Origin of the sequence: Curtobacterium sp. LFS084 (genome assembly GCF_047977705.1) — a bacterium.
Classification (GTDB): domain Bacteria; phylum Actinomycetota; class Actinomycetes; order Actinomycetales; family Microbacteriaceae; genus Curtobacterium.
In genome coordinates this window covers 1-56,932 of sequence record NZ_JBFPFM010000015.1, presented here as the reverse complement: position 1 = coordinate 56,932, position 56,932 = coordinate 1, and the positions used below count along the sequence as shown (strand labels likewise).

Genomic DNA, 56,932 nt, shown 5'->3' with positions numbered 1-56,932 from the left:
ACGCCGGCTCCGCGATGGGGCTGCTGCGGGGCGCAGTGGGAGAGACACGTGCAGCATCCGCTGCCGCTGCGGCGCGAAACGCGAACGCCGGAGTGGGCGGCGAGCTGAGTGCGTTCCTCCGGGGTGGCGATGCCGGCATCCGGGAGGCAGAAGCGGTCGGACGGAAGCCCCTCACGGCGTTGCTCGACACGTACGTGACCGGCGGTCTGATGGAGACCGCTCAGGTCCTCAAGCTCGCGCCGGATTCCGCCCTCGCACGCGAGGCAGCGACGCGCGCAGCGCTGGCCAACGGTGTCGTCGCCGGCTCCGGACTTCCCGGTCTCCCGGATCTGCCGGAACCCGTGGTGAACGTCGTCTCCGCCGCCACGGACTGGAACGGGTACTGGAAGTCGAAGAGCGAGATCCACGTCGGTTCCCTGTGACACAGTACCGAGTCCTCTTGCCCGACGGGTGGTACCGGTACCCGGTCGACGGCGATCCGAAGCGCGCTTCGCGAGCGTTCGCCGATCGTCACCTGGTCCTCCGCGGTGGGGACGACCTGACGGCTGTGGAGGCACGGCGCCGCGCGCGCGACGACATCCGCTCCGCCTTCAGCACGATGGCGAACGCGGGGACGACGGACCTGTACTTCTTCGACGGCCAGTTCGGCGGAGTGCCGATGAACATGTTGTTCACGGTCGGTGTGGTCTACCTCGGACCGACGATCGCCGATCTCGAACTCCCTGCGGTCGCTCCGGTGCTCGGTGCATCGACGACGCTCACGGAGTTGCCCGTGGGGGAAGCACTCCGGGCGCGGTCCGAAGGAGAGATCGACGGAGGAGGATCGCTGCCGGCGTCGCTCCCCGGTGACATCGCCGCGGCGTTCCTCGCTGCATCGGGATCAGGCGGGCCAACGAGGACGACTCGCGTGGACTACGTCCTGCCAGTGCCGCAGGAGCACGGCTCCTTCGCGCTGATCTCGTTCCAGTGCGCGGGCGATCCGTTCGTGGACGAGCGCGTTGCACACTTCGACATCCTGATGACCGGCTTCGCCTGGGACGGCGGGCGATGAAGTTCACATGGCCACCGACCGACACGCTCCGTCCACTCGACCTCGAAGCGCATCGTCGTGATCCCTCGAGTGCGCCGACGATCATCAGACTCCTCAACGATACGGATGCAGCAGCAGCCTGGACGGTCCTCGAGGACTCGCGCGAGGTCGGCTGGGTCGCCGTCCGCACGGCCCCGCTCAAAGGCCGTCCCGCCGGGGTCGCCCGGGCTGGCCTCCGTGCGCCTGATCCGATCGGGCCGATCGAGGAATCGATGCTCCCCACGAGCAGCGGCGACGCGCTGCGACTGGTCCAACGCCTCGCGCTGGAACGGCCGGACGGCGCAGCCTTCGTCGTGGTCCAAGCATCGTGGTCCTGGGTCGTGGGTGACGAGCTCGTCGTCCTCTCATCGAGCAGCGCCGAACCCGCACTCGCCGAGCTGTTGATCGCACGCATCGACGCCCTCGCTGCGAAGATCGTCATCGATGCTTGAAACCCTTGCCCGCCCTGCCGCGTCGAGCGACCGGGCGGCCGCTGCGACCAGTGCCATCCGGCTCGTCATCGACGAGCGAGATCGGCTCGTGGTCCTCGACCAGGGCGGTGAACGAACGACGACGGACACCGTCGCCCGCGCCTGGTTCCTGAGCGGCGACGTCCTCCCGAGGCACCTCGCGCCCACAGCCAGCAACGGCGCCGTGCTGATCGAGGACGTGAGCGGCAGCCTCTACCTCGTTCCGATCGACGATTGGTGGATGGCTCCCGTCTCCATCGTGCCGAAGGAACTCGCACTCCGCTCGAGTGGTCTCGCCGCGTTGCTCGATCGTTTCGGCACCGATGATCCTCCGCCCGGCCACTTCGCCTCGGCCCACGTCCTGACACCCACGGATGAGCGGCGACGCCGCAGGATTCAGAAGATCCTGGTCGTCGTCATCCTGCTCGGACTCGGCGCATTCCTGACGGATGCATTCGGCCCGATCGTGCTGGCGATGACCCGCACCCCCGACGCCCCGGCCTTCGGATGGATCTCGGCCGGTGCAGCCGCCGCCAACGCATTGGTGGTGCTGGTCGTCGCCGCAGGGCGCAGGCGTCGGCCCAGGAGCGCCGACGCGCCGACACTCCAGCCTGTGGCCGGCCCCTCCTGGTTCCGCAACGCGGCGTCGATCAGCGCGGACGACCAGGGTCTCGTCCTCGTCGACGGGCAGGGCATCGCGCAACGGTTGGCAACACCGGATCGGCATCTGGGGCCGGATGCCGTGGTGCGCGCGGCGTTCGTCCACGACGAGGACCCTCGAGTGCTGCTCATCGACGGAACGGACACCGTCCGCGCGCAGTTGCCGCTGCGTCTGTGGGCGCCGTCGCCGGACGAGGCACTCGTCCTCCGAGAGTTCCTGCAGCGTCTCGGTGTCCTTACCGTCGCATCCGACGATCTGCGCAACCAGCCCGCGCTCGCGCTTGACGAGATGCGCAGCAGCCGCGTCGGCCCGTCGTCGCTGATGCTGCCGAACGTCCTGGGCACCGTACCCTCGTACCCGTTCCTCGCATCGTCGGCCTTCACGACGGTCGTGCTCGCCGGGGCTCGTTCGGCGGGCCCCGGGGACACCGCGACGATCGTCACGGCGCTGTTCGCCGCCATCGCGGTCGCAACGGTCGCCGCGGTCTTCGTCGTCGAATCGAGTTCGCGCCTCCCCGTCGCTCGCATCCGTCCGGAACAGCACGGACGTCCGGACCAGCCAGCGCTCACCCGACGCCACCTCGTCGCTGTGGGCATCCCGCTCATCGGAGCAGCCGTCGCCGTCTGGTACTTCGAGCAGGGCAACATCTTCTCTGCGACCAGCATCCTGCTCCTGGTGCTCGCCGTCCCACTGGTCTCGTGGCTGACGTTCCGTCGCCGTCGCGCAGAGCGGGGAAAGGCACCGGTCGGGCTCGGACGGTGGATCGTGATCGGAGCCCCGAGAGGAGACGAATGACTCGCCTGCTGTGGAACTACAACCGCGCGTGGACGCTGCTCGACGACGAGGGTGAGGTCGACGAGGTCACCGACGCAGCGGTGGAGCATGCGCTCGCGCAGGCGAAGCAGCGGCCGAAGCGTCGAGAACGCACGGTGCTCCGAACGGTCGTGCGTGACATCGCCGCCTTCCAGACCGCGGCGAAGGCGGAGACCTGCTTCGTGCTCTCGACCACGGCGCCGACGGTCCGAGCGATCGCGTATACGGTCGTGCACACCGTCGCCGGTGTCGACCGCGCGGACACCTTCATCGACGACGCTCGTGCACCGCGGGCGTCCGGCATCGGCGACGCCACTGTCGGGACACTCGACCTGCCCGTCGGCCGTGCAACGCTCGTGGAGATGCGGGAACGCAGCACCGGCGGCCGGGGGCGGCCGGTGATGCAGGTCGTTCGTGCGATCATCCCCATCGTCGACGGCTTGAACGAGCTCACGGTGGTCGTGTCCTTCTTCGTCCCGGACGAGAACGACAGCGCCCTCGCTCGGCCCATGCTCGATGAGCTCCTTTGCGACCTGCGCATCGACTGGGGGTGAGCGTCATCGACGGGGCGGAGACGGTCGCCCACGCGGCCGTGCTGAGCGACCGACGCGCCGCGCGGGGTCAGCTGGAGTCACTCGCTGTCGTGGACGACCGCTTGTACGGCGTGCGGTCGACGGGCCACCTCGCGCTCACCGGGCGGATCGTGGCCGCTTGGGCCCTCGACTGGTCGGACGTCCCGCGCTCGATCGTCGCGAGTCCCGGCAACGGAGCCGTCGCGATCCGCGACGAGCACGGACGCGAGTTCATCGTGCCGATCGACGACTGGTGGATCACGCCGTCGAGCCCGACGCTCTTGTCCACCGCACTCGATTCGAGCGGTCTCGCGTTGCTGATCCAGCGGTACGGAGCATCGGCAACGCTCAACGGAACCCCACGTCCGACGGTCATCCTTCCTCGGCCACCGGCGTTCTTCACCCGTGCCGAGCTCCTCGTGCGCGTGGCGGTCCTCGGGGGTGGTGCGCTCATCCCGCTCTCCGTCGCCTCCGCGCTCGTCGTGGCAGCGACGGCGCATCGCCTGCTCTGGGAGTTGTGGAGCCTCCCACAGATCGCGGCATCGATCGCTGTCGTCGTCGCTGCCTCCTCGGTGATCATCGGCAGGCGACGGATCACGAGGGAACCGACTGACGCGATCCGACCACACGGACCAGCTTGGTTCACGAGTACGGCGTCGCTGTCGGTCAACGGTGGTCAGCAGCTGGAGCTCACGGACGGCCAGGGCATGTGGCGCCGTCTGGAGACTCCCAGTTCGACGCTGTCCCCGATGGCGGTCAGCCGTGTGGTGTTCACCGAAGACGCTCGTCGCACTGCTCTGCTGGTCGACGGCTCCGGTACCGTTCGCGCAGAACTGGATGCAGCGACCTGGTACCCGGACGGACCCGACCAGCTGACGGCGTTCTTCAACGCATCCGGCATCCTGACGGCGCATCAACCGGACGTGCGGTCTTCTCCGGCGCAGCGCCTCGACACCCGATCCAGCCTGGACATCGCGAAGGGATCGCTGTCGTCCTGCAACGAGCTCGGGGTCGCACGGGTGACGCCGGTCCTCGTCGCAACCATGTTGCCGGTCCTGGGTTCTGCGACGTCGTTCGCCGCGGGACTGCCCTGGGCCGGTGCACTGTGCCTCGCGCTCGCTGCGACGAACGTCGGCCTCACCTGCTGGCTGGGCTGGACGGAGACGTCTGTGCGCGTCGGCGACCCGACGAGAGTCGCGGTCGACAAGCCCAACCGGATGAGCGGACGGTCCGCAGCGCTGACGATCGTCGTGCTGGCTTCGCTGCTGACCCTGCTCTGGACCGTTCCGGCCCAGCGCTGGGACCTCGTCGTCGCAGCCGTCTTGCTCGCGATGGCCCTCCCCGTTCTCGCTTGGGTGGCGTACCGGCGTCGAGCACTGATCAACGGGAGCGGCCCACTGGCGCTCCACCGGTGGTGGCTCAGCGGCGCATCACGAGGAGAGGAATCATGAAGAACCTGCACTTCCGGCCGATCGACGCCTGGACGTTCATCGAGCCCGGGGCGCCAGATGAAGTCGGGACGGCCGCTGCCACTCGCGCGGTGAGCTTCGCGGAGACAGCCGTGTCGTCGAGGGACCGTGCCCGCCTCGTGCGCGAGTTCAGCGACCTTGCTCGGTACCGCGACACGTTCGAGGCGCCGGACTTCGCCGTCCTCACCACGAACAGACCGTCAGTGCACGTCATCGCGCACACCGCGGTGCACTACCTCGTCGGAGACGGAGCGGCCGACTTCGTGATCGACGACTCCTGGGCGGAGCGCCGCGATGGATCGCTCACTGCTGACCCCGAGATCACGACGACACGCACCGCGCTGGGTACCGCCACACGGATCCTGCTCAGACACACTTCGGAACCGAGCAGGTTCCTTCGGAGACGATCCGTCAAGACCTCGGTCCGATGGGTGCAGCCGTTCTCCGACGAATCGCTCTCCCGCACGGCCGTGCTCACATCGGTGATCGCGCACGAGAGCAACGTCGATCTCGCGCTGCCGCACGTGGACCGGCTCGCGCTCAGCCTCGAACTCCGGGAGACGTCATGAGCGGCGCCGCGGACCCGACGCCCGTCGGCCTCCCCAACCTCGAGGACATCGCCGGAGCGGACTGGTTGGTCGTCCCGCTGCCGGAGGACGTCCGGGGCAAGCCGAAGCGCTGGGCGAACTCGACTACCTACCGGCTCTTCCCCTGGTACGTGCGACCGTTCAAGACCGTGGAGGTCATCATGACCGCTGGGTCGCTCGAGCAGCACTGCAGGCTGAGCGCGCCCGACCTCCGGTTCGCGTTCTTCCGCCCACAAATCACATCCCCGACGGACACGACGACCGTCTCCGTCACCGCGACCGAGGACAGACTGGTCGGTACCGGCATCCCACCGTTCGACGGCCTCCGCGCCGGCGCCCAGACGGTGTGGGAGCAGACAGCGGAGACGTGGCCGTTCGTCGATGCGACGGGAGCCGTGGTCGTGCGCTGCTGGCGTTTCCGATCCGGCACCCTGACCATAACGGTCACCGGTCTCGGCGATCATGCCGCAGCCTTCGCTGCCGCTGAGGCGTCCCTGGAGGCGTTCGTCCGACGCATCCACAACGCGAGGTGAGCGCCAGGGCGGGAGGCGTCATGGGCGAGCTGCCCCGCTCCCCCGCACCGCGCCTCCAGTCCGACCGCTCATCCACAAGCCGGACGCAACCCGGCCTGCACGCCGCAGGAACCTGCGAGAATCGACCCATGAGCGGCAGCACGACGCTGCGGGGGGCCTCGACGGGGTGCTCCGCGACGACCAGGACCCACGACGTGGCGGGTGTCACGTGCGCCTGACGTTCACCGCGACCCACCTGCCGACCGACGCCACCGCGGACTTCGTGGTCGAGTGCGACGAGGACACCGTCCTCGGCGAGGTCGTCGAGATCGTCGCCCGCCGCTTCGGCCTGAGCGCCGAGTCCCTCGTCGAGGTCGCGGTCGACGCCGTCCCGACGACCCCGCACGCCCGGCTCGGTGACGGTGTCCTGCTCGAGGGGTCGCGCCTGACCTTCGGTGCCCCCGCACCGGTCCTGCCGCTGCCGGCCGACCTGCCGAGCGTCCGCATCGTCGGTGGACCCGGTGCCGGCACGGTCGTGGTGCTGGACGCTGGCATCGCACACGTCGGTTCCGCTCCCGACGCCACGGTGCACCTGCCGGACCGGACCGCGCCCGAGTACGCGGCGATCCTGCGCCTCGACCTCAACCGGCGGTTCTCGATCATCCCGACGCGCGATTCTCGCGTCCTCCTCGACGGCACGGAGCTCGACGAGGAGACGCCGGTCGAGCCGGGCAGCGTCGTCACCATCGGCGACACGCTGCTGTCGGTCGCGGTCCCCGACGCCGACCGCGCGGCGATCACCCTGACACCGGGTGGCGGGTCGCTCGACTACACCCGGCCACCGCGCCTGCTGCCGGAGGAGACCCCGACGGTCTTCAAGCTGCCGGCGACACCGGGGCAGCAGTCGCGCCGCTCCATCCCGATCATCGCGGCGCTCGCACCACTCGGCATGGCGGCCGTGATGATCTCGATCTTCCACAACGTCGCCTATCTGGCCTTCGGCCTGATGTCGCCGATCATCATGTTCGGCAACGCCTGGTGGGACCGCCGCAACGGCAAGAAGACGCACCGGCAGCGGGTCGCCGAGTACGAGGAGACGAAGAAGGCGGTCGAGGCGGACGCCCTGGAGGCGGTGGTCCGGTACCAGCGCGAGTCACGCACCAGCGCGCCCGATCCGGCGACGGTGCTCGACATCGCCCTGCGCCGTCGCGCCCGGCTGTGGGAGCGTCGGCGGACCGACCCGGACTACCTGACGCTGCGCGTCGGCACGGCGGACGTGCCGTCGGGCGTCGTGCTCGAGGACCCGGCAGCGCTGGAGCACCGGCGTGCGGTCGACAAGCTGGCCGAGGACGTGCCGGTCGTGGTCGACCTCGGCGAGCACGGCGTGGTCGGTGTCGCCGGCCGCGACGAGCACACGAGGCACCTCACGTCGTGGCTCGTGGCGCAGCTCGCGGTGCTGCAGAGCCCGCGGGACACCCAGTTCGTGGTGCTCACCGACGCGCAGTCCGCCGACGAGTGGGCCTGGCTGCGCTGGGTGCCGCAGGCCCGACCGGGGTTCGGGCAGGACGCCGTCATCGCGATCGGCAACGACGCCGAGACGCTCGGCGCTCGGGTGGCCGAGATCGGGCAGCTCATCGACGCACGGCAGCGGGCGATGCGCGAGTCGAACGTGCGGGGGATCCCCGGTCCCGACGTGGTCGTGGTGCTCGACGGCGCTCGACGGCTGCGCGCACTGCCGGGCCTGATCCGCATCCTCAAGGAGGGCCCCGCGGTCGGTGTCCGGGCGATCTGCATCGAGGAAGAGGCCCGTCTGCTGCCCGAGGAGTGCTCGGTCGTCGTCACGGTGGGGCCGGAGCGCATCCGCGTCGCCGCCCAGCGTCAGGCGACGGTGACCGACGTCCGACCGGACCGCATCCCGGACGGCTGGTTCGAGACCGTCGCCCGGGCGGTGGCGCCCATGGTCGACGCCGACGACGAGAGCGATGCCGGTGGGCTCCCGTCCTCGTCGCGACTGCTCGACGTGATGCTGCTCGAGCCGCCGACTGCGCGGGCGATCACGGGTGGGTGGAACGTGCGTGCGCGCACCACCGAGGTGGTCGTGGGCGAGAGCCTCGACGGCCCGTTCGCGTTCGACCTCCGCAAGGACGGCCCGCACGGCCTGGTCGCCGGCACGACCGGGTCGGGCAAGTCCGAGCTCCTGCAGACGATCGTCGCGTCCCTGGCGGCGACGAACACCCCGGAGGGCATGAACTTCGTCCTCATCGACTACAAGGGCGGTGCGGCGTTCCGCGACTTCGCGCCGCTGCCGCACACGGTCGGCATGGTCACGGACCTCGACACGCACCTGGTCGAGCGCGCCCTCGAGTCGCTCGGCGCCGAACTCCGTCGCCGCGAGCACCTGCTGGCCGACGCCGCCGCGAAGGACATCGAGGACTACGTCGACCGGCTCGTCCGCGGTGAGCCGCTGCCACCGATGCCGCGCCTGCTCATCGTGATCGACGAGTTCGCGAGCCTCGTACGCGAGCTCCCGGACTTCGTCACCGGCCTGGTGAACATCGCGCAGCGGGGCCGGTCGCTCGGCATCCACCTGATCCTCGCCACGCAGCGTCCGACGGGTGTGGTGTCGAACGACATCCGCGCGAACACCAACCTCCGCATCGCGCTCCGGGTGACGGACTCGAGCGAGAGCACCGACGTCATCAACGCCGGCGACGCGGCGCAGATCCAGAAGAGCACACCCGGCCGCGGGTACATCCGGCTCGGCGCCGGTGCGCTGCTGCCGTTCCAGGCCGGTCGGGTCGGCGGTCGGCGTCCGGGGCTGTCGACCGGACGCAAGCAGGTCTGGGCCGGAACCGTGACGTGGTCGTCGCTCGGCACCACTCCGCCGGCACCACCGAAGTCGAAGGAACTGCAGGCCGAGGAACGCACCGACCTGCAGGAGCTGGTCGGTGCGGTGGCCGAGGCGGCGACCGAGCTCGGTGGACCGGCTCCCTACCGTCCGTGGCTCGACGCCCTGCCGGAGACGCTGCTCTTCACCGACCTGAACGACCGGGCGTGGGAGCTCGACGACAGCAGCACGACCGACGCCCGGGTCGGCCCGCTGCCCTTCGCGCTGCAGGACTTCCCGGCCGAGCAGGCGCAGCGGGTCCGGAGCCTCGACCTCGACTCGGACGGGCACCTCTACGTGGTCGGTGCTCCGCGGAGCGGTCGGTCACAGGTACTCCGCACGATCGCCGCCGCGGTCGCCCGGAACACCTCGACTGCCGACGTCCACGTGTACGCGCTCGACTGCGGCAACGGTGCGCTGCTGCCGATCCAGGCCCTCCCGCACGCCGGCGCCGTGGTGCAGCGCGTGCAGACCGAGCGCGCGCAGCGGCTCCTCACGAAGCTCACCCAGGAGCTCGCCCGCCGGCAGCAGGTCCTCGCCGACGGCGGGTTCGCGAGCATCGTCGAGCAGCGTGCCGCCGCGGTCGTCCCTTCCGACCGGCTGCCCCACATCGTGTTCATGCTCGACCGGTGGGAAGGGTTCGTCGGCTCGCTGGGCGAACTCGACCACGGTGCACCGACCGACCAGGTGATGACCCTCCTGCGCGAAGGGGCGAGCGTCGGCATCCACCTGGTGGTCACCGGGGACCGTCAGCTCCTGTCGAGCCGGATGGCGACCCTGGTCGAGGACAAGCTCGTCCTCCGGCTCTCCGACCGCGGCGACTACGGCCTCGCGTCGCTCAACCCGCGCAAGCTGCCGGAGCAGGTCCCGGACGGACGGGCGTTCGCGTCGGAGTCCGCCACCGAGACGCAGATCGCCCTGCTCGCCGCCGCCGGCACGGGCCAGTCGCAGGCTGCGGCGATCACCGCCCTCGCGACCTTCGCGACCGAGCGCGACCGCGCGGTCGAGCGTGCGCGTCGGCCGTTCCGCGTCGACCAGCTGTCCGGACCGGTGCCGTTCGACCGGGCGTGGGAGATGCGCGACGACGACGCGGAGCTGTTCGGCCTCGTCGGCATCGGCGGCGACGACCTCACCGCCATCGGGCCGGACCTCGCGGCCGCGGGCGCGTTCGTCGTGGGCGGTCCCGCGAAGTCCGGCCGGAGCTCCGTCCTGCTGTCGATCGCACGGTCGGTGCTGCGCGAGGGGGGCGAGATCGTGCTCGTCACCCCGCGGCAGTCGCCCCTGCGCGCCCTCGCGTCCGAGCCCGGCGTCCTCGGCGCACACGAGGGCGCCGACGTCACCGAGGACGACCTCGCGCCGCTGTTCGACGGACAACCCGGCCGCCGGGTCCTCGTCATCGACGACGCCGAGCTCGTCAAGGACGCACCCGCGAAGAGCTGGCTGCAGGGCTTCGTGAAGAGCGCGGCGGACAACGGGCAGGCCATCGTCGCGGCGGGGCTGACCGCCGAGTTCGGCGTGGGCTTCACGGGCTGGCAGGTCGACATGAAGCGGCGTCGGTCCGGGGCGCTCCTCAGCCCGCAGACGATCACCGAGGGCGACCTGCTCGGCATGCGCCTGCCGCGCAGCAGCATCGTCGAACGGGTGCAGGTCGGCTCCGCCCTCGTGCACCTGGGCGACGGCGAGCTGGTGTCGGTCCAGGTGCCGGTCCCCTGATCTCGCGGCAGTTCTTGTCACACTGACAAATACCGTGGTACGGTCGGGTCATGGCGGTCGAACTCAGCACCCGGACCACCCGGGGCACCCAGGCGACACCGACGTTCTCCACCATGCGGTTCCCCGCCGGTGAAGCACACGTCAAGGTCGCACACGACGCCGACGCGGGGGACCTCATCGAGATCGCGACCCTGCGCGGCACGAACGGTGACGACCTCCTCATGCTCGGCATGTGGGCGGACGCCGTCCGGCAGCGCGGATCCCGGTCCGTCGCACTCATCCCCTACCTGCCCGGCGCCCGGCAGGACCGTGGGCTCCCGTTCGGGGCGAAGGTCTACGCCGACGTGGTCAACGGCTTCGGGATCGACCAGGTCATCGCGTTCGACCCGCACTCGCCGGTGATCGTGGACCTGGTGGAGCGGCTCACCGTGGTCACGAGCGAGACGGTCGTCCGCGACCACGTCGTCGCCGGGTCCGACTACAGCGGGATCATCGCCCCCGACAAGGGCGCCGTCGCACGCGCGACCGCCGTCGCCGAGACCTGCGGGTTGCCGGTGTTCCGTGCCGAGAAGCACCGCAACCCGGACACCGGCAAGCTCGACGGGTTCACCTGCGAGCCGCTGCCCGAGACCGGACGACTGCTCGTGGTCGACGACATCTGCGACGGCGGCGGGACGTTCATGGGCCTCGCCAGCGCCACCGGCCTGCCGAAGGAGCGCCTCGGCCTCTGGGTCTCGCACGGCGTCTTCTCCGGTCGGGCCCCGCAGCTCGCCGAGCACTTCGGGGAGATCGTCACGACGGACTCCTACCCCGCGCAGAACGCCATCGAGGGCCTGCGCACGATCGAACTCACCCCCACCCTGACGGAGCAGATCCGATGACCGCGACCGAACCGACCACCACCGACACGACGACGACCGGCCTCGAACCGCGCATCACGACGGCGAGTCCGATCGCACCACTGCTGGCGGTCGACGGCTACAAGCACTCGCACCGGCAGGTCTACCCCGCCGGCACCACGCGGATCCTCATCAACTGGACGAACCGCTCGAACGCGCACATGCCCGAGTCGACCCACGCGGTCGTGTTCGGCCTGCAGGCGTTCATCCAGCGCTCGCTCGTCGAGGCGTGGGCACCGTTCTTCGCGGCCGACGAGGACGAGGTCGCCGACCTGTTCGAGCAGGCGCTCCAGGGGTACTTCGGGCCGAACCACATCGGCACCGACCACGTCCGGGCGCTGCACCGCCTCGGGTACCTGCCGCTCGAGATCCGGGCGCTGCCCGAGGGCACGCTCGCGCCGATCGGCGTCGCGACCCTGACCGTCGAGAACACCGTCGACGAGTTCTTCTGGCTGCCGAACTACATCGAGACCGCGCTCTCGGCCTCGATCTGGCACCCGTCGACCGTCGCCACGAAGGCGCTCGAGTACCGCGACCTCATGGAGGACTGGGCCGCCCGCACCGGTGCCGACCCGGCCAGCATCGACTTCGCCGCGCACGACTTCTCCTTCCGGGGCCAGTCGAGCATCGAGTCGGCCGCGGCCGGCGGGGCCGGACACCTGCTCTCGTTCCTCGGCACCGACTCGATGCCGTCGCTCGACTTCATCGACCGCTACTACCCGGGCGACAACGGCTGGGTGGCCGCGAGCGTCCCCGCCACCGAGCACAGCGTCATGTGCGTCCGCGGTGCCGACGGCGAGCTGGCGACGTTCGAGCAGATCCTCGACGTCTACCCGACGGGCATCGTGTCAGCGGTCAGCGACGGCTTCGACCTCTTCAAGGTGGTCACCGAGACGCTCCCGGCACTCAAGGACCGCATCACCGGCCGCGACGGCAAGCTCGTCGTCCGGCCGGACTCCGGCGACCCGGTCGACATCGTCACCGGCACCGTGCACGGGGTCGACACCGCGGCACTGAGCGACCCGGCCCGCAGCCACGAGGAGAAGGGCGTCGTCGAGCTCCTCGACGAGATCTTCGGCCACACCGTGAACGACCAGGGCTTCAAGGTCCTCGACCAGCACATCGGCGTGATCTACGGCGACAGCATCACCCTCGACCGCGCCCGCCGCATCTACGAGCGCCTCGCAGCCAAGGGGTACGCGAGCGACAACATCGTGCTCGGCATCGGGTCGTACACCTACCAGTACATGACCCGCGACAACCTCGGCAGCGCCGTGAAGGCGACATGGGCACTGGTGGACGGCGAGCCCGTCGACATCCAGAAGGACCCGAAGACCGGCAGCGGCAAGAAGAGCGCGAAGGGGCGGATCGCCCTGCACCGCGACGAGACGGGCGAGATCCGGCAGACCGACCAGGCCACCGCCGACGACGAGGCGACCAGCCTGCTCCAGCCGGTGTGGGTCGACGGACGCTTCACGCGCCTCCAGTCCTTCGCCGACGTGCGAGCGACCCTCAGCCGCGCACGCGCCGAGCGCGCGACCCGTCGGGCGTCGGCGTGACCGACGCCCCGTCGGCGGCCCGCGACCAGCCGCTCATCGCGATCGACGTCGTCCCGGTGTCGTTCACGACGGGCGACGGATTGCGGGTCGCCACCGCACGTCGGCAGTACGCGCCGTACGCGGGCCAGGAGGCGCTGCCCGGCGTGCTCCTGGACGGTCCCGAGATCCTCTCCGACGGCGCACTGCGCGCCCTGCGCACCAAGGCCGGGACCGGCCCGACGGCGGTGCGCCACATCGCGCAGGTCGGTGCGTTCGACGGACCCGACCGCGACCCGCGGAGCGCCGCGATCAGCATCGCGTTCCTCGCCGTCGTCGACGCGCTCGCGGGTCCGGATGCGACCTGGCACGGCGTGGACGCGCTCCCGCTCGGCCTGCCCTTCGACCACGACCGGATCGTCGGTTCCGCGCTCGAGCACCTCCGGCTCCGGCTCTGGTCGGACCTGCCGCTCACCCGCGCGCTGCTCGGGGAGCGCTTCACCACCGCGGACGCGAGTCGGCTCCGGGCAGCGGTCACCGGCACGGCCCCGGACCCCGGCAACCTCAACCGGATGCTCCGGTCGAACCCCGCGCTCACACGGGTCGACGCCCCCGCGAGCGCCGGGCCCCGCGGCGGACGTCCCCCGGCAGCCTGGGCGTGGCTGGCCTGAGCGCGGTTGGGTGGAGGCATGTCCTCCTCCCTGTCCGGTGACGACTCCCTGCACCTGCCCGAGTTCGACGCGCCCCCGGCCTCGCCGCTCGACCTCGCCCGGCAGTGGCTGGACGCCGCCGACGACCGCGACGTCTCCGAGCCGAAGTCGATGACCCTCGCCACCGCCGGGGCGGACGGCCGCGTGTCCGCCCGCACGGTCGACGTGAAGCGGCTCGACGACCGCGGGCTCGTCTTCGGGACCTCGACGCTCAGCCCCAAGGGTCGCCAGCTCGCCGAGAACCCGCACGCGGCGCTCCAGGTGTACTGGCGCGAGACCATGCAGCAGCTCCGCTTCGAGGGGCGTGCCGTGCAGCTGTCCGACGCCGAGTCGGACGCGCTGTTCGCCGACCGATCGCCGAAGTCCTGTGCCGCCACCGCGATCGCCGACCAGTCCGCCGTCCTCGAGCCGCGGACGCTCGCGGACCTGATCGACGACGCGAACGTCCTGCTCGAGGAGACCGACGACGACGTCCCGCGGCCCGAGGGCTGGGTGGCGTGGCGGCTCGAGCCGGACATCGTGGAGTTCTGGCACGGCAGTCGCGACCGGATGCACCGACGGCTGCAGTACGTGCTCGCCGACGGCGCCTGGTCGGCGACGCGGCTGCAGCCGTAGCGCGCGTAGCGGCCCGCTACGCCCGACGTCGAACCACGAAACCGACATCGAACCAGCCGCTCGCGCTGGTTCGATGTCGGATTCCTGGTTCGCCGCGCCGCGCCGCGCCGCGCCGAGCCGCGCCGCGTCCGCGCCGAGCCCGAGCCCGAGCCCGAGCCCGCGTCCGCGCCTACCGGGCGATCGGGTTCGGCATCGCCCCCGCCCGGATGAGCGACGACGACTGGTCCGCCAGGTCGACCATGGACAGCGTGTTCCGCAGCTGCAACCGGTTCAGGCACGAGTGCTCGAACGCCGGCACCCGCAGGTCCAGCGGCCGACGGCGCTCCGGGTGTGCGGCGGCGTGCGCATCGACGCACTCCGCCACCACCTGCCAGAACCGAGACTCCGGCAGCACCCCGTCGTCGTCGAGGATCGCCGCGACGAAGCGCAGCACCCCGTCGAACACGTCGGTGAACACGGCGAGCGCCGCCTCGTCGTCGTCGACCGGGTGCACGATGCGCTCGATGTCGGCGGGCACCGGGCGGTCGTCGTGCCGCCCGAGCACCGCGACCTCCTCCCCGATGTCCTTCATGAGCGCGCGCACCACGCCCCCGTCGCGGACGACGAGCACGAGGTTCTCGCCGTGCGGCATGAACACCAGGTCGTGCACGGTCAGGCAGTGCACGACGGGCAACAGGTACGCGTCGAGCCAGCGCCGCACCCACTCTTCGGCCGGCAGGCCCGACGCCTCGATCAGCGCCGACACGACGGCGTCACCCGAGGCGTCCCGGTGCAGCAGCGCGGCCATGGTCATCAGCCGCTCGCCCTCGGCCACCCGCGGCAGCGGGCTCTCCCGCCACAGCGCCGCGAGCATCTTCCGCTGCGGTGCGGGCACGTCGACCCGGTGGTGGGCGTCCCCGGTGTAGCCGATCGCCGCGTGTTCCCGGAGGACCGAGAACCCGGCGCCCGCGAGCGTCTCGTCTGCGGACACGAGCGCCGCGACCCAGTCGTTCACCGCCGGGGTGTTCCGCATGTACGCGGGCGACATCCCCCGCAGGAACCCCATGTTCTGCACCGCGAGCGCCGTCTTGACGTACGAGCGCTCCGGGTGGGAGCGGTCGAACGCCGTCCGGATCGACTGCTGCGGCTGGTACTCGTCCGGCCCCTCGCCGAGGTCGACCAGGTCCTGCCGCCCGAGGTCCGGCGCGAACGTCACCGCGATCCGGTGCTGCCACTGCCAGGGGTGCACGGGGATCCAGACGTAGTCGTCCGGATCGAGTCCCCGGGACACCAGGACGGCCCGGAACCCGGCGGTGGTCGCCGGGTCGAGCTCGGCCGCCCAGTGGTCGCGCTCGGTGCGGCCCGCGGCGAGCGCGAGGTGCGTGCAGGCCCGGCGTGCCGCGAGCCAGCGGTACCGGAACCGACCGCCGGCCTCGGGCGCGTAGGCGCGGTACTCGTCGAGCCCGAACCCGATCCGCCCGTTCGCCGCCACGAACGCGGGGTGTCCCTCGGTCATCGCCGACTCGACGTCCTGGAACGACGCGACGACGGCGTCCGGACCGGTCGTGCGGCCGCGGGCGAGCTGGGCGGCGGACGGACCGCCACGCCGGTGCTTCGCGGCAGCGCTGGCGAGGGTCGAGGCGATCTCGTCCTGGTAGGTGCCGAGCAGCGCATCGGGGATCCCGAGGACGTCCCGGAGTTCGAGCACGAGGTCCTGCGCGCTGAGCGGTGCCGCGGCACCGGAGCGGGTGCGGGTCAGCGACGCCTCGTCGATCGACCAGTGCTCGAGCAGGTGCCGCCGTGCCCGGAACCGGTAGGTCGACTCCCCCGCGTCGAGCCGCCACCCGGCGCCGTCGGCCTGCGGGGCGACCAGGCGCTCGTGTGTGAACTCGGCGATCGCCTTCGCCACGAGGTGCCGTTCGGCGGGCGCGAGGTGCTCCGGTCGGAGGTGCGCCGCAGGACCGTCGTCGTCCGGCACCCCGATCCGGTCGGTGTCGAGCACGGACAGCAGGGCGCGCTTGCCGTCGACGTCGACCTCGCGGAGCACCCGGAACCCGACCTCGGCGTTCTTCGCGTGCACCGCGGTGTTCCGGACGTCGGGCTCGACGACGACGCGGCGCGCTCCGAGGACGTCGCGGCAGTGTTCGACGACCGTCCGCATGACGGCGCTCGTCAGGCCGTGCACGCGGCCCTCGGTCGGCGGTGGGGCGACGAGCAGGTGCATGCCCACGTCGCCCGGTCGGGCGGCGAACACGTCGGTCAGCAGGACCCGCGCCGGGTCGTACGTCTCGGCGAGGAAGACCGGGACGCCGTCTCGGCGGCCGAGCCACGCCGCCTGCGCGGGGTCGGCCTGGACCCCCGCGAGGTACGTGCGCACCGCGTCGACGTCGAGGTCCCCCATGCCCCACCACGTGGACGCGGGGTGGGCGAGCCACGACCGGACGAGCGCGGCGTCACGGTCCGGGTCCACGGGTTCGACGGCCAGGAGGCGCGGCTCGGCCCCGGCATCGGGCGTCACGTCGGGCAGCGTGGTCGCGTCGACGGTCATGCGGACGCCTCCGCGTGCTCGCGCACGCGCCGGGGCGGCGCGCTGTCCGGGGCACCGCCCGGTGCCGTGGAGCGGGCCGAGGCGGGCAGGCCGAACTCCTGGAAGGCGATCCGCGCCTCCAGGCCGTAGACGGTGCGTCCGGTGACGGACCGGAGGATCGACGCGTTCCGCCACGCGCCCATGCCGAGGTCGGGCGCGGTGAGCCCGTGCGTGTGCTCCTCGGCGTTCTGCACCCAGATGCGGCCGCCCAGGGTGTCGACGTGGTGGTCGCGTGCGACCGCCAGGCGACCCCGCGCGTCCCGCGCGACGAGGTGCTCCACCGGGTCGAGGAAGTCCGTGGCCCGGGGGCGGTACCCGGTCGCGAGGACCAGGCGGTCGACCTCGTGCGCGTACGTCTCGCCGAGCTGCTCGTGGCGGAGCGTCAGCCGGTACGTGCCCCGGTCGGCGAGCCACTCGGCGTCGACGACGCTCGTCTCGGTGCGGAGCGACGTCGGGACCGGGCCCCGCGCGCTGAGTCGGTACAGCTGGTCGTACAGCGCGTCGACGAGGTCCGCGCTGATGCCCTTGTAGAGCCCGCGCTGCTCGCGGCCCAGGCGGTCCCGAACGGCCTCGGGCAGGGCGTGGAAGTGGTCCGTGTACTCGGGGCTCGTCATCTCGAGCGTGAGCTTCGTGTCCTCCATCGGGAAGAACCGCGGCGACCGGGTGATCCAGTCGAGCCGGTACCCGTCGTGCCGGGCGTCCTCGAGCAGCTCGCGGTAGACCTCGGCGGCGGACTGGCCGCTGCCGACGACGGCGATGCTCCCCGCTGTCCGCAGGCCCTCGCGGTTCGGCAGGAACTCGGCGGAGTGGACGACCGGGCCGGGGAGGTCCGTCAGCGGTGCGGGTACGGCGGGCTCGGTGCCGATGCCGACGACGACGTGTCGTGCGCGGTACGTCTCGGGACCCTGATCGGTCTCGGCGTGCACCGTGAAGCAGTCGGTCGCCGGGTCGTGCTCGACGGCCGTCACCCGGCGTCCCCAGCGGAGCGTGTCCAGGCGGTCGGCGGCCCACCGGCAGTAGGCGTCGTACTCGCTGCGCAGGGGGTGGAAGTCCTCGCGGATGTAGAACGGGTAGAGCCGCCCCGTCTCCTTGAGCCATGCGAGGAACGAGAACGGTGAGGTCGGGTCCGCCATCGTCACGAGGTCGGCCAGGAACGGCACCTGGATCGTGGCGTCGTCGAGCATCATGCCGTGGTGCCAGGCGAACCCGTCGGCAGCGTCGAGGAACACCGCGTCGAGGTCGTCGAGCGGCTCGGCGAGGCAGGCGAGGCCGAGGTTGAAGGGTCCGATGCCGATGCCGACGACGTCGTGGACGGGGCGGTCGGCGGTCCGGCGGGTGTCGGCGGCGGTCATCGCGCGGCTCCTTCCGGTGCGGCGGTCGTCGCTCGGACACGGGCCGCCGTGGCCGCCACGTGCTCGAGTGCCGCGCGCAGCTGGTCCGTCGTCGTCCCGGGGTCGAGCAGCGTCAGCTTGTTGCACGGCCGACCGGCGATCACCGTCTTCGCGATGAGCACCCGTCCCTCGGCGAGGAGCGCGGCACGGATCGGGGCGACCAGGGCGTCGGCCTCGGTGTCGGTCACGCCGGCGGGCTGCCACCGGAAGAGCACGGTGCTGAGGTCGGTCGGCGCGACGAGCACGAGGTCCGGGTGCTCGTCGACGATCGCGTGCGTCGCGGCGGCGAGGTCGATCACCTGGTCGAACGCCCGGCCGATCGCCCCGGCCCCGGTCGCCCGCAGCGTCGCCCAGAGCTTCAGCGCGTCGAACCGCCGGGTCGTCTGCAGGGACTTGTCGACCTGGTTCGGCTCGGCGGCGTCCTCGGGGTTGAGGTAGTCCGCGTACCAGGCGGTCCGCCGGAGGTCTTCGGGGTCACGGACGACCAGCGCGCTCGACGACACCGGCTGGAAGAACGACTTGTGCATGTCGGCCGTGACGCTCCGTGCGCGCTCGATGCCGGCGAGCAGGTGCCGCCGGGTCGGGGACACCAGCAGCCCGCAGCCGTACGCGGCGTCCACGTGCAGCCAGACGTCCTCGAGGTCGCACACGTCGGCGATCGCCTCGAGCGGGTCGATCACGCCGCGGTCGGTCGTGCCGGCCGTGGCGACGACGGCCATCGGCGTGCGGCCGTCGTGTCGCGCGGCGACGATCGCCTCGGCGAGGGCCGCCGCACGCATCCGGCCGGCGTCGTCGGTGGGGACGTCGACGACGGCGTCGTCGGCCAGGCCCAGCAGCCGGCAGGACTTGCGGACGCTGAAGTGGGACTCGGCGGTGGCGAAGACGGTGAGTCGCGACGCAGCCGTCCCGACCGCTGCTCTCGCTGCTTCTCGTGCCAGCAGCAGCGCCTGCAGGTTCGACTGGGACCCGCCCGAGGTGAACACCCCGTCACCGTCCGCGAACCCGATGCGCCCGGCCAGCCACGACACCACGTGCCGCTCGATGTCCGTCCCGATCCGCGACTGGTCCCAGGTGTCGACCGAGGTGTTCACGGCGGCGAGCACCGACTCCGCCGCGACCGCCGGCAGCGCGACCGGGCAGTTCAGGTGGGCGAGGGAGGCGGGGTCGTGGAACCACACGGCCTCGAGGACGAACAGGTCGTCGAGCTCGGCGAGCGCCCGGTCGGTCCCGAGGGGCTCCGCGTCGAGGTCGACGGCGGCCACACGTGCCCGCAGGACGTCCGCCGGGGTGTCGGTCGTCGGCCGATCGACGGCGGCGATGCGGTCCGCGAGCCGGTCGACCGTCTCGGTCACAGCGGTGCGGTAGCGCTCGGCGTTGGCAGAGGTCAGCAATTCGATGAGGGCTGTCACGTTAGGTAAGGCTAACCTCACCTGGCGGCGATTGTCACGTGCAGCAGCACACCCCCGGGCCGGCCGGGCGCGTCGGTGTCAGGAGGTCAGCGCCTCAGAGCTTCTCGATCGGCGCGATCTTGATGAGGAGCTTCTTGCGGCCCGCCGAGTCGAACGCGATCTCGGCGATTCGCTTCGCACCGATGCCGGTCACCGCCGACACCGTGCCCTCGCCGAAGTCGACGTGCTTGATGCGGTCGCCGGCGACGAGCTCCATGTCCCCGTTGTCGCGGACCTGCCCGGACACCCGGTTCGCCCACTCGGTCTTCGGGCGGGTCTTCTGCGCCGCCGCGGCCCGGTCGTACGAGCCACCGCCCCAGCCGCCACCGCCGCGGTACCCGCCACCGCCGCCGGCTCCGCCGATGCCACCGCCACGTCGGGCGTTGAGCGCGCGGGGCTCGGTGCCGCCGCGGCTGTTCGCCATGCCGGGGGACTGCTTCCACTCGATGAGTCCCTCGGGGATCTCCTGCAGGAAGCGGGACGGCATCGCCACGTTGACGTCGCCGAACTGTGCCCGGGTCATCGCGAGCGACAGGAAGAGCGACTTCTTCGCGCGGGTGATCCCGACGTAGAAGAGCCGGCGTTCCTCGGACGGGCCACCCGGCTCGTTCGCGGACATCCGGTGCGGCAGCAGGTCTTCCTCGACGCCGGTCAGGAACACCGCGTCGTACTCGAGGCCCTTCGCCGTGTGGAGCGTCATGAGCGACACCGTGCCGGACGAGTCGTCGAGCTCGTCCGCCGCGGCGACGAGGGAGACCTCGGTCAGGAAGTCGGACAGGGTGCCCTCGGGGTTGTTCTTCTGGAACTCTCGGGTCACCGCGACGAGTTCGTCGATGTTGTCCGCACGGGCGGCGTCCTGCGCGTCCGGCGACTTCCGCAGGTTCTCGAGCAGCCCGGAGCCGTCGAGCAGCTGGGTGAGCGTGTCCACGACGGGCTGGGTCTCGGCCCGTGAGGAGACGTCGTCGAGCAGGGCCGCGAACGCCGTGATCGCGTTCCGGACCTTCGGCCCGAACCCGAGCTCGTCGGCGTGCCGGAGGGCGTCCCGCATCGTCGTCTCGTGCTCGTCGGCGTAGCGCTGCAGGGTGGTCTCGGTGACCGCTCCGATGCCGCGCTTCGGGACGTTGAGCACCCGGCGGAGCGCCATCGGGTCGGCCGGGTTGGCGACCGTGATCAGGTACGCCATCGCGTCCTTGATCTCGGCACGCTCGTAGAACTTCGTGCCGCCGAGGACCCGGTACGGGATCGCCGCTCGGATGAAGATCTCCTCGAGTGCACGGGTCTGCGAGTTCGTCCGGTAGAAGACCGCCATGTCGCGGTAGGACATGCCGTCCTCGTGCAGGCGCTGGATCTCGTCGGCGACGAACTGCGCCTCGTCGTGGCCGGTGTAGCCCGTGAACCCGACGATCTTGTCGCCCGCTCCGACGTCCGTGAACAGGTTCTTCGCCTGCCGGTCGAAGTTGTTCGCGATGACGGCGTTCGCCGCGTCGAGGATGTTCTGCGTCGACCGGTAGTTCTGCTCGAGCAGCACCACCTTCGAGTTGGGGAAGTCCCGCTCGAACTCGACGATGTTGCGGATGTCGGCCCCGCGGAACGCGTAGATGGACTGGTCGGAGTCGCCGACGACCGTCAGTGACGCCGGGGCGATCGACCCGTCGGCCTCGCGCATGCGGGCGACGTGCTGCCCGGCGTCCTCGAGCTTGTCCACCTGCTCGACCGGGACCGGCCGCGTGAGCTCGCGGATGAGGGCGTACTGCGCGTGGTTGGTGTCCTGGTACTCGTCGACGAGGATGAACCGGAACCGGCGCTGGTAGAGCGCGGCGACCTCGGGGAAGGCACGGAACAGGAACACCGTCTGGCCGATGAGGTCGTCGAAGTCGAAGGCGTTCGCCCGGCGCAGCTCGTTCGTGTAGCGACGGAAGACCTCGGTGAACATGACCTCTTGCGGGTCGTTCGCGTTGATGTTCCGGGCGTAGGAGTCGATGTCCTGCAGCTCGTTCTTGAGCTTCGAGATCTTCGAGGCAGCGGCGCCGACGGTCAGCCCGAGCGAGTCCGCCTCGAGCTCCTTGATGATCCGCTTGAGCAGGGCCTTCGAGTCGGCGGAGTCGTAGATCGTGAACGACTGCGCGAACCCGAACCGCTCGGCCTCGCGCCGGAGGATCCGCACGCACGCCGAGTGGAACGTGGAGATCCACATGCCCTCGGCTGCCTGTCCGACCAGCGCCTGCACCCGCTCGCGCATCTCGGCGGCGGCCTTGTTCGTGAACGTGATCGCGAGGATCTGCGACGGCCAGGCTTCACGGTTGGCGAGCAGCAGGGCGATCCGCCGGGTCAGCACGCTGGTCTTGCCGGAACCGGCACCCGCCACGATGAGCAGGGACTCGCCGCGGTACTCGACGGCTTCCTTCTGCTGGAGGTTCAGACCCGCGGTGAACGGGTCCTCGTAGGCAGCGGCGCCACCCCCGTGCTCCGGGGACGACTCGAATGGGTCCAGCACGATCGTCATGTCCGGGACAGTCTAGGCCGGGCCCCCGACAGCCGAGCGGGCGAGCACGGCCAGGTCGGCGTGGTCGGCGAACACCCCGTCGACCCCGGTCCGGATGACCGAGGTGAACCACCGCTCCCAGTCGCCGAACGCCGCGACCTCGCCCCCGCGACGGAGCGGCGCCGGCAGGAAGCGGTTCTCCGGCCGGAGCGTCCAGGTGTACACGGCCAGCCCGGCCCCGTGCGCGCGGTCGACGATGTCGCTCCGCACCGGCGTCGGGTCCGTCAGGGCCACGCTGTCCACGCCGGCCATCAGGGTCCCGAGCGCGACGCTGATGCCGTGGAACTCCGTCGCGAACGACGCGAGCGCCTCGTCGGAACACTCGGCCGCGTACGTGGGGGCCAGCGACCCGTGGGACGCGACCTCGTCCGCGGCGCTGCCCCGCGCCTCCTGGAGGTAGACGAGGCGACCACCGGTCCCCCGCGCCCGCAGGTCGCGCAGCACGCCCTTCTCGAAGCTTTCGATCGTCAGCCGCTCGTCCCGTCGCCACCCGGCGTCCGCGAGCGCCCCGTCGAGCAGCGGTGCCATCGCGAGGCCGGCCCGGTCGAAGAACGCGGCGTGCTTGACCTCGGCGACGAGCCCGACCGGCCGCGGAGCCGCGTCGAGAATCCCGAGCAGGTCCTCGAGCCGGAGGACCGGTTCCTCGCCGTCGTGCTCCGCCGACCCCGGACGCAGGGCCGGCAGCCGTTCCCGGGTCCGGAGCGTGCGGAGCTCGTCCCACGTGAAGTCCTCGGTGAACCAGCCGGTCACGGTCTGGCCGTCGACGGTCTTCGTGGTGCGGAGGTGCCGGAACTCGGGGTGGTCCGCGACGTCGGTCGTGCCGGAGACCTCGTTCTCGTGCCGGAGCACCAGCACGCCGTCCTTCGTCGGCACGAGGTCCGGTTCGATCGCGTCCGCGCCGAGCTCGATCGCGAGCTCGTACGCGCTCCGCGAGTGCTCGGGACGGTAGCCGGACGCGCCACGGTGGGCGATCACCAGGGTCATGGCCGCACCCTAGCGACCGGAGGTGCACGCCGGGAGCCGCGGACAGGGGGTGGCCTGTACGGACTCCGGGCCACTACCGTTCGGGCATGGGGACGAACAGGTGGTGGCGGGGCGGACTGGCCGTCGCGGTGGCGGTCGCCGGCGGGTGGGCCTGGCTCGCCGACGTGCGCGCACCCGGCCCCCTCGGCCTCGAGCAGCAGGGCGCGTCGATCTGCATGCAGGGCACGGACGGTGCGATCGCCACCGGCGTCCTCCGCGGCCCCTCCGGACCGGCCACCACGCTGACGCGCGTGACCCTCGGCTCCGGCTCGGGCCTCGCCGTCGACGACGCCGTCCTCGCCCACCCCGGACCGGACGGCGTCAGGGTGGGGACCGCCAGCTGGCCGCTCCCGGACGACCCGTGGCGCGCGGAGCCGGCGATCGGCACCCCGATCCGACCGGGCGAGTCGGTGGACCTCGTGCTGCACGTCGTCCGCACCGGGTCCGACGGCGGATCGGCTGGGCCGGTCCGGGTCGAGTACGTCCAGGGAGCCGAACGGCACGTCGAGACGACGGGCTTCCACGTGGCGCTCCGCGATCACTGCTGACCGCGGTCGCCGCTGGTCGCTGGTCGCTGGTCGCCGTCGGTCGCGGCCGTCGCTGGTCGCGGTCGCGGCGGGTCGTGGTCGCGGTCGCCGTCGGTCGCGGTCGCTGCTCGTCGCGGTCGCCGGCCTGGAGGCGCGGCCGGCATCCGCCCCGTCCCTCACCGCCGCAGGACGGCGCGTCCGGCGCGGTCGGCTGGCTCGGGGCTGTTTCGGGGCGCGCACGCAGCGCCCGCCCATAGGCTGCGGTCGAGTGGTCCTCCGGGACCCTTCCGCTCGCCGCGAATCCTCAGCCTTCCGCGGCACTGCGCCCCTAGGCTGAGAGGACTCGAATCTCCAAGGAAGAGGACACCATGGCCTTCAAGCCCGGTTTCGACCAGTCCCCCGCCTTCAACAACCAGGGACCCAACACCTGGGGCGGGCGCGGCGCTGGTCAGCAGCAGGCTGGCTGGGGACAGACCCCGCAGCAGGCACAGGGCGGGATGACCCCTGAGCAGCTGCAGTACATGTACGACCGTCCGGCAGCGAGCACGGTCGACACCGACCGCATGTCGTACGAGGACACGATCGTCAAGACGCTCCTCGCGTTCGGCGTGCTCCTCGTCGGTGCCGTCGCCGGCTGGAACCTGCCCCCGATCGTCTGGATCGTCGGTGCGATCGTCGGCTTCGTGCTCGCGATGGTCAACACCTTCAAGAAGAAGCCGTCGCCGGCCCTCGTGCTGCTCTACGCGTTCTTCGAGGGACTCTTCGTCGGCGGCATCTCGAACTTCTTCGAGTACAACTTCACGCAGACCGGTGGCATCGTCGCGCAGGCGGTGTTCGGCACCCTCGGTGTCTTCGCCGTGACGCTGCTGCTGTTCCTGTCGGGCAAGGTCCGGGCGACGCCGAAGCTGACGCGCTTCTTCCTCATCGCGATCGTCGGCTACATGGCCTTCCAGCTCGTGAACCTCGTCCTCATGTGGACCGGTGTCACGCAGGGCACGTTCGGCCTGATGAGCGCGACGATCTTCGGTATCCCGATCGGTGTCGCGATCGGCATCTTCGTGGTCCTCATGGCCGCGTACTCGCTGATCCTCGACTTCGACCAGATCAAGACGGGCGTCCAGCGCGGCGCTCCGAAGATCTACGCGTGGACCGCGGCCTTCGGGCTCATCGTCACCCTCGTGTGGCTGTACCTCGAGATCCTGCGCATCCTCGCGATCCTCGCGAGCAGCTCGCGCAACTAGCACCCAGCACGACACGACGGGCCCCGGCGAACGCGCCGGGGCCCGTCGTCGTTCCCGGAGTGGGGGCGGACGACGAGCCTCCCCCGCCGAGATCGCACGACATGCCGGACGTGCATCGCCGAGGTCGCACATCGTGCCGCACGATCTCGCCGCGAGCGGCAGATCGTGCGACCTCGCCGACCGGACCCCGGACGCACGACGGCCCGGCACGCAGGACGCGTGCCGGGCCGTCAGCGCGGGAGGGTTACTCCCACTCGATGGTCCCCGGCGGCTTCGACGTGACGTCGAGCACGACCCGGTTCACATCCGGCACCTCGTTCGTGATGCGGTTCGAGATCTTCGCGAGCGTGTCGTACGGCAGGCGGGTCCAGTCGGCGGTCATGGCGTCCTCGGACGAGACCGGACGGAGCACGATCGGATGGCCGTAGGTGCGGCCGTCGCCCTGGACGCCCACCGAACGGACGTCGGCGAGCAGGACGACCGGGCACTGCCAGATCTCGTCGTCGAGACCGGCCGCGGTCAGCTCTTCGCGGGCGATCTTGTCCGCCGCGCGGAGCAGCTCGAGCCGGTCCTTCGTGACCTCGCCGACGATGCGGATGCCGAGGCCCGGGCCGGGGAACGGCTGGCGGCCGACGATGACCTCGGGCAGCCCGAGCTCGCGACCGACCGCACGGACCTCGTCCTTGAACAGGGTGCGCAGCGGCTCGACGAGCTCGAACGTCATGTCCTCGGGCAGGCCGCCGACGTTGTGGTGCGACTTGATGTTCGCGGTGCCGGAACCACCGCCGGACTCGACGACGTCGGGGTAGAGGGTGCCCTGGACGAGGAACTTCACCTCGCCGGCGTCGTCACCCGCCGCGGACTCCGCACGCGCCTCGAGCACGAGGGCCTCGGCCGCCGCCTCGAAGGTGCGGATGAACTCGCGCCCGATGATCTTGCGCTTCTGCTCGGGGTCGCTGACGCCGGCGAGGGCGTCGAGGAACTGCTGCTCGGCGTCGACGGTGACGAGGCGGACACCGGTAGAGGCGACGTAGTCCTCCTCCACCTGCTTGCGCTCGTCGGCGCGGAGGAGCCCGTGGTCGACGAACACGCACGTCAGCTGGTCGCCGACGGCCTCGTGCACGAGGGCGGCGGCCACGGCGGAGTCGACCCCACCGGAGAGACCGGCGATGACCCGGGCGTTGCCCACCTGCGACCGGATGCGGGCGACCTGCTCGTCGATGACGTTCGCCGAGTTCCAGTCACCGGGCAGGCCGGCGGCACGGTGCAGGAAGTTCTCGAGCACGGCCTGACCGTGCACCGAGTGCTTGACCTCGGGGTGCCACTGCACACCGTAGAGCTTGCGCTCGTCGGACGCGAACGCGGCGACCGGGGTCGAGGCGCTCGACGCGAGGACCTCGAAGCCCTCCGGCGCCTTCGCCACGGAGTCGCCGTGCGACATCCAGGTCACCTGCGACGCCGGCTGCGCGCCGAGCAGCACGCTGTCGGTGCCGGTCACGGTGACGTCGGTCGCGCCGTACTCGCGCTGACCGGTCTGGGCGACCTCGCCGCCCAGCGCGGTCGCCATGGCCTGGAAGCCGTAGCAGATGCCGAGCACGGGGACGCCGAGGTCGAGGATGTCGGCGTCGAGCGCGGGCGCACCCTGCTCGTACACCGACGAGGGACCGCCGGACAGCACGATCGCCGCCGGGTCCTTCGCCTTCACCTCGTCCGCGGTGATGGAGTGCGGGACGATCTCGCTGTAGACGTTCGCCTCGCGCACGCGACGCGCGATGAGCTGCGCGTACTGGGCACCGAAGTCGACGACGAGGACGGGACGCTGTTCGGTCTCGCTCACCGAGCGGCCTCCTTCTCACGCTGCTGGGCAGCGGTCAGCTCGTGGTAGGTGTCCATGGCCTTCTGCTGCATGCGGTGCTCGACCACGAAGGACATGAACGGGATGATGCCCCCGAGGGCGATGAGCAGGAAGCGGGACGGCTTCCAGCGCATGATGCTCCACAGACGGAAGTCCGTGAAGAGGTAGAGGACGTACAGCCAGCCGTGGGCGATGAGGATCGCGATCGACAGGTTGAACGTGCCGGGCGCTTCGCCGGCCGTGCCGTTCGGTACGAAGAACGGGCCGTTGCCGAGCTGCATCTCGAGCTGGAGCGGCGTGTACTTGATGATGACCTCGATCACGAGGGCCAGCAGCAGCACACCGGTGATGTACGCCGAGACGCGGTACCACTTCACCGCGCCCGGGATCTTCGGGATGTCGCGGGTTCGGACGGTCAGAGCCATATCCGCCATCCTACCGTCGGTCGACGAGGGCACCGTCGACGCTGAGCGCCGCCTCACGACGGTCCTCTTCCTCGCGCTCCCATGCGTCCTTGACGAACCGGTACCAGAGGAAGACCGCGAAGCCGGCGAAGACCACCCACTCGATCGCGTAGAACAGGTTGAGCCAGTCGAACTGGACCTCGCGCGACGGCGCCCGGTCGGCGATGGTGCCGAGGTCGGCGGCCTTCGCGGTGGTGCCGTCGGCGACGACGTACCCGAGGTACATCCGGTCGTCGAACGCCTTCCACGTGTTCACGAACCGGGCCGGCGCGACGGCCGAGTACTCGCCCTTGTCGTAGGTGTCCTGGTCGGGCGACTCCGCCGGGTAGTAGCGCCCCTCGACCGTGAGCCGCGTGCCGTCGGCCAGACGGTCCCCGCCGGCGACGGCGGCGGCGCGCTGGTCCGACCACCCGATGACGACCGGCAGGCTCGCGCCGCTGTCCGCGTCGACCAGGTGACCGACGGTCTGGTAGGTCCCGCCGCCGGTCCGGCCGGTCAGCACCGTGGTGTCACCGGCGACGAACGTCCCCGTGACCGTCACCTTCTGCCCGGCCATCTTCTCGGTCGCGGGCTGCATCGGCCCCGTCACGGCGTCGAGGCTCCTCCGGGTCTCGGTCGTCTCGGGCAGCGGTGTGCCGTTCGCGATGCTCCGCTCCAGCTGCCACTTGCCCAGCCCGGCGAACACCGCCGCGAGCACGAGCGCCAGCAGGAGCAGCGCGATCCACTTCGGTCGTCGGGCTACGGCCCACATTCGTATCAGTACTCCGGATCGCGCTGGCGGACCGGGCGCTCGGGGCGCTCGGTGGGGGTGTCGATCGACGACGTCCGGGGCTCGGACGGCGTCTCCGGGGACTCATTCTCCCGCTCCTGGCTGCCAGCAGCCTCCACCAGGGCGAACTCCTCGGCGAACTGGCGGTCGCGCTCGGCACGACGGGCGGCCGCCGCGGCGTCGGCCTCGGCTTCCGCTGCCTCGGCCGCGGCGGCTGCGGCGACCGCGCGCCGACCCCCCAGGCGGTTCCGGAGCCGCGCCAGACGAGCCGGACGCACGACGAGCCGTCCGATCCGGTCCGAGTTCACCGCGAGCAGCGGCCCGAGGATCGCCATGACGAGGACGTACAGGCCAGCGAAGGCGGTGATCCGGGCCTCGAGCCCGGCGGCTGCCGAGAGCGTCGCGAGGATCAGCGCGAACTCGCCACGGTTCACCAGGATGACCGCGGTGTTGATGCCCTGCTGGACGTTGAAGCCGTTCATGCGCGCGACGAGCTGCCCCGCGATCGCGTTCAGCGCGACGGTCATGCCGATCGCGCCGAGCACCGGCCAGAGCACCTCGCCGAAGGTCGACAGGTCGAGCCCGAGCCCGAAGTTCACGAAGAAGAACGCCGCGAACACGTCGCGCATCGGCAGGGCGAGCTGCTCGATGCGGTCGCGGTAGCGCGTGGCACCGCAGAGCAGGCCGATCACGAACGCGCCGATCGCGTCCGTCACGCCGAGCAGGTCGCCGATGCCGCCGAACATGACCGCGAGGCCGAAGAACAGCACGGTGAAGAGCTCGTCGTCACGGGTCGCGAAGATCCGCGACACCCACTTGCCCGCGAACCGCGCGAGGGTGAACATCACGATGAGGAACCCGAACGCGAGCGCGAGCTTCCCGACGACACCCCAGACGTTCGTGTCGCCGGACAGCACCACGGAGACGATCGCGAGGTAGATCGCGATGAAGACGTCCTCGATCACGGTGACGCCGAGGATCATCGGCGTCTCGTCGTTCGCCAGGCGTCGCAGCTCGATGAGGAGCTTCGTCACGATCGCGCTCGACGACGTCGCCGTCATGCCGGCGATGATGAGCGCCTCGCGGGTGCCCCAGCCGAGCGAGAACCCGAAGGCGAACCCCACGCCCATGTTGATGGCGACGTACGTCCCGCCGGAGACCAGGAGCTTGCCGGCGTTGCCGTAGAACTCTTCCTGGTCGAACTCCAACCCGAGGTTGAACAGCAGCAGGATGAGCCCGAAGGTCGCGATCAGCTCGATCGTGTGCGACTCGACGTTCAGCCCGATCCACGGGGTGTGCGGACTCGCGATGAGCCCCACGACCATGTAGATCGGGATCGCGGGCAACCCGATCGTCTTGCCGAGGCGTCCGAGGACGTAGGCGATGATGAACAGGACGCCGATGGTGAGCAGCTCACCACCCAGGTGCACGGGCTAGCTCCTCGGCGGGGCCTCGGCCGCAGCGGCCGCAAGCTCTCCGCTGCGGTAGAACGAGAACGCCTTGGCGACCTTCTCCGGCGCACCCGCGACGACGATGGTGTCGCCGGGGAACACGACGAAGTCCGACGACGGGGCCGGGTTCGCGCTGTCACCGCGGACGACCGCCACGACCGTCAGGCCGATGAAGCCCGAGTCGTGCAGGTCACCGAGGGGCTTGCCGGCGATCGCGTCGTCGTAGTCGACCGAGAACCAGTCGATGCTGAGGCCGGGGATCTCGTCGAGCTTGTCGAGACCCTCGGTGATGCGCGTGCCGCCGAGGAGTTCGGCGAGCGTGTGCGCCTCGTCCTCGCTGAGGCGCAGCGACACCTTCTCGGACTTGTCGGCGCCGTCCGAGACGTCGGCGAAGGAGATGAGGTCGGAGTGACCCGACCGGTGCGTGATGACACCACACTTGCCACCGTCGTCGGTGTAGAAGCTGTGCAGCACGCCGACTCCGGGGAGTTTGACGCGATGGACGTCGACCATGATGGCTCCCTCTTCGAGTACCCCGATGATAACCACCGAGGGGGTCCGGCCATTCCGTTCCGCTACAGTCCGGTGGACGACGAGATCCGGGGGGACTGCTGTGGACGACGAACGGACCAGGCGCACGGTGGCGGGCACGGGTGTCGCGGTGGTGGCACTCTACGCCGCACTGCTCGCCGTCGAGGCGCTCGTGCTCGACCCGCTGGCCGCGGTGCCGGGCACCTCGCTCGGCACGATCCACGCGGAACTCGGCCGGCAGGGGTTCTCGGTCGGCACCGACGTCGCGGCCGTCGTCGGGATCGCCCTCGTCGGTGTCGGCCTGGCGGTCGGGCTCGCCACGTCGCTCCTGGTGACCCGCGCCCGCACCCACGTCATCGCCGCGGTCCTGCTCGGCGTGGTCGCGCTCGGCGGTCCGATGACCTGGTGGAGCGGCTTCTGGCTCGGCATGGACGTCGCGGACGCCTACGGCGTCGACGGTGGCGCGCACACCGTCTGGGCCGGTGTCCTCCTGGTCAGCAGTGCGATCGCGCTGGCCGCGATCCCGTTCGTCCTCGTGATCGGGCAGGCGGTCAGCGTCCGCCGGACCGCCCGCGGGTCGCGCGCCGCCTGACTGCGCCGACCCGCGCCTCCAGGCCGTCGACAGCCAGGAGGCGCGGGTCGTGTCGTCGACGCGGGTCGCGTCCTACTCGGGCTCGCTCGTCTTCTCGCCGACCACCTGCTCGTCGGACGCCTTCGCGCCCTCCGCACCGCTCGAGCGGCCGCCGCCGACGACCACGTCGTCCTCGTCGAACCCGAAGGCGATGTCCGGCGCCTCGAGCCGCACGCGGTCCGCCGACTCGTCGTCGGGCTGCAGCTGCGACTCGCGTTCCGCCGCGACGCGCTTGAGGTAGTTCGACACCTCGTGCTCGGTGGTCTCCTGGTCCCAGCCGAGCACGTCGGCCATGAGCTTCGCCGCGACCGGGGCCGCCGACTCGCCGCGGTCCCAGGCCTCGATCGAGATGCGGGTGCGACGGGCGAGGACGTCCTCGAGGTGCAGCGCGCCCTCGTGCGAGGCTGCGTAGACGACCTCGGCCCCGATGTAGTCGTCCGCACCGGGGAGCGGTTCGGCGAGCGACGGGTCCTGCTTCACGAGCCGGAGCACCTCGGTCGCGAGCGTGCCGTACCGGTTCAGCAGGTGCTCGATCCGGACCTTGTGCACGCCGAAGCTCCGCGCGGTGCGGCCGCGGCGGTTCCAGGCGGCCGGGTAGCCCTCGGCGCCGAGCAGCGGGATGTCCTCGGTCGTCGAGCCGGGGATCTTGCCGTCCATCGCCGCGACGGCCTCGTCGATCGCGTCCTTGCCCATCACGCGGTAGGTGGTCCACTTGCCGCCGGCGACGACCACGAGCCCGGGCACGGTGTGTGCGACGACGTGCTCGCGGCTGAGCTTCGACGTCTGGTCGGACTCCCCGGCGAGCAGCGGCCGGAGTCCGGCGTACACGCCCTCGACGTCCTCGCGGGTGAGCGGGACCGCCAGGACCTTGTTCACGTGCTCGAGGATGTAGTCGATGTCCGCCGCGGTCGCCGCCGGGTGGGCCTTGTCGAGGTACCAGTCGGTGTCGGTCGTCCCGACCAGCCAGTGCCGACCCCACGGGATCACGAACAGCACGCTCTTCTCGGTGCGGAGGATCATGCCCATGTTCGACTGGAAGCGGTCGCGCGGGATGACCAGGTGGACGCCCTTCGAGGCGCGCACCTTGAACTGACCGCGCGTGCCGATCATCGCCTGGGTGTCGTCGGTCCAGACGCCCGTCGCGTTGACGACCTGCTTCGCGCGGATCTCGAACTTCTCGCCGGTCTGGATGTCGTGCGCCTCGGCACCGACCACGCGTTCCCCGACCTTGATGAAGCCCTCGATCCGGATGCGGCTCGCGGCGTGGGCACCGTACGACGCCGCCGTTCGCACGAGCGAGGCCACGTACCGGGCGTCGTCGACCTGGGCGTCGTAGTAGGTCATGCCGCCCACGAAGGCGTCCTTCTTGAGCGACGGCATCGAGCGGAGCACCTGCGTGCGGCTGAGGTGCCGGTGGTGCGGGACCCCGGGCGGTCGGCCGCCGGACCAGCTGAAGGCGTCGTACATCGCCATGCCGATCCCGATGTAGAAGCGCTCCCACACGCGGTGGTTGAGCGGGTAGAGGAAGCGGACGGGCTTCACGAGGTGCGGGGCGATCCGCTGCAGCAGGAGTCCGCGCTCGATGAGGGCCTCGCGGACGAGCCCGAAGTTGAGCTGCTCGAGGTACCGGATGCCGCCGTGCACGAGCTTCGACGAGCGGCTCGAGGTGCCCGATCCCCAGTCGCGGGCCTCGACGATGCCGACGCTCAGGCCCCGCGTCACGGCGTCGAGCGCGCTGCCCGCACCGACGATGCCGCCGCCGACCACCAGGACGTCGAGCTCCCGGGTCTTCATCGCCTCGATCGCGGCGGTGCGTTCGTCGGGACCGAGCTTCGTGGACGGGTCGAACCCCACCCCCGGTGCCGCGTTCTCGGCGCGGGCCGGCCGGGTCGCGCTGGACGTGCTCGTGCTGGTCTTGGCCATCGTCGCCTCCGTGTCACGGTGACGCCGAGGCGTCACCCGCGCCGGAGTGCGGGTGCCACCGTCAGTTCCGGTGGTACGGCGCCACGACCACTTCTACTCGCTGGAACTCCTTGACGTCGGAGTATCCCGTCGTGGCCATCGACCGACGCAGCGCGCCGACGATGTTCGCACGGCCGTCCCAGGTCGGGGTCGGGCCGTTCAGGACGTTCTCGAGCGGGGCGATCGTGCCCACCTCGACCCGGCGGCCGCGCGGCAGCTCCGGGTGGTGCGCCTCGGCACCCCAGTGGAAGCCGCCACCGGGTGCCTCGGTCGCGCGGGCGAGCGCGGTGCCGAGCATGACGGCGTCGGCGCCCATCGCGATCGCCTTGACGACGTCGCCCGCGGTGTCGAGCCCGCCGTCGGCGATGACGTGCACGTAGCGGCCGCCGGACTCGTCCATGTAGTCGCGGCGAGCGCCGGCGATGTCGGCGACGGCGGTGGCCATCGGGGCGTGGATGCCGAGCGCGGCCCGGGTGGTCGAGGCAGCGCCGCCGCCGAAGCCGACGAGCACACCCGCGGCACCGGTGCGCATGAGGTGCAGCGCCGCCGTGTAGGTGGAGGCACCGCCCACGATGACCGGGACGTCGAGCTCGTAGATGAACTTCTTGAGGTTGAGCGGCTCGGTGTTCTGCGAGACATGCTCGGCCGAGACGGTCGTGCCGCGGATGACGAACAGGTCGACACCGGCGTCCACGACGGTCTGCGAGAACTCCTGCGTGCGCTGCGGGCTGAGTGACCCGGCGACCGGCACCCCGGCGGCGCGGATCTCGGCCAGGCGCGCGGTGATCAGCTCGGCCTTGACCGGCTCGGAGTAGATCTCCTGCATGCGCTTGGTGACGTTGCCGTCGGTGAGCGCCTTGATCTCGTCGTAGTAGGGCGTCGGGTCCTCGTAGCGGGTCCAGAGCCCTTCGAGGTCGAGGACGCCGAGCATGCCGAGCCGGCCCATCTGGATGACGGTCGCCGGCGAGGCGACGGAGTCCATCGGGGCCGAGAGGATCGGCGACTCGAACGTGAACGCGTCGATCGACCACTGCACGCTCACGTCACGCGGGTCACGCGTGCGCCGCGAGGGGACCACCGCGATGTCGTCGAACGCGTACGCCCGACGTCCGCGCTTGCCAGCACCGATCTCGACTTCACTCACCCGGCAAGCCTACCGGTCGTGTCCCCCGGGTGACACGGACACCCGCGGGCGCCGGTCAGCGTGTCCGGCGGGCGCGGCGGGCGCGTCGCTTCCGCAGCACCCGCAGCACCAGGCCGAGCAGGAGCGCCAGCACCACGAGCACCCCGAGCAGCGCGGCCGCTGCCTTCACGAGCAGCGCCGCCCCGACGAAGAGCACGGCGAAGACCAGCCACACGAGGGCGTCGAGCACGAGGGGGCCGGGGGTCCGCACGCGTCCGAGGGTAGCGACCCGACGGGGGTGGGTCGCGCCTCCTGGTCGATGGCGTGCCGAACCGGTGACACGAGCCGCGAGAGGCGAGCCGCGCGCCGATCCCGGTGAGGAGCGGGGCCGTGCGGCGCTGAGCGTCCACGCACGACCCCACTCGGTGCGGGTACCGCCCCCACAGCGGCACCCACGGTCGACACCGCTCGCTCAGCGCGCGGAGTCGACGTCCTTGGCGAGCGTCCCCAGGTACAGCTCGATGACCTTCGGGTCGTCGGCGAGCTCCTTCCCGGTGCCCGAGTACGCGTTCCTCCCCTGGTCGAGCACGTACCCACGATCGCAGATCTGCAGACAGCGTCGCGCGTTCTGCTCCACCATGACGATCGACACACCGGCCTTGTTGATCCGGCGTGTGCGGATGAACGTCTCGTCCTGGCGCACCGGCGACAGTCCGGCGGACGGCTCGTCGAGGAGCAGGACCTTCGGGTCCATCATGAGCGCCCGGGCCATCGCGACCGACTGCCGTTCGCCGCCGGACAGGGATCCGGCGCGCTGGCCCTTCCGCTGTCCGAGGACGGGGAACAGGTCGTAGATGACCTCGAGCCGCTCGGCGAACTTGCGGGGCCGGAGGTACAGGCCCATCTGCAGGTTCTCCTCGATCGAGAGCGAGGGGAAGACGTTGTTCGTCTGCGGGACGAAGCCGACGCCGGCCTGCACGAGCTTGTTCGCCTTGAGGTTGGTGATGTCCTCGCCCTGCAGGGTCACCGAGCCCTCGCGGATGGACACCAGGCCGAACAGGGCCTTGAGGAGCGTCGACTTGCCCGCGCCGTTCGGCCCGATGATGCCGATGAGCTCGCCCGGGTAGCAGTCGAGGTCGCAGCCGTTCAGGATGTTCACCCCGGGCAGGTACCCGGCGACGAGGTTCTTCGCGCTGAGCACCGGCTCGCGGTTAAGGGTGGCCGTGCCGGCCACGGGCGCCGGGGCGGCGTCCGGACTGGAGGCGCTGCTCGCGTTCGTCGGCTCGCTTGCGTCGGTCATCGGGTCGCCTCCTGCTCGTCTTCTTCCGCTACTTCCTCGGCGAGCTCCTCGTAGGTCTCCTCGTTCAGGAGCGAGTCGTCACCGAGGTCGGTGTCGTGGTGCGCACCGAGGTACGCGTCGATGACCGCGCGGTCGTCCATCACCGTGTCGGCCGGACCCTCGGCGACGACCTTGCCCTCGGCCATCACGACGACCCAGTCCGAGATGTGCCGGACCATGTGCATGTCGTGCTCGACGAACAGCACGGTCATGCCGTCGTCGCGCAGGGACTGGATGTGCCCGAGCAGCGACTGCGTCAGTGCCGGGTTCACGCCCGCCATCGGCTCGTCGAGCATGATCATCGTCGGGTCGGACATGAGTGCCCGGGCCATCTCCAGGAGCTTCCGCTGCCCACCGGAGAGCGAGCCGGCGTAGTCGTCCGCCTTGGTGTCGAGCTTGAACCGGGCGAGGAGGTCCTCGGCCTTCGCCGTGATCTCGCGCTCCCGCTTCCGCCAGAGCGCCGGGACGAGTCCGACGAAGAAGTTCTCGCCGGGCTGGTCGCGGGCGCCGAGGAGCATGTTCTGCATCACGGTGAGGCGGCTGAGCGCCTTCGTGAGCTGGAACGTGCGGACCATGCCCTTGTTCGCGATGTGGGTCGCGCTGGTCTTCTGCATCGTGTCGCCGTTGAAGCGGGTCGTCGCACCCGGGCTCGGCTTGTCGAACCCGGTCAGCAGGTTGAAGAACGTCGTCTTGCCGGCGCCGTTCGGACCGATGAGGGCGGTGATCGAGCCGCGCTGGACCTCGAGGTGGTCGACGTCGACCGCGGTCATCCCGCCGAAGCGACGGGTGACGTCGTCGACGACCAGGATCGGGTCGTCCTTGGGGTGGGCGTAGGTCTCAGACACTGAACGTCAACTCCTTCTTGTTGCCCAGCAGGCCCTGTGGACGGAACACGATGAGGAGCATGAGCGCGACGCCGACGAGCACGTAGGAGAACTGCTCGGCCTGCTGCGCGTTCATGATCGAGTTCGGGATGAAGTCGCCGGCGAGGGTGCGGATCGCGAGCCGGACGACGAAGAACAGCACCGCGCCGAGGACCGGTCCGAACACCGTCGCCGCGCCGCCGAGGATGAGTGCCGTCCAGATGAAGAACGTCATCGAACGGCCCATCGCGTCGGGCTGCACCGAGCTCGGCAGGACGTAGATGATGCCGGCCAGGGCTCCGAGCGCACCGCCGAAGACGAGCGCCTGCATCTTGTACGAGTACACGTTCTTGCCGAGGGAGCGGACGGCGTCCTCGTCCTCGCGGATGGCCTTCACGACACGGCCCCAGGGGCTGCGCATGAGCAGGAACAGCACGAGGGTGAAGAGGGCGACGAGGCCCCACGCCGCGATGCGGATCCACCAGCCGTTGACGCCGTTGTTCGAGTACGTGAACCACAGGATGGAGGTGGTGCCGTCCGGGAGCGGGCTGAGGGCGTTGAACGGGTCGCGGTAGCTCGACCCGGTGATGCCGTTCGAGCCGCCGGTCGTCGTGGTGAGCAGGCTCGAGCGTCCCACCATGCGGATGATCTCGGCACCGGAGATCGTGACGATCGCCAGGTAGTCGCCCCGCAGCCGCAGGGTCGGGATGCCGAGGATGATCGCGAAGACGATCGCGACGAGCAGGGCGACGAGGACCGCCATCACGAACGGCAGCCCGTTCGTGATCGAGATAGCGAAGCCGTACGCGCCGAGCAGCAGGAACGCCGCCTGGCCCATGTTGACCAGGCCGGTGAGTCCGAAGTGGACGTTGAGGCCGATCGCGGCGAGCGCGAACGCCGCCGTGGTCGGGGCGAGGGCCTCCTGCGTGAGCGAGGAGAGCAGGGAGAGGATGTAGTCCATGGCGGCGCTCCTTAGCCGATCCGCTCGGCGCGACCGAAGATGCCCTGCGGCCGGAACAGCAGGATGAGGATGAGGATCACGAGGGCGGTGGCGTACTTGAAGTCACCCGGCAGCACGAGGTTCGTGAGCTCCACGACGACGCCGATGATCATCGAGCCGACGAGTGCGCCGTAGGCGGTGCCGAGGCCACCGAGCGTGACCGAGGCGAACATGAGCAGCAGCAGCTGCAGGCCGGTCTGCCAGTTCACGCCGTTGAGGACGAGACCGAGCATCACGCCGGACAGCCCCGCGAGGCCGGCTGCGAGCGTCCACACGAACCGGATCACCCGGTCGACGTCGATGCCGGACGCGCTGGCGAGTGCCGGGTTGTCCGACACCGCGCGGGTCGCACGGCCGAAGCGCGTCTTCGCGAGGAACAGGCCGGTGGCGACCAGGACCACGAGGGCGATGCCCATCGCGACGTAGGACTGCACCGTGAGCGTCACACCGGCGAACCGGATCGTCTCCGGGTTCCCCTGCTGGATGCGGACCGTCGACGCCCCGAAGAAGTACTGGAACGCGTACTGGGCGGCGATCGACAACCCGATCGTCACGATCATGAGCTGCGTCAGGCTGATGCGCTTGCGCCGCAGCGGCCGCCAGATGCCGGCGTCCTGCAGGTACCCGGTCGCCGCGCACAGCAGCGTGACCACCACCCCCGTCAGCCAGATGTTCCACCCGAGCTGGTTCGCGAACAGGTACGCGAGCAACCCGCCGAGGGTGACCTGCTCACCGTGCGAGAAGCTCGACAGCCCCGTCGTGCCGTAGATGAGCGACAGGCCCACGGACGCCAGCGCGATGAGGAGCCCGAGCCGGATGCCGGACGCGAACTGCTGCCAGGCCCGCTGGGGCGTGACGCTCGTCGCGTCGTCGTTCGTGACGACCCCCTGCTGGTCGGACAGCTGGAAGATCTGGCCGACGTTCGCGTTGAGGCTCGCGGACACGGTGCGCTTCGCGTCGGCCGCGTTCGTCAGGTACTGGCCCTTCGGCAGGGTGTCCTGGTCGACGCTCACCGTGTAGCTGCCCGCCGCGGTGACGCTCACCGACCACCGACCGGTGTCGGACGTCGTCGCGGTCTGCGCGAAGCCGCCCGGCCCGGCGACGTCGACGGCGACGCCCTCGACCGGTTCGCGGTCCGAGTCGGTGATCGTGCCCTGGATGCAGCCGTTCGTCGGGCTGACCGTGCACGGCTGGGTGCTGGCTGGTGCGGTGCTCGCGGACGCCGACGCGCTCGGGGCCGGGGTGGCGCCGATCGCCGGCAGCGTCACCGCCCAGTCGATCAGGAAGGTCGCCAGGAACGCGAGCACGAGGACGGCCATGATGACCGGTCGCTTTCGTCCCGGGCGGAGGCGGAACCTGCGCAGCGGCGCAGACCCCGGCGGAGTGATGGATCCCACGGAAGAGCCTCTCGTTCGGATGACGAGGACGCTAGGGGGATTGTGTGTCACCCGTGTTTCCATCACGTTCCCTGTGTGATTCGTGCCGCAACTGTGACGTTGTGGAGGAAGTCTCGACGGGGGTTCCGAGGCGGGGCCGCACCGCGCCTCCCGGCCGCCCACGGGTGTCCACGGGGCGGAATGCGGGAGAGCGCCTGCGCGTTACCATGGTCTATCCGGAACCCGCCGCAGCGTTCCCGGTGTCTCGACCACTTCACCTCGCCCACGAAGGGGACCCATGGACCAGCCGGATCCGTTCGGATTCATCGGACTCACGTACGACGACGTCATGCTCCTGCCGGGGTACACCGACGTCATCCCGAGCGAGGCGTCGACCGCGTCCCGGCTCACCAAGCGCATCACGGTCAACGTCCCGCTGCTCTCCGCGGCGATGGACACCGTGACCGAGGCCCGCATGGCGATCGCCATGGCCCGGCAGGGCGGCATCGGCATCCTGCACCGCAACATGTCGATCGCCGACCAGGCGGCCGCCGTCGACAAGGTCAAGCGCAGCGAGTCCGGAATGATCACCAACCCGGTGACCACCAGCCCGGACGCCACCGTCGCCGAGGTGGACGCGCTCTGCGGACAGTTCCGCGTCTCCGGCCTGCCGGTGGTCGAGGGTGACGGCACCCTCGTCGGCATCATCACCAACCGCGACATGCGGTTCGTGGCGCCGTTCGAGCAGCAGTCCACGCTCGTCCGCGACGTCATGACGAAGGCCCCGCTCATCACGGCCCCGGTCGGCATCGACCCGGACGACGCCGTCGCGATCTTCGCCGAGCACAAGATCGAGAAGCTCCCCCTCGTGGACGAGGACGGCAAGCTCCGCGGTCTCATCACCGTCAAGGACTTCGACAAGAGCGAGAAGTACCCGGACGCCACCAAGGACGACGCCGGCCGACTGCGTGTCGGTGCCGCGATCGGCTTCTTCGGCGACGCCTGGGAGCGTGCGACCGCCCTGCGCGAAGCCGGCGTGGACGTCCTCGTCGTCGACACCGCCAACGGCCACAGCGCCGGCGTGCTCGACATGGTCCGCCGTCTCAAGGCCGACCCGGCGTTCGCCGCGGTCGACGTCATCGGTGGGCAGGCCGCCACGCGCGAGGGCGCCCAGGCGCTCATCGACGCGGGCGTCGACGCCGTCAAGGTCGGCGTCGGACCGGGCTCGATCTGCACCACGCGCGTCGTCGCGGGTGTCGGCGTCCCGCAGGTCACCGCCGTGTACGAGGCCTCCCTCGCCGCGCGTGAGGCCGGCGTGCCGGTCATCGCCGACGGCGGGCTGCAGTACTCGGGCGACATCGCCAAGGCCCTCGTGGCCGGCGCGGACACCGTGATGCTCGGCTCACTCCTCGCCGGCACCGACGAGTCCCCCGGTGACCTGGTGTTCGTCAACGGCAAGCAGTTCAAGGCGTACCGCGGGATGGGCTCCCTCGGTGCCCTGCAGACCCGTGGCAAGAAGACCTCGTACTCGAAGGACCGCTACTTCCAGGCCGACGTCCCCTCGGACGACAAGCTCGTGCCCGAGGGCATCGAGGGCCAGGTGCCCTACCGCGGCTCGGTGGCGAACGTCGTCTACCAGCTCGTCGGTGGCCTGCGGCAGTCGATGTTCTACGTCGGTGGCCGCACCGTCCCGGAGCTCAAGGCCCGCGGCAAGTTCGTCCGGATCACCCCGGCCGGGCTCAAGGAGTCCCACCCGCACGACGTGCAGATGGTCGTCGAGGCGCCGAACTACAGCCGCTGAGCCGATCCGCACCCCGAACGCCCCTGCTCCTCGACGGAGCGGGGGCGTTCGTCGTCGGTGGGCAGTAGGGTCGCGGCATGGTCAGCGCCGTCTCGCACACCTCGATCGACTGCCGTGACGCGTACGCGCTCTCGGAGTGGTGGAAGCAGGTGCTCGGCTACGTCGACGTCGCCGACGACCCGAACGCGCCCGGCGACGAGGAGTGCATGATCGTCGCCCCCGACGACTCGCACCACGTGCTCTTCATCGAGGTCCCCGAGGCGAAGGCGGTGAAGAACCGCATCCACTTCGACCTGCGGCCGACCGACCGGACCCGCGACGACGAGGTCGTCCGGCTGCGGGGCATCGGCGCCCTCGAGCTGGCGGACCGCCGCACGGCGACCGGGGGCTGGGTGACGCTCGCCGACCCCGAGGGGAACGAGTTCTGCGTCCTCCGCTCCCAGGCCGAGCTCGACGCCGGGTCCGCCTGACCGCCCTGAACCGCCGGGCCCTGTCCGCGCTGCGCGGGCAGAGCGTCCTGCCACCGCAACGCCACCGCAGCGCCACCGCGCGGCCCCCGGGTTTCCGCGCCTCCCGCGTCACGGCTGGGTAACGAAACACTTTGCGTACCGCCCCGTCACACCGCTGAAACACCGTGACCCTACGTTCTCTCACATCCCCAGCGGGACCTGAGGTTCCGCGCAGAGAAAGGGCTCCACGGATGATCAGAACCACCCGTGCCACCACGGCACTGGCAGTGGCAGGAGCGGCGGCGCTCCTCCTCGCCGCCTGTTCCACCACCAGCGGCGGCACCTCGCCGTCCTCTTCCGCGTCGGGCGGCGCGAAGAAGGACCCCGCCGCGAGCTGCAAGGCCCCGGACACCCCCGGCACCGACGCGCTGAAGATCGGGACGATCCTGCCGCTGACCGGTTCGCTCGCCTACCTGAACCCGCCCGCGGAGTCCGGTGTGGGGCTCGCGGTGCAGGACATCAACGCCGCGGGCGGTGTGCTCGACAAGGACGTCACCATCGACCCCGCCACCGACTCCGGTGACAGCAACGACATGACGGTGTCGAGCTCGGCCGCGACGAAGCTCGTGAACGCGAAGGTCCCGGTCGCGATCGGCGCCGAGTCCTCCAGCGTCACGCTCAACGTCATCGACCAGCTCACGAGCAACTGCATCGTGGAGATCTCCCCCGCGAACACCGCGTCGGACCTCTCCGGCTACTCGTCGTACTACTACCGGACCGCTCCGCCGGACTCGGTGCAGGGCTCGGCGCTCGGTCAGCTCGTCACGGGTGACGGCAACGCCAAGGTCGCCTTCCTCGTCTTCAACGACACCTACGGCACCGGCCTCCGGAACACCGTGCAGAAGGCGATCGAGGACTCGGGCGGATCCGTCGTCTACGGCGGCAAGGGCAAGGGCCAGGAGTTCCCGCCCGGCCAGACGACCTTCTCGTCCGAGGTGACCGCGGCGCTCGCCACGAAGCCGGACGCCATCGTCGTCCTGGCGTTCGACGAGACGAAGTCGATCATCCCGGAGCTGAAGTCGCAGGACGCCGACATGTCGAAGATCTACATGTCCGACGGCAACACCGCCGACTACTCGAAGGACTTCGACAAGGGCACGCTGACCGGCGCGCAGGGCACCATCCCCGGCGCCTCGCCCAAGGACGAGTTCAAGGCCCAGCTGTCCGCCTTCTACAAGAAGTCGTCCGGCAAGGACCTCGCCGACTACTCGTACGCGGCCGAGTCCTACGACGCCACCGTCCTCGCGGCCCTCGCCGCGGTGAAGGGCAAGGGCACGGACTCCGGGACCATCCAGGCCAACATGGCCGCGGTGTCCGGAGCCGACGGCGGCACCGAGTGCTCGACGTTCAAGGACTGCGTCGCCCTGCTCGACAAGGGTGAGGACATCCACTACACGGGTCCGTCGGGCATCGGTCCGTTCGACGAGAACAACGACCCGTCGAGCGCCTACATCGGCATCTACAAGTTCGACGGCGACAACAAGCCCGTCTACCAGAGCGCCATCCAGGGCTCGGTCAAGAAGTAGCCGACACCACCAGATCGACAGCGCCCCGCGGCCCGACCGCGGGGCGCTGTCGCGTGCGGCGGGCGCCCGGGAGCGTGCCGAGACTCGGCTGCGCGGACGGTTTCGTGGCCGACACCGCGCGAAACTGTCCGCCGGGCCGAGACTCGGCGCACGGCGGGCGGGCGGGCGGGCAGGCAGGCAGGCCGGCAGGCGGGCCGGGAGGCGCGGCGCGCCTCCGTCAGACCGGCTCGGCCGCCGTGAGTGCCTGCGCCCGGCGCCGCGATGCCCGACCGGCCGCGAACGAGTCGACCGTGAGCAGGACCAGGGCCAGCCACACGATCCCGAAGCCGAACCACCGCGCACTCGACATCGGCTCGTGCTGCACGACCACGCCGACGAGCAGCTGCATGACCGGCGCGAGGTACTGCGTCAGCCCGAGCGTGGACAGGCTCACCCGCCGCGCCGAGGACGCGAACAGCAGGAGCGGCACCGCCGTCGCGGGCCCGGTCAGCACCGTCACCAGGACGTGGAGCCCACCGGCACTCGCGAACGTCACGCCGCCGCCGAGCCCTGTCACGCCGAGCACCACGAGGGCGACCACCGCGATCGGGAGCAGCCACACGGTCTCGATCGTCAGACCGCTCAGCGCGTCCACCGTGCCGCCGACGCGCTTCTTCACGAGGCCGTACAGGCCGAACGAGAACGCGAGCACCAGGGAGATCCACGGCATCTGGCCGTAGCCCACCGCGATGACGACGACGGCCACGATGCTGATGCCGACGGCGGTCCACTGGAGCGGACGCAGGCGTTCGCGGAGCACCACGACCCCGAGGGCGATCGTGACGAGCGGGTTGATGAAGTACCCGAGGGCCGCCTCGACGGTGTGTCCCGTGGTGGTGGCCGCGACGTACACGGTCCAGTTCACCAGGATGAGGACGGCTGCGAGGCCCATCACGAGCATCACCCGACGCTGGGCCATCAGCGTGCGGGTCCGGAGCCACGAGCGGGTGACGGCGATCGCGATCGCGCAGAACACCAGCCCGAAGACGATCCGCCAGGCGACGATCTCGAACGCGCCGGCGGGGGCCATCGCCGCGAAGAGCAGCGGCATGAGTCCCCACAGCCCGTACGCGACGATCGCCTGCACGACGCCGACGGATGCCTCGCTGCGGGCCGGGCGTGCCGGGGACGGTTCACTCACGGAACCATCCTAGGAACCAGCACCGACGGTGCGTGGCCGAGCCGCGCCTCCCGGACCGGTCTGCCCGGCCACGCGACGGACCGCACCCGGGACGCCCCCGCCCGGAACGCGAGAACGCCCCGCCGGCCGGAGCCGAACGGGGCGTTCGCGATGTGTACTGGACTCAGTGCACGATGACCGCGAGGACGTCGCGGGCAGAGAGGACGAGGAGGTCCTCGCCCGAGTACTTGACCTCGGTGCCGCCGTACTTCGAGTAGATGACCTTGTCACCCACGGCGACGTCGAGCGGGACGCGGTTGCCGTTGTCGTCGATACGACCCGGGCCCACGGCGACGACCTCGCCCTCCTGGGGCTTCTCCTTCGCGGTGTCCGGGATGACCAGACCGGAAGCGGTGGTCTGCTCCGCCTCGACCTGGCGGATGACGATGCGATCCTCGAGCGGCTTGATGCTGACGGCCACGGTGACCTCTTCTTTCTCGGTACTGACTCGGTACAGATGGGAACCGTGCTGGCACTACGCGCAGGAGAGTGCCAACGGCCCAACTCTAGGGCGTCGTTGGCACTCGGTCAATCCGAGTGCCAACGTCCTGCCGGGCTCTCGGCGACCTGGGAGGATCGTCGGGTGGAAGCCGCCGATCTCGCCCAGTTGCTGACCCCCGAGGGGATGGCCCTGCTCGACCGTACCCCGGCCGTGTCCGACGGTGGTGAGATCGTCCGTGTCGTCTCCCGACTGCGGTCCGAGGGACACGACCCGGGCCTCGTCGCGGCGGTCCTCACGCAGGCGAAGCTCCGGCAGAAGGCCCGCGGGAAGTTCGGCGACTTCGCCTCCCGGATGCTCTTCACCGAGGCCGGGCTCGAGCAGGCGACCCGGCTGCAGGTCGCCGCCCAGCACGCCGGACGCTTCGCCGCCGCCGGGCTGCGGCGCGTCGCGGACCTCGGCTGCGGCATCGGCGGCGACGCGATGGCGATGGCGGCGCTCGACCTCGAGGTCACCGCGGTCGACCGCGACGAGGTCACCGCAGCCGTCGCCACCCACAACCTCTCGCTCTGGGACTCCGCCCGGGTGGAGCTCGGCGACGCCGCCGGGTTCGACCTCACCCGCGTGGACGGCGTCTGGATGGACCCGGCCAGGCGGACCTCCGGCCACACGAACACGAAGCGGCTCGCGGACCCGGACGACTGGTCCCCGTCGCTCGACACCGTGTTCGCCGCCGCGACGACCACCCCGACGGGCGTGAAGCTCGGGCCCGGCGTCGACCGTGACCTCATCCCGGACACCGCCGAGGCGCAGTGGACCTCGGTGGACCGCGAGGTCGTCGAGCTCGCCCTCTGGTTCGGCCCCCTCGCCCGCCCGGGGATCCGCCGCGCCGCGACCGTCATCGGTCCGCACGGGATCGCGGAGCTGACCGGCGAGGCGGACGCTCCGGACGCGTCGGTCGGACCGCTCGGCGCGTACCTCTACGAACCCGACGGTGCGGTCATCCGCGCACGGCTGATCGGGGACCTCGCCCGGTCGATCGACGGTCGCATGCTCTCCGAGGGCATCGCGTACGTCAGCTCCGACCAGGCCGTCTCGACCCCGTTCGCCCAGGGGTTCCGGGTGAAGGGCGTCCTGCCGCTCGACGTGAAGCAGCTCGCCGCACGGCTCGCCGCCGACGGCGTCGGCACGGTCGAGATCAAGAAGCGCGGCGTCGACGTCGACCCGGCGCAGTTCCGGAAGCGGCTGCGGCTGCGGGGCGGCAGCGGTCGCGTGACCCTGGTGCTCACCCGCCTGGAGGGACGGCACACCGCGATCCTGTGCGAGCGGCTCGGCGAGACGGCCGGGTAGGCCGCGGGGCGGGGCGGGGCCGGCCCCGCGTGCGGGCTCGGCCCGGCGCGCGGGCTCGGCCCGGCGTGCGGCGCTCGCCGTGCCGCGCGGGCCGCACAACGAAAGTCACCCCGAACCACGGATCGCCGTGGTTCGGGGTGACTTCGGTTGTGCGAGCTGCGGCCCGCGTCAGCCGATGAAGGCGCCGGAGTCGTAGCCGGAGTAGTCCGAGTACCGCGAGGACCCGAAGCCCGTCGCGACGAGGATGATCACCACGAGGATCCAGATCCCGGTGACGACCCAGCCCGCGATGACACCGGTCAACGCCAGCCCGCGGCCGCGTTCACCGCTCGTCTTGAGCTTGCCGAGGGCGATGTGGCCGAGGATCGCACCGGTCGGGCCCAGCAGGATGCCGATGAACCAGAAGAACGGCAACGCACCGGCGAGGCCGAAGACGATCGCGAGCACGGACAGCGTGTTCACCTTCGGCCGCTGCGCGTAGGGCTGGTAGCCCGTCGAGGCGTAGGCGTACGGGTTCTGCTGCCCCGCGGAGGCGTAGGGGTTCTGCTGACCGGGGGCCGCGTACGGGTTGTGCTGGCCGGGGGCCGCGTACGGGTTCTGCTGCCCAGGCGCCGCGTACGGGTTCTGCTGCCCAGGCGCCGCGAACGGGTTCTGCTGGCTCGGGGCCGCGTACGGGTTCTGCTGACCGGGCGCCGCGTAGGGGTTCTGGTGGCCCGGCGCCGCGTACGGGTTCTGGTGGCCCGGCGCCGCGTACGGGTTCTGCTGACCGGGGGCCGCGTACGGGTTCTGCGGGGCACCCGAGCCCGGCTGCCCCTGCGGCTGTGCCGGCGCGCCGTACGGGTTCTGCGGTGCCGCCGTCCCCTCGGACGCACCCTGGCCCGACGTGCCCGGCCCGGACTCCGGGTGGGCCGCACTCGACGGGGACGAGGACGCACCGCCGTCCGGCGTCTCGCCCGGCTTCGGCCACTGGTTCTGATCGGACACCGTCCACCCCTCTCGGGCGCGTCGTTCGTCGGCGCCCTTCGTGAATCCTCCCACAGACACCCGTCCGGAGCCCGGGCGGGACCCCGCGCGTCAGCGGCGGACCGGTGGGGTGACGTGTGTGTCAGACCTGGACGGTCGTCACCGGCAGCGTGGAGTCGGCCGCGATCCCGAGGTCGCTCGGCGCGTGCCCCTCGGCGACGAGCCGGGCGCCGACCGCGGCGATCATCGCGCCGTTGTCGGTGCAGAGGTCGAACGGCGGGATCCGGAGGGCGACCCCGGCCCGAGCGCAGCGCTCCTCGGCGACGGCCCGCAGCCGGGCGTTCGCCACGACGCCCCCGCCGAGCAGGAGCCGGTGCACCCCGGTGTCCTCGCACGCGCGCAGCGCCTTCGTGAGGAGCACGTCGACGACGGCCTCGCGGAAGCTGGCGGCGACGTCCGCGACCGGGACCTCGCGCCCCTCGTCGCGGCACCGCTCGACCCACCGCGCGACGGCGGTCTTGAGCCCGGAGAACGAGAAGTCGTACCGGTGCGCGGCCATGTCCTTCGGCAGCGTGAGCCCGCGGGGGAACCGGATCGCGGTGGGGTCGCCGCCCGCCGCCGCCCGGTCGATCTGCGGCCCACCCGGGTACGGCAGTCCCAGGAGCCGCGCGACCTTGTCGAACGCCTCACCGGCGGCGTCGTCGATCGTCTCGCCGAGGAGCTCCACGTCCCCGACGAGGTCGTTCACGAGCAGCAGCGACGTGTGCCCGCCCGACACCAGGAGCGCCACCGTCGGCAGGTCGATCTCCGAGCCGTCCGACCGCAGCACGTCGGCGCCGACGTGTCCGACCAGGTGGTTGACGCCGTACAGCGGCTTGCCCGTCGCCACCGCGAGGGCCTTGGCCGCGCCGACCCCGACCATGAGTGCGCCGGCGAGCCCGGGGCCCGCGGTGACCGCGACGGCGTCGATCTCGTCCAGGGTGACCCCGGCCTGCTCGAGCGCGGCCGAGAGCGTCGGCGTCATCGCCTCGAGGTGCGCCCGTGCGGCGACCTCGGGCACGACCCCGCCGTAGCGCGCGTGCTCCTCCATGCTCGACGCGATGACGTTCGCGAGCAGGGTGGTGCCCCGCACGATCCCGACGCCGGTCTCGTCACAGCTCGTCTCGATGCCGAGCACGAGGGGTTCAGCCATCGAGGGCCTCCTGTCCGATGGGGCCGACGCCCGACGCGGGCGTGCCGGAGGTGCCGGGCGTGCGGGGTGTGGCGGGGTCGTCCGGAGCGGTCGGGCGGAGTGCCGCCCGCATCACCCACGCGTCGACGCCGTCCGGCTGGTAGTAGCGCGGCCGCACCGCGATCCGTTCGAACCCGAACGCGGTGTACATCGCCTGGGCGACGGGGTTGTCGGCCCGCACCTCGAGGAAGACCTCGTGCACACCGCGCCGCCGTGCCTCGTCGAGGAGCTCGGTGAAGAGCACGCGGCCGATGCCCTTCCCCCGCTGGTCCGCGGCGACCGCGATCGTCTGGACGTCCGCGACGGGGTTGCCGGCGAGGGACGAGAGCCCGGCGTACCCGACGATCGTCGGTGCCCCGTCGTCGGTCGTCTCGACGACGACGTAGTGCCCGTGCGGCGAGTACAGCTCGCCGGACATCTGCGACGCCGACCACGCGTCGGTCGGGAACGACGCGTGCTCCAACCACATCACGTCGTCGAGGTCCTGCGGGTGCGCGCGCCGGAGGCGCAGCCCGTCGGGCAGCGTCACTGCTTCACCCGCTTGGGCGCACCCGGCATCGTCACGTCCGGATCGCGCAGGTATCGGGGCGTGTCGTCCGCGAAGGGCGTGCCGGAGGCGAGCCGGTCCGCGGCGAGCGCACCGAGCCTCCAGGCCGGGATGGACCGGGCGGTGACCCGGTCCCAGTCGACCGCGTCGGGCCGGGAGGCGCGGATCGCCTCGTCGAGGTCCGCCGGCTTGGCGAGTCCCGGCCCCGCGACGCGCGTGCCGGTCTGGTCGTAGGCGCTCCAGTAGACCTCGCGCCGACGCGCGTCCGTCAGGACGACGAAGGGCCCGGGGCGGTCCTGGTCGGCGGCGACCGCGTCGTGGCTGACCAGCGGGAGGAGGGGGACGCCGCGTGCCGCGGCGAAGGTGCGCGCAGCCGCGATGCCGACGCGGAGGCCGGTGAACGGCCCCGGCCCCATCCCGGCGACCACGCCGGTGACGTCCGCCGGGGTGACCTCGGCCTCGGTCAGGACCTCGGCGAGGAACGGGCCGATGACCTCGGCGTGGCGGCGGCTGTCCTCGGTGCCCCGGGTCGCGAGGGGTCGACCGGTGGCCGGGTCGACCAGGGCGACGGACGTTCCGGCGGAGGTGTCGATCGCGAGCAGCACCCGTCCATCGTAGGCGTGCTGCCGCAGTGCCGCTGTGGGCGAACGGCTGCACGTGCCGAGCCGCGCGGTCGTAGCGTCGCCGCCATGGAACTGCTCTTCGTGCACGGTGCCCTCGTCCGCGACGGCGGCTGGTGGTGGCGTCCGACCGGGGACCTCCTGCTCCAGCGCGCCGGGATCCGCAGCCGGGCCGTGGCACTCCCCAGCTGCGGCGAGGGACGAGCACCGGCGGGCACCTCGGGGCTCGTCGCCGACGCCGCAGCGCTCCGCGCAGCACTCGACGACGTGGACGACCCCGAGGGTGCGGTCGTCGTCGGGCACTCGTACGGCGGCACGGTGATCGCCGAGGCCGGACCCCACCCGGCGGTCTCACGGCTGGTGTTCGTGTCCTCCTACCTGCCCGACGTCGGCACGGCGCAGGGCACGATCACGGCCGACGAGCCGGACCCGGTGTCGATCGGCGACGCGGGCGACGGCCGCCTCGCCGTCAGCGGGTACGACGCGTCGTCGTTCGGCGCCCGGTTCCTGCAGGACGCGGACACCAGCGTGCAACGGGCCGCGTGGACCCGGGTGACCCCGCAGGACGCGACGTCGTTCGTGACGCCGACCTCGGCCGCGGGGTGGCAGGGCGTCGACTCGACGTACCTCGTCTGCACGGACGACCGGAGCACCACGGTCGGACTCCAACGGCACCACGCCGCCCGCGCGACCCGATCGGTGGACGTACCCACCGGGCACCACCCGTTCACCACCCGACCCGACCTGGTCGCGGAGCAGGTGCTCAGTCCCGGGAGCGGTCGACGATCGATCGGCTGACCGCTCCGACGGCCGCGGCGACGGCCTGCGCGCGGACCGTCGCGTCCTCGTGTTCCGAGTCGTGCACGAACACGGTGACACCGCGCCGTGCGCCGCAGAAGTCGACGATCCCGTGCTCGATCTGGGTGCGGAGCGCTGCGCGGTAGCCGTGCCGGTCCCACACTCCGGCGTCGTCACCGGCGACCGGGACGAGGTGGATCGTGAGCCGCCCGAGGGTGCGGCGGAGCCCGCCGTCGGGATCGACGTCGAACGCCCAGCCGTTCACGAACACGCGGTCGATCCAGCCCTTGAGGAGCGCCGGGACGGACCACCACCAGACCGGGAACACGAGGACGAGGTCGGTGGCCCGGTCGATGCGCTGCTGCTCGGCGACGACGTCGTGAGGAGCACCCACACCCGTGCGGTACGTCTGCCGGTCGGCGAGCGTGAACCGTGGGTCGAAGCCCTCCGCAGCGAGGTCAGCGGTCTCGACGGACCCCTCGGGCAGGGCGGCCCGGAGTTCCTCCGCGACGTGGTGGGTCAACGAGTCGGGGTCGGGGTGGGCGGTCACGATGAGCGTCGGCACACTGCATCCTCGCGACGCCGGCTGGACGGCAGCAGGGGCACACCGGTCGACGTCGGCGCCGGGACCCCGTGTCGACGGCGAGCCGGTCGCGGGGCACCGGGGTCAGAGGGCGACGCCGTCCCAACGGGGACCGGTCGCGGTGACGACGACCCGGCGGGGCTCGTCGGGGACGTCGTCCGGGTCGAGGTCGTCCGGACCGGGGGCCTCGCCGGCACCGGTCGCGCGGACGATCTCGACGTCGAGGATGCTGTCGGAGACGCCGTCGACGAACCCGCGGCCCCACTCCACGACCACGATCGAGGCGTCCCAGTCGAGGTCGAGGTCGTCGAGCTCGACCGGGTCGGACAGCCGGTACGCGTCGACGTGCACCAGGTCCGGGCCGGCGGTGGTCGGGTGGGTCCGGGCGAGGACGAACGTCGGGCTCGACACCTGCCCGCGGGCGCCGAGCGCCGCGCCGAGCCCCCGGGTCATGGTGGTCTTGCCGGCACCGAGCGGACCGGTCAGCACGACAAGGTCGCCGGCGCGGAGGACGGCCGCGAGTCGGGCGCCGAGTGCACCCATCTCCTCGGTGGTCCGGGCCGTGGTGTCGAGCAGCACGCGGGGCTCGGTCACCGTTCGCCCCGCAGGTACTCGGCAACGTGGCCCTCGACCCGGTGCCCCTCGTACACCCGGGGCACGCGCGTGCCGATCCGGCAGACGATCTCCTCGCCGATGGTGCCGAGCGCCTCGCCCCACTCGAGGACCGTCATCTCGTCGTGCTCGCCCGTGCCGAACAGGACGACGGTGTCGCCGACCTGCACGTCGTCGTCGCCGACGTCGACGAGGAACTGGTCCATCGCGACGCGACCGGCGATCGGGTAGCGCGTGCCGCCGATGGCGACCTCGACACGCCCCTGCGCGAGCCTCGGGACGCCGTCGGCGTACCCGACGGGCACGAGGGCGAGGGTCGTCTCGGCGGTGGTCCGGTACGTGTAGTCGTACGAGACCCCGGTGTCGACGGGGACCCGCTTGGTCTTCGCCACCGAGGCGGTCAGCGTCATCACGGGCTCGAGCCCGAGGTCGGCCGCCGAGACACCGTCGGCCCCGGGGATGCCGAACAGGTTCGCACCCATCCGGACCATGTCCTTGCGGAACTCCTTGCGCTCGAGTCCGGCGAGCGAGGCGGCAACGTGCTCGGTCGGGATGTCGAGCCCGAGGTCCTCGGCCTGCTCGACCGCGGTGTCGAAGAGCGCGACGGCCGCGGCGTCCTCGTCGTCGGAGGACTCGGCGAGGTGCGTGTACGCGGCGACGACCTCGATGCGTCCGTCCCGCTGGGCGTCGCGGGCGAGGGTCACGAGTGCGGGCCAGTCGTCGGGCGTCGAGCCGTCGCGGTGCAGGCCGGAGTCGAACCCGAGGTGCACCCGGGCCGGTCGGTGGTCGACGGCGTCGATCACGCGCTGCAGCTCGGGGACGTTCGAGACGCCGAGGTCCACCGCCGAGTCGATCGCGTCGCGGAAGTCCAGCGCGGGGTCGTGCTGCCACGTGAAGAGGTGCACGTCCTCGCCGACGCCGATCGACCGCAGGCGCAGGGCCGCCGGGACGGTGAGCACGCCGATCCACCGGATGCCGGCGTCCACCGCGGCGAGCGCGATCGGCTCGAGGCCGTGCCCGTAGGCGTCGGCCTTCATGATCGCCATGAGCTCGACGGGGTCCATCCACTCGCGGACGAGGTCGAGGTTGGCGCGGTAGGCGTCGAGGTCGATCTCGGCCCGGCGCAGCGGCGCGTTCACGACGTCCTCCGTTCGACGCTGCGGCCGACCCGGGCGACCACCTCGTAGTTGATCGTGCCGGCTGCCTCGGCCCAGTCCTCGACCGCCGGGTCGCCGTTCGCCGGGTCGCCCCAGAGCACGGCCTCGTCGCCGACGCGGACGTCGGCGTCGCCGATGTCGACGTGCATGGCGTTCATCGCCACGCGACCGACCACCGGGAACGTCCGGTCGCCGATCCGCACCGAGACGTGGTTGCCGAAGGCGCGGTCGAAACCGTCGGCGTACCCGAGGCCGATCACCGCGAGCCGCGTGTCGGTCGTCGCACGCCAGGTGTACCCGTAGCTGACGCCTTCGCCCGCGCGCACCGGCACCGTCCGGAGCACCGCGGCGGTCACGCGCATCGCGGGACGCAGCCCGAGGTCGGCCGCGGTGCGGTCCGGGAACGGGCTGAGTCCGTACAGCGCGAGGCCCACCCGTGCGACGTCGTGCCGGGTCTCCGCGACGGCGATGCTCGCGGCGCTGGCGGCGAGGTGCACCATGTCGGGCACGATGCCGTTCGCGGCGAGTCCGCCGAGCGCCCGCTGGAGCGCCGCGTCCTGGTCGAGGTCGTCCGCGCGTGAGGCGTTCGACAGGTGCGACATCAGGCCCTCGACCCGCGTGCGCGAACCGCTGCGGGCCAGTCGCCCGGCCGTCTCGAAGAGCTCGGGCCACTCGGACTCGACCGCGCCGTTGCGACTCAGACCGGTGTCGACGCACACGTGCACCGCGGGGACCTCGGAGTCCGCGGCCGCAGCGAGCTGCGAGACGCTGGAGACGGCCGGCGTGATGCCGTACCGGGCGGCGCGCCGGAAGTCCTCGTCGGGGGCGTGCAGCCAGGCGAGGATCCGGACGCCCTCGTCGATGCCCGCGTGCCGGAGGGCGATCCCCTCGTCGATGTCGGCGACGCCGAGCCACTCCGCGCCGGCGTCCACGAACGCCCGCGCGGACTCCGCTGCGCCGTGGCCGTAGCCGTTGGCCTTGACGACGGCGATGACGCCGGACGGTGCCACCTGTTCGGCGACGCGACCGTAGTTGGCGATCAGCGCCTCCCGGTCGACCGTGATCCCGGTGAACGCGCTCACGCGGACTCCCCTGTTCCTTCGAGGACCACGAACGCCGTCGCGATCCCACCGTCGTGCGAGAGCGAGAGGTGGACCGAGCCGACCCTGCGCCGGTCCGCGACCCGCTGTGCGTCCTGGTGCAGCGTCAGCGACGGGTTCCGCTGGTCGTCGGAGACGACCTCGAGGTCCTGCCAGCTCAGTCCCGCACTCGACCCGAACGCCTTGATCACGGCTTCCTTCGCCGCGAACCGGGCCGCCAGCGACGCGATCGGCCGCGGTTCCCCGTCGCGCACGAGCTCCGACGGGGTGAAGAGCCGCGTGCGCATCGCGGGCGTGCGGTCGAGCACCCGCTCGAACCGTTCCAGGTCGACCACGTCGACCCCGATGCCGATGATCATCGCGCGACTACTCGACGGTGACCGACTTCGCCAGGTTGCGGGGCTGGTCGACGTCGAGTCCCTTGGCCGCGGCGAGCTCCATGCCGAACATGTGCAGCGGCGCGACGGCGAGCAGCGGCTCGAACAGCGGCGTCGCGAGCGGGATCCGCAGGACCTCGTCAGCGAAGGGCAGTACGGCGGCGTCGCCCTCTTCGGCGATCGCGATCACCCGGGCGCCGCGAGCGCGGATCTCCTGGATGTTCGAGACGACCTTGGGGTGCAGCGACCGCGGGTCGCGCGGCGACGGCACGATGACGAAGACGATCTGGCCCGGCTCGATGAGGGCGATCGGGCCGTGCTTCAGCTCGCCGGCGGCGAAGCCCTCGGCGTGGATGTACGCGAGCTCCTTGAGCTTCAGCGCACCCTCGAGCGCGATCGGGTACCCGACGTGGCGCCCGAGGAAGAGGACGCTGCGGGTGTCGGCCATCCATCGGGCGAGGTCCTTGATGCCGGACGCGTCGTCGATGGTCTGCTGCAGCTTCGGGGCGAGCCCCTCGAGCTCGGCGACCTGCTCGGCGATCTGCTCGGCCGTCAGGGTGCCGCGCAGCGTGGCGAGGTGCAGCCCGAGCAGGTACAGCGCGACGCCCTGGGCGATGAACGCCTTCGTCGACGCGACGGCGACCTCGGGACCGGCGTGCGTGTAGATCACGGCGTCGGACTCGCGCGGGATGGTCGCGCCCTGGGTGTTGCAGATCGACAGGACCTGGGCGCCCTGCTCACGCGCGTACTTGACGGCCATGAGCGTGTCCATGGTCTCGCCGGACTGGCTGATCGAGACGACCAGGGTGCGGTCGTCGAGCACCGGGTCGCGGTAGCGGAACTCGTGCGCGAGCTCGACCTCGACCGGGACGCGGGCCCACTGCTCGATCGCGTACTTGCCGAGGATGCCGGCGTAGGCCGCGGTCCCGCAGGCGATGACGATGACCCGGTCGACCTGCGCGAGGCGGTCGGCGATCGGGTCGAGGTCGGTCAGCGTCACGGCACCGTCGTGCACCCGGCCGAGGATCGTCTTCGCGACGGCCTCGGGCTCCTCGCTGATCTCCTTCGCCATGAACGAGGTCCAGCCGCCCTTGTCGGCCGCCGAGGCGTCCCAGTTCACCTCGAACTCGCTCGGCGTCGCCGGGGTGCCGTCGAAGTGGATGACGTCGACGCCGTCGGGACGGATCGTGGCGATCTCGTCCTGCCCGATCGCGAGGGCGCGCTGCGTGTAGGCGACGAACGCCGCGACGTCGGAGCCCATGAAGTTCTCGCCGTCGCCGAGGCCGACCACGAGCGGGGAGTTCCGCCGGGCGCCGACGACGACACCGGGCTGGTCGGCGTGCACGACGAGGAGCGTGAAGGCGCCCTCGAGCCGCTGCACGGCCTGCTGCATGGCGGTGGTCAGGTCGCCGGTCTCACGGAAGGAGCGGGCGACGAGGTGCGCCGCGACCTCGGAGTCGGTCTCGCTGAGGAACGTGACGCCCTCGGCCTGGAGCTCGGCGCGGAGCTCGGAGAAGTTCTCGATGATGCCGTTGTGGATGAGGGCGAGCTTGCCGCCGTCGGCCAGGTGCGGGTGCGCGTTGCCGTCGGTCGGGCCACCGTGCGTCGCCCAGCGGGTGTGGCCGATGCCGGTCCCGCCGTCCGCGATCGGGTGCGACGCGAGCTCGTCCACGAGGGCCTGGAGCTTGCCCGCCTTCTTCGCGGACGCGAGCTCGTGCGACCCGTCCACGACGGCGATGCCCGCCGAGTCGTAGCCGCGGTACTCGAGCCGACGGAGACCACCGAGGAGGACGTCCTGGCTGCTGTTGCTGCCGACGTAGCCGACGATTCCACACATGGGGACGATCCTACGGTCTGCCTGAGCGACGACCCTGCGAAGGAGCAGGGCTGGGGATAACGTTTGGGACATGGGACGCTTCGACGACATCGCGATCACGACTCTCCACGGCGAGGACACCACGTTCGGTGCCTTCGCTGACAAGGCGGTGCTGGTCGTGAACGTCGCGTCCCGGTGCGGTCTCGCGCCGCAGTACGAGCAGCTCGAGGCACTCCAGAAGGAGTACGGTCCCCGCGGCTTCACCGTCCTCGGCTTCCCGAGCAACCAGTTCCTGCAGGAGCTCGGCACGTCCGAGGCCATCGACGAGTACTGCTCCACCACGTGGGGCGTCACCTTCCCGATGTCCGAGAAGGTCAAGGTGAACGGCAAGAACGCCCACCCGCTCTACCAGGCCCTCAAGGAGACCCCGGACGCCGACGGCAAGGCCGGCCGGGTGTCGTGGAACTTCGAGAAGTTCCTGGTCGCCCCGGACGGCACCGTCACGCGCTTCCGTCCCACCACGAAGCCGGACGCCCCCGAGGTCGTCGCCGCCATCGAGGCGGCCCTCCCCGCCTGACGGGTCGCGTCCCACGGACGCACACCGGACGTCGGACGGGAGGCGCGGATCACGTGAGCCGGTCGGCACACGTGATCCGCGCCTCCCGTCTGTACGCTCGTCCCCATGCCGATCACGGAAACCACCGTCGCGCACCCGACCCCCTTCGTGGAGATCCCGCGGCGCGAGTGGTCGCAGCTCGCACCGAGGGAGCACCTCTCCCTCACCGAGACCGAGATCGTGCAGCTGCGCGGCCTCGGTGACCGCCTCGACATGCAGGAGGTGCAGGAGGTCTACCTCCCGCTCTCCCGCCTGCTGACCCTGTACGCGGCCGGAGCCCGGGACCTGCACGCGTCGACGTCGGCGTTCCTGGGCGACCGCGCCGGGCGGACCCCGTTCGTGATCGGCGTCGCCGGCTCGGTGGCCGTGGGGAAGTCCACCGTCGCCCGCCTGCTCCGCGAGCTGACGAAGCGCTGGCCGGACACCCCCCGCGTCGAGCTCGTCACGACCGACGGCTTCCTGTACCCGAACGCCGAGCTCGAGCGGCGCGGCATCATGGACCGCAAGGGCTTCCCGGAGTCCTACGACCGCCGCGCCCTGCTGCGCTTCGTCAGCCAGGTGAAGAGCGGCGCCGCTGAGGTCCGCGCGCCGTACTACTCGCACCTCGTGTACGACATCGTGCCGGACGCCGAGATCGTCGTGCGACAGCCGGACATCCTCATCGTCGAGGGCCTCAACGTGCTCGCGCCGCCGGTGCACGGGCGGCTGGCGTTGTCCGACCTGTTCGACTTCACGATCTACGTCGACGCGAAGACCAAGGACATCGAGGCCTGGTACGTCGACCGGTTCCTCGCCCTGCAGGAAGAGGCCTTCGCGAGTCCAGACTCGTTCTTCCACCGGTTCGCCTCGCTCTCGCGCGAGGACGCGGTGCGGACGGCGACCGAGGTGTGGCGGGCGATCAACGAGCCGAACCTCGTCGAGAACGTCTTGCCGACGCGCTCCCGGGCGACCCTCGTGCTGAAGAAGGCGGCCGACCACAAGGTGAGTTCGGTGCTCCTCCGTAAGATCTGACGCGCGGGGGCGGCCGGGCGCGGCGCCGGGCGCGGCGCCGGGC

General features: G+C 71.2%; 52 protein-coding genes (1 of these 52 cut by a window edge). 23 read left to right on the top strand and 29 right to left on the bottom strand.

The window, feature by feature from the left end:
* The 13 genes from ACNQOV_RS10280 to ACNQOV_RS10220 all read left to right on the top strand — a co-directional run.
* Window positions 1-422 carry the 3' end of a WXG100 family type VII secretion target gene (locus tag ACNQOV_RS10280; protein ID WP_416394407.1) on the top strand. 862 nt of this gene lie to the left of the window's left edge, so the window shows 422 of its 1,284 coding nt (coding positions 863-1,284); its start codon lies beyond the left edge, outside the window; it ends in the stop codon at window positions 420-422.
* Window positions 423-439: 17 nt separating this feature from the next.
* Window positions 440-1,051, top strand: coding sequence for a hypothetical protein (locus tag ACNQOV_RS10275; protein WP_416394406.1), 612 nt, complete (start codon window positions 440-442; stop codon window positions 1,049-1,051).
* Complete coding sequence (locus ACNQOV_RS10270; protein WP_416394405.1) at window positions 1,048-1,521, top strand: hypothetical protein; 474 nt, start codon at window positions 1,048-1,050, stop codon at window positions 1,519-1,521. Before ACNQOV_RS10275 ends, ACNQOV_RS10270 begins: the two co-directional genes overlap by 4 nt.
* Window positions 1,514-2,995, top strand: a complete 1,482-nt coding sequence (locus ACNQOV_RS10265) for a hypothetical protein (RefSeq protein WP_416394404.1) — start codon at window positions 1,514-1,516, stop codon at window positions 2,993-2,995. Before ACNQOV_RS10270 ends, ACNQOV_RS10265 begins: the two co-directional genes overlap by 8 nt.
* Window positions 2,992-3,567 (top strand): hypothetical protein, encoded by a 576-nt coding sequence (locus tag ACNQOV_RS10260; RefSeq protein WP_416394403.1) that lies wholly within the window; start codon window positions 2,992-2,994, stop codon window positions 3,565-3,567. The genes ACNQOV_RS10265 and ACNQOV_RS10260 overlap by 4 nt, the downstream gene beginning before the upstream one ends.
* The gene (locus tag ACNQOV_RS10255) at window positions 3,564-5,036 is read left to right on the top strand and encodes a hypothetical protein (RefSeq protein ID WP_416394402.1); all 1,473 of its coding nucleotides are present in this window, start codon (window positions 3,564-3,566) and stop codon (window positions 5,034-5,036) included. Before ACNQOV_RS10260 ends, ACNQOV_RS10255 begins: the two co-directional genes overlap by 4 nt.
* Window positions 5,033-5,623, top strand: coding sequence for a hypothetical protein (locus tag ACNQOV_RS10250; protein ID WP_092385219.1), 591 nt, complete (start codon window positions 5,033-5,035; stop codon window positions 5,621-5,623). Before ACNQOV_RS10255 ends, ACNQOV_RS10250 begins: the two co-directional genes overlap by 4 nt.
* Window positions 5,620-6,174, top strand: coding sequence for a hypothetical protein (locus ACNQOV_RS10245; protein ID WP_416394400.1), 555 nt, complete (start codon window positions 5,620-5,622; stop codon window positions 6,172-6,174). The genes ACNQOV_RS10250 and ACNQOV_RS10245 overlap by 4 nt, the downstream gene beginning before the upstream one ends.
* Before the next feature lie 208 nt (window positions 6,175-6,382).
* Window positions 6,383-10,753 carry an FtsK/SpoIIIE domain-containing protein gene (locus ACNQOV_RS10240; RefSeq protein ID WP_416394399.1) on the top strand — a complete coding sequence of 1,457 codons (4,371 nt, stop codon included), beginning with the start codon at window positions 6,383-6,385 and terminating at the stop codon, window positions 10,751-10,753.
* A 50-nt stretch (window positions 10,754-10,803) separates the two neighbouring features.
* A complete protein-coding gene (locus ACNQOV_RS10235) occupies window positions 10,804-11,634 on the top strand; it encodes a ribose-phosphate pyrophosphokinase (RefSeq protein WP_416394398.1) in 831 nt (276 codons plus the stop codon).
* Window positions 11,631-13,211 (top strand): nicotinate phosphoribosyltransferase, encoded by a 1,581-nt coding sequence (locus ACNQOV_RS10230; protein ID WP_416394397.1) that lies wholly within the window; start codon window positions 11,631-11,633, stop codon window positions 13,209-13,211. Before ACNQOV_RS10235 ends, ACNQOV_RS10230 begins: the two co-directional genes overlap by 4 nt.
* Entirely contained in the window at window positions 13,208-13,858 is a 651-nt protein-coding gene (locus ACNQOV_RS10225) for a hypothetical protein (RefSeq protein WP_416394396.1), read from the top strand. The genes ACNQOV_RS10230 and ACNQOV_RS10225 overlap by 4 nt, the downstream gene beginning before the upstream one ends.
* 18 nt (window positions 13,859-13,876) lie before the next feature.
* On the top strand, window positions 13,877-14,512 hold the full coding sequence (locus ACNQOV_RS10220; RefSeq protein ID WP_416394395.1) for a pyridoxine/pyridoxamine 5'-phosphate oxidase: 636 nt from the start codon (window positions 13,877-13,879) through the stop codon (window positions 14,510-14,512).
* 169 nt (window positions 14,513-14,681) lie between these two features.
* Here ACNQOV_RS10220 and ACNQOV_RS10215 read toward each other — a convergent pair whose 3' ends face one another.
* The 5 genes from ACNQOV_RS10215 to ACNQOV_RS10195 all read right to left on the bottom strand — a co-directional run bounded on the left by ACNQOV_RS10215 (window position 14,682) and on the right by ACNQOV_RS10195 (window position 23,443).
* Entirely contained in the window at window positions 14,682-17,039 is a 2,358-nt protein-coding gene (locus ACNQOV_RS10215) for a GNAT family N-acetyltransferase (protein ID WP_416394394.1), read from the bottom strand.
* Window positions 17,036-18,430 carry a lysine N(6)-hydroxylase/L-ornithine N(5)-oxygenase family protein gene (locus ACNQOV_RS10210; RefSeq protein WP_416394393.1) on the bottom strand — a complete coding sequence of 465 codons (1,395 nt, stop codon included), beginning with the start codon at window positions 18,428-18,430 and terminating at the stop codon, window positions 17,036-17,038. The genes ACNQOV_RS10215 and ACNQOV_RS10210 overlap by 4 nt, the downstream gene beginning before the upstream one ends.
* Window positions 18,427-19,878 carry a pyridoxal phosphate-dependent decarboxylase family protein gene (locus ACNQOV_RS10205; RefSeq protein WP_416394392.1) on the bottom strand — a complete coding sequence of 484 codons (1,452 nt, stop codon included), beginning with the start codon at window positions 19,876-19,878 and terminating at the stop codon, window positions 18,427-18,429. The genes ACNQOV_RS10210 and ACNQOV_RS10205 overlap by 4 nt, the downstream gene beginning before the upstream one ends.
* Window positions 19,879-19,972: 94 nt before the next feature.
* A complete protein-coding gene (locus ACNQOV_RS10200; RefSeq protein ID WP_416394390.1) occupies window positions 19,973-22,420 on the bottom strand; it encodes an ATP-dependent helicase in 2,448 nt (815 codons plus the stop codon).
* 12 nt (window positions 22,421-22,432) lie between these two features.
* Window positions 22,433-23,443 carry a glycerophosphodiester phosphodiesterase family protein gene (locus ACNQOV_RS10195; RefSeq protein ID WP_416394389.1) on the bottom strand — a complete coding sequence of 337 codons (1,011 nt, stop codon included), beginning with the start codon at window positions 23,441-23,443 and terminating at the stop codon, window positions 22,433-22,435.
* Between the two features lie 86 nt (window positions 23,444-23,529).
* On the opposite strand from ACNQOV_RS10195, the gene ACNQOV_RS10190 reads away from it, so the two are divergent.
* Window positions 23,530-24,030, top strand: a complete 501-nt coding sequence (locus ACNQOV_RS10190) for a hypothetical protein (RefSeq protein WP_402266828.1) — start codon at window positions 23,530-23,532, stop codon at window positions 24,028-24,030.
* Between the two features lie 347 nt (window positions 24,031-24,377).
* Complete coding sequence (locus ACNQOV_RS10185) at window positions 24,378-25,250, top strand: Bax inhibitor-1/YccA family membrane protein (protein ID WP_022906978.1); 873 nt, start codon at window positions 24,378-24,380, stop codon at window positions 25,248-25,250.
* Window positions 25,251-25,494: 244 nt separating this feature from the next.
* Here ACNQOV_RS10185 and guaA read toward each other — a convergent pair whose 3' ends face one another.
* Genes guaA through ACNQOV_RS10160 form a run of 5 tightly spaced genes read right to left on the bottom strand, consistent with a single transcriptional unit; the run spans window position 25,495 to window position 30,302 of the window.
* Entirely contained in the window at window positions 25,495-27,087 is a 1,593-nt protein-coding gene (gene guaA / locus ACNQOV_RS10180; RefSeq protein WP_022906979.1) for a glutamine-hydrolyzing GMP synthase, read from the bottom strand.
* Complete coding sequence (locus ACNQOV_RS10175) at window positions 27,084-27,530, bottom strand: DUF3817 domain-containing protein (protein WP_022906980.1); 447 nt, start codon at window positions 27,528-27,530, stop codon at window positions 27,084-27,086. Before ACNQOV_RS10175 ends, guaA begins: the two co-directional genes overlap by 4 nt.
* Before the next feature lie 10 nt (window positions 27,531-27,540).
* On the bottom strand, window positions 27,541-28,320 hold the full coding sequence (locus ACNQOV_RS10170; protein ID WP_416394388.1) for an SURF1 family cytochrome oxidase biogenesis protein: 780 nt from the start codon (window positions 28,318-28,320) through the stop codon (window positions 27,541-27,543).
* A gap of 5 nt (window positions 28,321-28,325) precedes the next feature.
* The gene (locus ACNQOV_RS10165; RefSeq protein ID WP_022906982.1) at window positions 28,326-29,768 is read right to left on the bottom strand and encodes a cation:proton antiporter; all 1,443 of its coding nucleotides are present in this window, start codon (window positions 29,766-29,768) and stop codon (window positions 28,326-28,328) included.
* Window positions 29,769-29,771: 3 nt separating this feature from the next.
* Window positions 29,772-30,302, bottom strand: coding sequence for a cation:proton antiporter regulatory subunit (locus ACNQOV_RS10160; protein ID WP_022906983.1), 531 nt, complete (start codon window positions 30,300-30,302; stop codon window positions 29,772-29,774).
* 148 nt (window positions 30,303-30,450) lie between these two features.
* Here ACNQOV_RS10160 and ACNQOV_RS10155 point away from each other — a divergent pair, with 148 nt between their 5' ends.
* On the top strand, window positions 30,451-30,912 hold the full coding sequence (locus tag ACNQOV_RS10155) for a hypothetical protein (RefSeq protein WP_416394387.1): 462 nt from the start codon (window positions 30,451-30,453) through the stop codon (window positions 30,910-30,912).
* 72 nt (window positions 30,913-30,984) lie between these two features.
* Here ACNQOV_RS10155 and ACNQOV_RS10150 read toward each other — a convergent pair whose 3' ends face one another.
* The 7 genes from ACNQOV_RS10150 to ACNQOV_RS10120 form a co-directional block, all read right to left on the bottom strand.
* Window positions 30,985-32,874 carry a glycerol-3-phosphate dehydrogenase/oxidase gene (locus ACNQOV_RS10150; protein WP_402266810.1) on the bottom strand — a complete coding sequence of 630 codons (1,890 nt, stop codon included), beginning with the start codon at window positions 32,872-32,874 and terminating at the stop codon, window positions 30,985-30,987.
* A 61-nt stretch (window positions 32,875-32,935) separates the two neighbouring features.
* Entirely contained in the window at window positions 32,936-34,057 is a 1,122-nt protein-coding gene (locus ACNQOV_RS10145; RefSeq protein WP_022906986.1) for a GuaB3 family IMP dehydrogenase-related protein, read from the bottom strand.
* A 55-nt stretch (window positions 34,058-34,112) separates the two neighbouring features.
* A complete protein-coding gene (locus ACNQOV_RS10140; protein ID WP_022906987.1) occupies window positions 34,113-34,307 on the bottom strand; it encodes a hypothetical protein in 195 nt (64 codons plus the stop codon).
* A 201-nt stretch (window positions 34,308-34,508) separates the two neighbouring features.
* Window positions 34,509-35,336 (bottom strand): ABC transporter ATP-binding protein, encoded by an 828-nt coding sequence (locus ACNQOV_RS10135; protein WP_402266804.1) that lies wholly within the window; start codon window positions 35,334-35,336, stop codon window positions 34,509-34,511.
* Window positions 35,333-36,220 (bottom strand): ABC transporter ATP-binding protein, encoded by an 888-nt coding sequence (locus tag ACNQOV_RS10130; RefSeq protein ID WP_022906989.1) that lies wholly within the window; start codon window positions 36,218-36,220, stop codon window positions 35,333-35,335. The genes ACNQOV_RS10135 and ACNQOV_RS10130 overlap by 4 nt, the downstream gene beginning before the upstream one ends.
* The gene (locus ACNQOV_RS10125; protein ID WP_022906990.1) at window positions 36,213-37,199 is read right to left on the bottom strand and encodes a branched-chain amino acid ABC transporter permease; all 987 of its coding nucleotides are present in this window, start codon (window positions 37,197-37,199) and stop codon (window positions 36,213-36,215) included. The genes ACNQOV_RS10130 and ACNQOV_RS10125 overlap by 8 nt, the downstream gene beginning before the upstream one ends.
* A gap of 11 nt (window positions 37,200-37,210) precedes the next feature.
* On the bottom strand, window positions 37,211-38,557 hold the full coding sequence (locus ACNQOV_RS10120; RefSeq protein WP_416394386.1) for a branched-chain amino acid ABC transporter permease: 1,347 nt from the start codon (window positions 38,555-38,557) through the stop codon (window positions 37,211-37,213).
* Between the two features lie 355 nt (window positions 38,558-38,912).
* Here ACNQOV_RS10120 and guaB point away from each other — a divergent pair, with 355 nt between their 5' ends.
* From guaB to ACNQOV_RS10105, 3 genes are all read left to right on the top strand, one after another.
* Window positions 38,913-40,415: an IMP dehydrogenase gene (gene guaB, locus ACNQOV_RS10115; protein WP_022906992.1), complete on the top strand. Its 1,503-nt coding sequence runs from the start codon at window positions 38,913-38,915 to the stop codon at window positions 40,413-40,415.
* Between the two features lie 77 nt (window positions 40,416-40,492).
* Window positions 40,493-40,885 (top strand): VOC family protein, encoded by a 393-nt coding sequence (locus tag ACNQOV_RS10110; protein ID WP_416394385.1) that lies wholly within the window; start codon window positions 40,493-40,495, stop codon window positions 40,883-40,885.
* Between the two features lie 230 nt (window positions 40,886-41,115).
* Window positions 41,116-42,450: an ABC transporter substrate-binding protein gene (locus tag ACNQOV_RS10105; protein WP_022906994.1), complete on the top strand. Its 1,335-nt coding sequence runs from the start codon at window positions 41,116-41,118 to the stop codon at window positions 42,448-42,450.
* Between the two features lie 217 nt (window positions 42,451-42,667).
* Here the strand turns inward: ACNQOV_RS10105 and rarD are convergent, their stop codons facing one another.
* Together rarD and groES are read right to left on the bottom strand one after the other, a co-directional pair.
* The gene (rarD, locus tag ACNQOV_RS10100; RefSeq protein WP_416394384.1) at window positions 42,668-43,630 is read right to left on the bottom strand and encodes an EamA family transporter RarD; all 963 of its coding nucleotides are present in this window, start codon (window positions 43,628-43,630) and stop codon (window positions 42,668-42,670) included.
* A 163-nt stretch (window positions 43,631-43,793) separates the two neighbouring features.
* Window positions 43,794-44,090, bottom strand: coding sequence for a co-chaperone GroES (gene groES / locus ACNQOV_RS10095; protein ID WP_017885484.1), 297 nt, complete (start codon window positions 44,088-44,090; stop codon window positions 43,794-43,796).
* Window positions 44,091-44,252: 162 nt separating this feature from the next.
* On the opposite strand from groES, the gene ACNQOV_RS10090 reads away from it, so the two are divergent.
* Entirely contained in the window at window positions 44,253-45,458 is a 1,206-nt protein-coding gene (locus ACNQOV_RS10090; RefSeq protein WP_416394383.1) for a THUMP-like domain-containing protein, read from the top strand.
* Between the two features lie 168 nt (window positions 45,459-45,626).
* Here the strand turns inward: ACNQOV_RS10090 and ACNQOV_RS10085 are convergent, their stop codons facing one another.
* The 4 genes from ACNQOV_RS10085 to tsaB all read right to left on the bottom strand — a co-directional run bounded on the left by ACNQOV_RS10085 (window position 45,627) and on the right by tsaB (window position 48,804).
* On the bottom strand, window positions 45,627-46,442 hold the full coding sequence (locus ACNQOV_RS10085) for a DUF4190 domain-containing protein (RefSeq protein ID WP_416394382.1): 816 nt from the start codon (window positions 46,440-46,442) through the stop codon (window positions 45,627-45,629).
* 121 nt (window positions 46,443-46,563) lie between these two features.
* A complete protein-coding gene (gene tsaD, locus ACNQOV_RS10080) occupies window positions 46,564-47,613 on the bottom strand; it encodes a tRNA (adenosine(37)-N6)-threonylcarbamoyltransferase complex transferase subunit TsaD (protein ID WP_416394381.1) in 1,050 nt (349 codons plus the stop codon).
* Window positions 47,606-48,181, bottom strand: a complete 576-nt coding sequence (gene rimI / locus ACNQOV_RS10075; protein WP_416394380.1) for a ribosomal protein S18-alanine N-acetyltransferase — start codon at window positions 48,179-48,181, stop codon at window positions 47,606-47,608. Before rimI ends, tsaD begins: the two co-directional genes overlap by 8 nt.
* A complete protein-coding gene (tsaB, locus tag ACNQOV_RS10070; protein WP_416394379.1) occupies window positions 48,178-48,804 on the bottom strand; it encodes a tRNA (adenosine(37)-N6)-threonylcarbamoyltransferase complex dimerization subunit type 1 TsaB in 627 nt (208 codons plus the stop codon). Before tsaB ends, rimI begins: the two co-directional genes overlap by 4 nt.
* 84 nt (window positions 48,805-48,888) lie before the next feature.
* On the opposite strand from tsaB, the gene ACNQOV_RS10065 reads away from it, so the two are divergent.
* Window positions 48,889-49,617 carry an alpha/beta hydrolase gene (locus ACNQOV_RS10065; RefSeq protein WP_416394378.1) on the top strand — a complete coding sequence of 243 codons (729 nt, stop codon included), beginning with the start codon at window positions 48,889-48,891 and terminating at the stop codon, window positions 49,615-49,617.
* Here ACNQOV_RS10065 and ACNQOV_RS10060 read toward each other — a convergent pair.
* From ACNQOV_RS10060 to glmS, 6 genes are all read right to left on the bottom strand, one after another.
* On the bottom strand, window positions 49,583-50,182 hold the full coding sequence (locus tag ACNQOV_RS10060) for an NAD(P)H-dependent oxidoreductase (RefSeq protein WP_416394377.1): 600 nt from the start codon (window positions 50,180-50,182) through the stop codon (window positions 49,583-49,585). The two genes, ACNQOV_RS10065 and ACNQOV_RS10060, sit on opposite strands and share 35 nt — an antisense overlap.
* Window positions 50,183-50,284: 102 nt before the next feature.
* A complete protein-coding gene (tsaE, locus tag ACNQOV_RS10055) occupies window positions 50,285-50,794 on the bottom strand; it encodes a tRNA (adenosine(37)-N6)-threonylcarbamoyltransferase complex ATPase subunit type 1 TsaE (RefSeq protein ID WP_416394376.1) in 510 nt (169 codons plus the stop codon).
* Window positions 50,791-51,951, bottom strand: a complete 1,161-nt coding sequence (alr, locus tag ACNQOV_RS10050) for an alanine racemase (RefSeq protein WP_031260913.1) — start codon at window positions 51,949-51,951, stop codon at window positions 50,791-50,793. The genes tsaE and alr (ACNQOV_RS10050) overlap by 4 nt, the downstream gene beginning before the upstream one ends.
* Window positions 51,948-53,051: an alanine racemase gene (alr, locus tag ACNQOV_RS10045; protein ID WP_416394375.1), complete on the bottom strand. Its 1,104-nt coding sequence runs from the start codon at window positions 53,049-53,051 to the stop codon at window positions 51,948-51,950. The genes alr (ACNQOV_RS10050) and alr (ACNQOV_RS10045) overlap by 4 nt, the downstream gene beginning before the upstream one ends.
* Window positions 53,048-53,428 carry a holo-ACP synthase gene (locus ACNQOV_RS10040; protein ID WP_416394374.1) on the bottom strand — a complete coding sequence of 127 codons (381 nt, stop codon included), beginning with the start codon at window positions 53,426-53,428 and terminating at the stop codon, window positions 53,048-53,050. Before ACNQOV_RS10040 ends, alr (ACNQOV_RS10045) begins: the two co-directional genes overlap by 4 nt.
* Window positions 53,429-53,435: 7 nt before the next feature.
* The gene (gene glmS / locus ACNQOV_RS10035) at window positions 53,436-55,283 is read right to left on the bottom strand and encodes a glutamine--fructose-6-phosphate transaminase (isomerizing) (RefSeq protein ID WP_402266761.1); all 1,848 of its coding nucleotides are present in this window, start codon (window positions 55,281-55,283) and stop codon (window positions 53,436-53,438) included.
* A gap of 70 nt (window positions 55,284-55,353) precedes the next feature.
* On the opposite strand from glmS, the gene ACNQOV_RS10030 reads away from it, so the two are divergent.
* Both ACNQOV_RS10030 and coaA read left to right on the top strand, forming a co-directional pair.
* Window positions 55,354-55,839: a glutathione peroxidase gene (locus tag ACNQOV_RS10030; RefSeq protein WP_022905344.1), complete on the top strand. Its 486-nt coding sequence runs from the start codon at window positions 55,354-55,356 to the stop codon at window positions 55,837-55,839.
* 105 nt (window positions 55,840-55,944) lie between these two features.
* A complete protein-coding gene (gene coaA / locus ACNQOV_RS10025) occupies window positions 55,945-56,889 on the top strand; it encodes a type I pantothenate kinase (protein WP_416394373.1) in 945 nt (314 codons plus the stop codon).
* Window positions 56,890-56,932: the final 43 nt, after the last annotated feature.

Excerpts from the sequence above, each read along its gene's own strand:
- ACNQOV_RS10270 (WP_416394405.1), top strand. The coding sequence starts at position 1,048 with ATGAAGTTCACATGGCCACCGACCGACACGCTCCGTCCACTCGACCTC.
- ACNQOV_RS10265 (WP_416394404.1), top strand. The coding sequence starts at position 1,514 with ATGCTTGAAACCCTTGCCCGCCCTGCCGCGTCGAGCGACCGGGCGGCC.
- ACNQOV_RS10260 (WP_416394403.1), top strand. The coding sequence starts at position 2,992 with ATGACTCGCCTGCTGTGGAACTACAACCGCGCGTGGACGCTGCTCGAC.
- ACNQOV_RS10250 (WP_092385219.1), top strand. The coding sequence starts at position 5,033 with ATGAAGAACCTGCACTTCCGGCCGATCGACGCCTGGACGTTCATCGAG.
- ACNQOV_RS10245 (WP_416394400.1), top strand. The coding sequence starts at position 5,620 with ATGAGCGGCGCCGCGGACCCGACGCCCGTCGGCCTCCCCAACCTCGAG.
- ACNQOV_RS10235 (WP_416394398.1), top strand. The coding sequence starts at position 10,804 with ATGGCGGTCGAACTCAGCACCCGGACCACCCGGGGCACCCAGGCGACA.
- ACNQOV_RS10230 (WP_416394397.1), top strand. The coding sequence starts at position 11,631 with ATGACCGCGACCGAACCGACCACCACCGACACGACGACGACCGGCCTC.
- ACNQOV_RS10220 (WP_416394395.1), top strand. The coding sequence starts at position 13,877 with ATGTCCTCCTCCCTGTCCGGTGACGACTCCCTGCACCTGCCCGAGTTC.
- ACNQOV_RS10215 (WP_416394394.1), bottom strand. The coding sequence starts at position 17,039 with ATGACCGTCGACGCGACCACGCTGCCCGACGTGACGCCCGATGCCGGG.
- ACNQOV_RS10210 (WP_416394393.1), bottom strand. The coding sequence starts at position 18,430 with ATGACCGCCGCCGACACCCGCCGGACCGCCGACCGCCCCGTCCACGAC.
- ACNQOV_RS10200 (WP_416394390.1), bottom strand. The coding sequence starts at position 22,420 with ATGACGATCGTGCTGGACCCATTCGAGTCGTCCCCGGAGCACGGGGGT.
- ACNQOV_RS10195 (WP_416394389.1), bottom strand. The coding sequence starts at position 23,443 with ATGACCCTGGTGATCGCCCACCGTGGCGCGTCCGGCTACCGTCCCGAG.
- ACNQOV_RS10190 (WP_402266828.1), top strand. The coding sequence starts at position 23,530 with ATGGGGACGAACAGGTGGTGGCGGGGCGGACTGGCCGTCGCGGTGGCG.
- ACNQOV_RS10185 (WP_022906978.1), top strand. The coding sequence starts at position 24,378 with ATGGCCTTCAAGCCCGGTTTCGACCAGTCCCCCGCCTTCAACAACCAG.
- ACNQOV_RS10175 (WP_022906980.1), bottom strand. The coding sequence starts at position 27,530 with ATGGCTCTGACCGTCCGAACCCGCGACATCCCGAAGATCCCGGGCGCG.
- ACNQOV_RS10170 (WP_416394388.1), bottom strand. The coding sequence starts at position 28,320 with ATGTGGGCCGTAGCCCGACGACCGAAGTGGATCGCGCTGCTCCTGCTG.
- ACNQOV_RS10160 (WP_022906983.1), bottom strand. The coding sequence starts at position 30,302 with ATGGTCGACGTCCATCGCGTCAAACTCCCCGGAGTCGGCGTGCTGCAC.
- ACNQOV_RS10150 (WP_402266810.1), bottom strand. The coding sequence starts at position 32,874 with ATGGCCAAGACCAGCACGAGCACGTCCAGCGCGACCCGGCCGGCCCGC.
- ACNQOV_RS10135 (WP_402266804.1), bottom strand. The coding sequence starts at position 35,336 with ATGACCGACGCAAGCGAGCCGACGAACGCGAGCAGCGCCTCCAGTCCG.
- ACNQOV_RS10125 (WP_022906990.1), bottom strand. The coding sequence starts at position 37,199 with ATGGACTACATCCTCTCCCTGCTCTCCTCGCTCACGCAGGAGGCCCTC.
- ACNQOV_RS10120 (WP_416394386.1), bottom strand. The coding sequence starts at position 38,557 with ATGGCCGTCCTCGTGCTCGCGTTCCTGGCGACCTTCCTGATCGACTGG.
- guaB (WP_022906992.1), top strand. The coding sequence starts at position 38,913 with ATGGACCAGCCGGATCCGTTCGGATTCATCGGACTCACGTACGACGAC.
- ACNQOV_RS10110 (WP_416394385.1), top strand. The coding sequence starts at position 40,493 with ATGGTCAGCGCCGTCTCGCACACCTCGATCGACTGCCGTGACGCGTAC.
- ACNQOV_RS10105 (WP_022906994.1), top strand. The coding sequence starts at position 41,116 with ATGATCAGAACCACCCGTGCCACCACGGCACTGGCAGTGGCAGGAGCG.
- tsaD (WP_416394381.1), bottom strand. The coding sequence starts at position 47,613 with ATGGCTGAACCCCTCGTGCTCGGCATCGAGACGAGCTGTGACGAGACC.
- ACNQOV_RS10065 (WP_416394378.1), top strand. The coding sequence starts at position 48,889 with ATGGAACTGCTCTTCGTGCACGGTGCCCTCGTCCGCGACGGCGGCTGG.
- ACNQOV_RS10040 (WP_416394374.1), bottom strand. The coding sequence starts at position 53,428 with ATGATCATCGGCATCGGGGTCGACGTGGTCGACCTGGAACGGTTCGAG.
- glmS (WP_402266761.1), bottom strand. The coding sequence starts at position 55,283 with ATGTGTGGAATCGTCGGCTACGTCGGCAGCAACAGCAGCCAGGACGTC.
- ACNQOV_RS10030 (WP_022905344.1), top strand. The coding sequence starts at position 55,354 with ATGGGACGCTTCGACGACATCGCGATCACGACTCTCCACGGCGAGGAC.
- coaA (WP_416394373.1), top strand. The coding sequence starts at position 55,945 with ATGCCGATCACGGAAACCACCGTCGCGCACCCGACCCCCTTCGTGGAG.